This window comes from Streptomyces sp. NPDC002076 (genome assembly GCF_053593835.1).
Genome location: NZ_JBSFDI010000006.1, coordinates 113078 through 169684 on the forward strand (window position 1 = coordinate 113078; position 56607 = coordinate 169684).

Annotated in this window: 48 protein-coding genes, 3 tRNA genes and 2 pseudogenes (2 of these 53 only partly in view); 25 read left to right on the forward strand and 28 right to left on the reverse strand. The window is 71.5% G+C overall.

Annotation, left to right across the window (positions count from 1 at the left end; translation table 11 throughout):
- Together ACWCQS_RS14965 and ACWCQS_RS14970 are read left to right on the forward strand one after the other, a co-directional pair.
- A protein-coding gene (locus ACWCQS_RS14965; protein ID WP_451004818.1) for an RNA polymerase sigma factor SigF crosses the window boundary here: on the forward strand, window positions 1-558 show its 3' portion. Its footprint begins 381 nt before the window's first position; the window shows 558 of its 939 coding nt (coding positions 382-939); its start codon lies off the left edge, out of view; its stop codon occupies window positions 556-558.
- 254 nt (window positions 559-812) lie between these two features.
- Complete coding sequence (locus ACWCQS_RS14970) at window positions 813-1373, forward strand: hypothetical protein (protein ID WP_451004819.1); 561 nt, start codon at window positions 813-815, stop codon at window positions 1371-1373.
- Between the two features lie 16 nt (window positions 1374-1389).
- Here the strand turns inward: ACWCQS_RS14970 and ACWCQS_RS14975 are convergent, their stop codons facing one another.
- Entirely contained in the window at window positions 1390-1590 is a 201-nt protein-coding gene (locus ACWCQS_RS14975; RefSeq protein WP_450984735.1) for a hypothetical protein, read from the reverse strand.
- 207 nt (window positions 1591-1797) lie between these two features.
- On the opposite strand from ACWCQS_RS14975, the gene ACWCQS_RS14980 reads away from it, so the two are divergent.
- The 4 genes from ACWCQS_RS14980 to ACWCQS_RS14995 all read left to right on the forward strand — a co-directional run bounded on the left by ACWCQS_RS14980 (window position 1798) and on the right by ACWCQS_RS14995 (window position 6297).
- Window positions 1798-2304 (forward strand): MarR family winged helix-turn-helix transcriptional regulator, encoded by a 507-nt coding sequence (locus ACWCQS_RS14980; RefSeq protein ID WP_451004820.1) that lies wholly within the window; start codon window positions 1798-1800, stop codon window positions 2302-2304.
- A gap of 13 nt (window positions 2305-2317) precedes the next feature.
- Window positions 2318-4861, forward strand: a complete 2544-nt coding sequence (locus ACWCQS_RS14985; protein ID WP_451004821.1) for an MFS transporter — start codon at window positions 2318-2320, stop codon at window positions 4859-4861.
- A gap of 94 nt (window positions 4862-4955) precedes the next feature.
- Window positions 4956-5777 carry a YceI family protein gene (locus ACWCQS_RS14990; RefSeq protein WP_451004822.1) on the forward strand — a complete coding sequence of 274 codons (822 nt, stop codon included), beginning with the start codon at window positions 4956-4958 and terminating at the stop codon, window positions 5775-5777.
- 49 nt (window positions 5778-5826) lie between these two features.
- Window positions 5827-6297, forward strand: coding sequence for a PPOX class F420-dependent oxidoreductase (locus ACWCQS_RS14995; protein WP_451004823.1), 471 nt, complete (start codon window positions 5827-5829; stop codon window positions 6295-6297).
- 199 nt (window positions 6298-6496) lie between these two features.
- Here ACWCQS_RS14995 and ACWCQS_RS15000 read toward each other — a convergent pair whose 3' ends face one another.
- From ACWCQS_RS15000 to ACWCQS_RS15050, 11 genes and pseudogenes are all read right to left on the reverse strand, one after another.
- The gene (locus ACWCQS_RS15000; RefSeq protein ID WP_388622499.1) at window positions 6497-7261 is read right to left on the reverse strand and encodes a TetR/AcrR family transcriptional regulator; all 765 of its coding nucleotides are present in this window, start codon (window positions 7259-7261) and stop codon (window positions 6497-6499) included.
- Between the two features lie 145 nt (window positions 7262-7406).
- A pseudogene (locus tag ACWCQS_RS15005) lies at window positions 7407-7865 on the reverse strand (MFS transporter); the annotation flags it as partial.
- Window positions 7866-7954: 89 nt separating this feature from the next.
- Window positions 7955-10162, reverse strand: coding sequence for a glycosyltransferase family 39 protein (locus tag ACWCQS_RS15010; RefSeq protein WP_451004824.1), 2208 nt, complete (start codon window positions 10160-10162; stop codon window positions 7955-7957).
- On the reverse strand, window positions 10159-11652 hold the full coding sequence (locus tag ACWCQS_RS15015) for a glycosyltransferase (RefSeq protein WP_451004825.1): 1494 nt from the start codon (window positions 11650-11652) through the stop codon (window positions 10159-10161). The genes ACWCQS_RS15010 and ACWCQS_RS15015 overlap by 4 nt, the downstream gene beginning before the upstream one ends.
- A gap of 14 nt (window positions 11653-11666) precedes the next feature.
- Window positions 11667-13331, reverse strand: coding sequence for an ATP-binding protein (locus tag ACWCQS_RS15020; RefSeq protein WP_451004826.1), 1665 nt, complete (start codon window positions 13329-13331; stop codon window positions 11667-11669).
- Complete coding sequence (locus tag ACWCQS_RS15025; RefSeq protein ID WP_388622507.1) at window positions 13328-14068, reverse strand: response regulator transcription factor; 741 nt, start codon at window positions 14066-14068, stop codon at window positions 13328-13330. Before ACWCQS_RS15025 ends, ACWCQS_RS15020 begins: the two co-directional genes overlap by 4 nt.
- 100 nt (window positions 14069-14168) lie before the next feature.
- Window positions 14169-14540, reverse strand: a complete 372-nt coding sequence (locus ACWCQS_RS15030; protein WP_451004827.1) for an antibiotic biosynthesis monooxygenase family protein — start codon at window positions 14538-14540, stop codon at window positions 14169-14171.
- A gap of 87 nt (window positions 14541-14627) precedes the next feature.
- Window positions 14628-15503: a DUF2797 domain-containing protein gene (locus ACWCQS_RS15035; RefSeq protein ID WP_451004828.1), complete on the reverse strand. Its 876-nt coding sequence runs from the start codon at window positions 15501-15503 to the stop codon at window positions 14628-14630.
- A 123-nt stretch (window positions 15504-15626) separates the two neighbouring features.
- The gene (locus tag ACWCQS_RS15040) at window positions 15627-15881 is read right to left on the reverse strand and encodes a hypothetical protein (RefSeq protein WP_451004829.1); all 255 of its coding nucleotides are present in this window, start codon (window positions 15879-15881) and stop codon (window positions 15627-15629) included.
- Window positions 15878-16618 carry a BRO-N domain-containing protein gene (locus ACWCQS_RS15045; protein ID WP_451004830.1) on the reverse strand — a complete coding sequence of 247 codons (741 nt, stop codon included), beginning with the start codon at window positions 16616-16618 and terminating at the stop codon, window positions 15878-15880. The genes ACWCQS_RS15040 and ACWCQS_RS15045 overlap by 4 nt, the downstream gene beginning before the upstream one ends.
- A gap of 37 nt (window positions 16619-16655) precedes the next feature.
- A complete protein-coding gene (locus ACWCQS_RS15050) occupies window positions 16656-17060 on the reverse strand; it encodes an HGxxPAAW family protein (protein ID WP_451004831.1) in 405 nt (134 codons plus the stop codon).
- Between the two features lie 90 nt (window positions 17061-17150).
- On the opposite strand from ACWCQS_RS15050, the gene ACWCQS_RS15055 reads away from it, so the two are divergent.
- The 3 genes from ACWCQS_RS15055 (at window position 17151) to ACWCQS_RS15065 (ending at window position 18649) form a co-directional block, all read left to right on the forward strand.
- Window positions 17151-17642 carry a MarR family winged helix-turn-helix transcriptional regulator gene (locus ACWCQS_RS15055; RefSeq protein ID WP_450984749.1) on the forward strand — a complete coding sequence of 164 codons (492 nt, stop codon included), beginning with the start codon at window positions 17151-17153 and terminating at the stop codon, window positions 17640-17642.
- A 143-nt stretch (window positions 17643-17785) separates the two neighbouring features.
- A complete protein-coding gene (locus ACWCQS_RS15060; RefSeq protein WP_451004832.1) occupies window positions 17786-18322 on the forward strand; it encodes a GNAT family N-acetyltransferase in 537 nt (178 codons plus the stop codon).
- A 105-nt stretch (window positions 18323-18427) separates the two neighbouring features.
- Window positions 18428-18649 (forward strand): hypothetical protein, encoded by a 222-nt coding sequence (locus tag ACWCQS_RS15065; protein WP_388622517.1) that lies wholly within the window; start codon window positions 18428-18430, stop codon window positions 18647-18649.
- A 362-nt stretch (window positions 18650-19011) separates the two neighbouring features.
- Here ACWCQS_RS15065 and ACWCQS_RS15070 read toward each other — a convergent pair.
- Together ACWCQS_RS15070 and ACWCQS_RS15075 are read right to left on the reverse strand one after the other, a co-directional pair.
- A tRNA-Arg gene (locus ACWCQS_RS15070) sits at window positions 19012-19084 on the reverse strand.
- Window positions 19085-19287: 203 nt separating this feature from the next.
- Window positions 19288-19378: transfer RNA gene (locus ACWCQS_RS15075), tRNA-Ser, on the reverse strand.
- Between the two features lie 172 nt (window positions 19379-19550).
- Between ACWCQS_RS15075 and ACWCQS_RS15080 the strand changes: the two genes are divergently transcribed.
- Window positions 19551-20081, forward strand: a complete 531-nt coding sequence (locus ACWCQS_RS15080; RefSeq protein ID WP_451004833.1) for an SSI family serine proteinase inhibitor — start codon at window positions 19551-19553, stop codon at window positions 20079-20081.
- Window positions 20082-20649: 568 nt separating this feature from the next.
- Window positions 20650-25212: a PAS domain-containing protein gene (locus ACWCQS_RS15085; protein WP_451004834.1), complete on the forward strand. Its 4563-nt coding sequence runs from the start codon at window positions 20650-20652 to the stop codon at window positions 25210-25212.
- Window positions 25213-25288: 76 nt separating this feature from the next.
- Here ACWCQS_RS15085 and ACWCQS_RS15090 read toward each other — a convergent pair whose 3' ends face one another.
- From ACWCQS_RS15090 to ACWCQS_RS15120, 7 genes and pseudogenes are all read right to left on the reverse strand, one after another.
- On the reverse strand, window positions 25289-26944 hold the full coding sequence (locus tag ACWCQS_RS15090) for a long-chain fatty acid--CoA ligase (protein WP_451004835.1): 1656 nt from the start codon (window positions 26942-26944) through the stop codon (window positions 25289-25291).
- Window positions 26945-27090: 146 nt separating this feature from the next.
- Window positions 27091-27684 (reverse strand): SigE family RNA polymerase sigma factor, encoded by a 594-nt coding sequence (locus tag ACWCQS_RS15095; RefSeq protein WP_451004836.1) that lies wholly within the window; start codon window positions 27682-27684, stop codon window positions 27091-27093.
- Window positions 27685-28296: 612 nt separating this feature from the next.
- Window positions 28297-29463, reverse strand: a complete 1167-nt coding sequence (locus ACWCQS_RS15100; protein ID WP_451004837.1) for a lipid-transfer protein — start codon at window positions 29461-29463, stop codon at window positions 28297-28299.
- Entirely contained in the window at window positions 29460-29858 is a 399-nt protein-coding gene (locus ACWCQS_RS15105) for a MaoC family dehydratase (protein WP_451005076.1), read from the reverse strand. Before ACWCQS_RS15105 ends, ACWCQS_RS15100 begins: the two co-directional genes overlap by 4 nt.
- Window positions 29859-29885: 27 nt before the next feature.
- Window positions 29886-30059: pseudogene (locus tag ACWCQS_RS15110) on the reverse strand (acyl-CoA dehydrogenase family protein); the annotation flags it as partial.
- 91 nt (window positions 30060-30150) lie between these two features.
- Complete coding sequence (locus ACWCQS_RS15115) at window positions 30151-31086, reverse strand: bifunctional MaoC family dehydratase N-terminal/OB-fold nucleic acid binding domain-containing protein (RefSeq protein ID WP_451004838.1); 936 nt, start codon at window positions 31084-31086, stop codon at window positions 30151-30153.
- Between the two features lie 216 nt (window positions 31087-31302).
- On the reverse strand, window positions 31303-31620 hold the full coding sequence (locus ACWCQS_RS15120) for a hypothetical protein (RefSeq protein ID WP_451004839.1): 318 nt from the start codon (window positions 31618-31620) through the stop codon (window positions 31303-31305).
- Between the two features lie 369 nt (window positions 31621-31989).
- Here ACWCQS_RS15120 and ACWCQS_RS15125 point away from each other — a divergent pair, with 369 nt between their 5' ends.
- Both ACWCQS_RS15125 and ACWCQS_RS15130 read left to right on the forward strand, forming a co-directional pair.
- Window positions 31990-32868 (forward strand): bifunctional DNA primase/polymerase, encoded by an 879-nt coding sequence (locus tag ACWCQS_RS15125; protein WP_451004840.1) that lies wholly within the window; start codon window positions 31990-31992, stop codon window positions 32866-32868.
- A 722-nt stretch (window positions 32869-33590) separates the two neighbouring features.
- The gene (locus tag ACWCQS_RS15130; RefSeq protein ID WP_451004841.1) at window positions 33591-33806 is read left to right on the forward strand and encodes a hypothetical protein; all 216 of its coding nucleotides are present in this window, start codon (window positions 33591-33593) and stop codon (window positions 33804-33806) included.
- 910 nt (window positions 33807-34716) lie between these two features.
- Here the strand turns inward: ACWCQS_RS15130 and ACWCQS_RS15135 are convergent.
- The 3 genes from ACWCQS_RS15135 to ACWCQS_RS15145 all read right to left on the reverse strand — a co-directional run bounded on the left by ACWCQS_RS15135 (window position 34717) and on the right by ACWCQS_RS15145 (window position 39176).
- On the reverse strand, window positions 34717-36984 hold the full coding sequence (locus tag ACWCQS_RS15135) for a hypothetical protein (protein WP_451004842.1): 2268 nt from the start codon (window positions 36982-36984) through the stop codon (window positions 34717-34719).
- A 366-nt stretch (window positions 36985-37350) separates the two neighbouring features.
- Window positions 37351-37435 (reverse strand) — tRNA-Ser (locus ACWCQS_RS15140).
- Window positions 37436-37655: 220 nt separating this feature from the next.
- Window positions 37656-39176 carry a trypsin-like peptidase domain-containing protein gene (locus tag ACWCQS_RS15145; protein WP_451004843.1) on the reverse strand — a complete coding sequence of 507 codons (1521 nt, stop codon included), beginning with the start codon at window positions 39174-39176 and terminating at the stop codon, window positions 37656-37658.
- Window positions 39177-39438: 262 nt separating this feature from the next.
- Here ACWCQS_RS15145 and ACWCQS_RS15150 point away from each other — a divergent pair, with 262 nt between their 5' ends.
- The 3 genes from ACWCQS_RS15150 (at window position 39439) to ACWCQS_RS15160 (ending at window position 43097) form a co-directional block, all read left to right on the forward strand.
- Entirely contained in the window at window positions 39439-40269 is an 831-nt protein-coding gene (locus ACWCQS_RS15150; RefSeq protein WP_451004844.1) for a glycerophosphodiester phosphodiesterase, read from the forward strand.
- Between the two features lie 169 nt (window positions 40270-40438).
- Entirely contained in the window at window positions 40439-41077 is a 639-nt protein-coding gene (locus ACWCQS_RS15155) for an ATP-binding protein (protein ID WP_451005077.1), read from the forward strand.
- A 1054-nt stretch (window positions 41078-42131) separates the two neighbouring features.
- On the forward strand, window positions 42132-43097 hold the full coding sequence (locus tag ACWCQS_RS15160) for a DUF5926 family protein (RefSeq protein WP_450986021.1): 966 nt from the start codon (window positions 42132-42134) through the stop codon (window positions 43095-43097).
- Window positions 43098-43340: 243 nt separating this feature from the next.
- On the opposite strand, the gene ACWCQS_RS15165 is transcribed toward ACWCQS_RS15160, so the two are convergent.
- Window positions 43341-43958, reverse strand: coding sequence for a hypothetical protein (locus ACWCQS_RS15165; RefSeq protein ID WP_451004845.1), 618 nt, complete (start codon window positions 43956-43958; stop codon window positions 43341-43343).
- A 282-nt stretch (window positions 43959-44240) separates the two neighbouring features.
- Window positions 44241-44927: a bifunctional DNA primase/polymerase gene (locus ACWCQS_RS15170; protein ID WP_451004846.1), complete on the reverse strand. Its 687-nt coding sequence runs from the start codon at window positions 44925-44927 to the stop codon at window positions 44241-44243.
- Window positions 44928-45421: 494 nt separating this feature from the next.
- Between ACWCQS_RS15170 and ACWCQS_RS15175 the strand changes: the two genes are divergently transcribed.
- From ACWCQS_RS15175 to pdxR, 3 genes are all read left to right on the forward strand, one after another.
- Window positions 45422-46939 carry a SpoIIE family protein phosphatase gene (locus ACWCQS_RS15175; protein WP_451004847.1) on the forward strand — a complete coding sequence of 506 codons (1518 nt, stop codon included), beginning with the start codon at window positions 45422-45424 and terminating at the stop codon, window positions 46937-46939.
- Window positions 46940-47304: 365 nt separating this feature from the next.
- The gene (locus ACWCQS_RS15180) at window positions 47305-48765 is read left to right on the forward strand and encodes an aminopeptidase P family protein (RefSeq protein ID WP_451004848.1); all 1461 of its coding nucleotides are present in this window, start codon (window positions 47305-47307) and stop codon (window positions 48763-48765) included.
- Between the two features lie 67 nt (window positions 48766-48832).
- A complete protein-coding gene (gene pdxR / locus ACWCQS_RS15185; RefSeq protein ID WP_451004849.1) occupies window positions 48833-50203 on the forward strand; it encodes a MocR-like pyridoxine biosynthesis transcription factor PdxR in 1371 nt (456 codons plus the stop codon).
- Between the two features lie 21 nt (window positions 50204-50224).
- Here pdxR and ACWCQS_RS15190 read toward each other — a convergent pair whose 3' ends face one another.
- Both ACWCQS_RS15190 and ACWCQS_RS15195 read right to left on the reverse strand, forming a co-directional pair.
- A complete protein-coding gene (locus tag ACWCQS_RS15190) occupies window positions 50225-50788 on the reverse strand; it encodes a GNAT family N-acetyltransferase (protein ID WP_451004850.1) in 564 nt (187 codons plus the stop codon).
- Between the two features lie 7 nt (window positions 50789-50795).
- Entirely contained in the window at window positions 50796-51242 is a 447-nt protein-coding gene (locus ACWCQS_RS15195; RefSeq protein ID WP_451004851.1) for an ATP-binding protein, read from the reverse strand.
- Window positions 51243-51428: 186 nt separating this feature from the next.
- On the opposite strand from ACWCQS_RS15195, the gene ACWCQS_RS15200 reads away from it, so the two are divergent.
- The 6 genes from ACWCQS_RS15200 to efeB all read left to right on the forward strand — a co-directional run.
- The gene (locus ACWCQS_RS15200; RefSeq protein WP_451004852.1) at window positions 51429-52292 is read left to right on the forward strand and encodes a hypothetical protein; all 864 of its coding nucleotides are present in this window, start codon (window positions 51429-51431) and stop codon (window positions 52290-52292) included.
- A 162-nt stretch (window positions 52293-52454) separates the two neighbouring features.
- Window positions 52455-53183 (forward strand): YcnI family copper-binding membrane protein, encoded by a 729-nt coding sequence (locus ACWCQS_RS15205; protein WP_451004853.1) that lies wholly within the window; start codon window positions 52455-52457, stop codon window positions 53181-53183.
- Window positions 53184-53290: 107 nt separating this feature from the next.
- Window positions 53291-53944, forward strand: a complete 654-nt coding sequence (locus ACWCQS_RS15210) for an SCO family protein (RefSeq protein ID WP_451004854.1) — start codon at window positions 53291-53293, stop codon at window positions 53942-53944.
- Window positions 53941-54411 carry a copper chaperone PCu(A)C gene (locus tag ACWCQS_RS15215; protein ID WP_451004855.1) on the forward strand — a complete coding sequence of 157 codons (471 nt, stop codon included), beginning with the start codon at window positions 53941-53943 and terminating at the stop codon, window positions 54409-54411. Before ACWCQS_RS15210 ends, ACWCQS_RS15215 begins: the two co-directional genes overlap by 4 nt.
- Before the next feature lie 17 nt (window positions 54412-54428).
- Window positions 54429-56348: a copper resistance CopC/CopD family protein gene (locus ACWCQS_RS15220; RefSeq protein ID WP_451004856.1), complete on the forward strand. Its 1920-nt coding sequence runs from the start codon at window positions 54429-54431 to the stop codon at window positions 56346-56348.
- 8 nt (window positions 56349-56356) lie between these two features.
- Window positions 56357-56607, forward strand: partial view of an iron uptake transporter deferrochelatase/peroxidase subunit gene (efeB, locus tag ACWCQS_RS15225; RefSeq protein ID WP_451004857.1) — the beginning only. 1033 nt of this gene lie beyond the right edge of the window; only the first 251 of its 1284 coding nucleotides appear in the window; the start codon lies at window positions 56357-56359; the stop codon falls past the right edge of the window.

Below are 56607 nucleotides of genomic sequence, written 5' to 3' on the forward strand. Positions count from 1 at the left end.
ATCGACCGCTTCGACTGCGAACGGGGCGTGGAGTTCCCGACCTTCGCCATGCCGACGGTCGTGGGCGAGATCAAGCGCTTCTTCCGCGACACCTCGTGGTCCGTCCGCGTCCCGCGCCGCCTGCAGGAGCTGCGCCTGGCCCTCACCAAGGCCAGCGACGAGCTGTCCCAGAAGCTGGACCGCTCCCCGACGGTGACGGAACTGGCCGCCGTGCTCGGGGTCTCCGAGGAGGACGTGGTCGACGGCCTCGCGGTCGGCAACGCCTACACCGCGTCCTCCCTCGACTCGCCGGCCCCCGAGGACGACGGCGGCGAGGGCTCCCTGGCCGACCGCCTCGGCTACGAGGACACGGCCCTGGAGGGCGTGGAGTACCGCGAGTCCCTGAAGCCCCTGCTGGCCAAGCTCCCGCCCCGCGAGCGCCGGATCATCATGCTCCGCTTCTTCGCCAACATGACCCAGTCCCAGATCGGCGAGGAGGTCGGCATCTCCCAGATGCACGTCTCACGCCTGCTGACCCGGACGCTGGCGCAGCTGCGGGAGGGCCTGATCTCCGACTGACCGTGTGCCGGCCCCTGCGGGGCGCTGGTCCCGTCCGGACCCTTCCTATCTGACGAGGCGTCAGCCACCATGGCCCGATGCTTCGTACGACGACATGGACACGTGGCCGCCGAGGCGCCGTTACGGCAGCGTCGGCGGTCGTCGTCGTCCTGGGCGGGGTGCTTGCCGCGTGCGGGGGCCATGGCCCGGGCGGCGGATATGTCGCGGTCGGCTCGGGACAGCGCGGGCCGGGCTCTGTCGGCCCGACGGGGTCCGTGACCCTGGTGCCGCTCGACGGAGGCGGCGGCACGAGCGGGAGCCCCCGTAACTCACCTGGCGCGGTCGCGTCTTCGGGCAGCACCGGTACCTCGGGCGGAACGAACGCTCCGGAGCAGGCTTCCGCCGCCCCCGGCGGTGACGGCTCCCCCGCCACTCCCGGCCCGACCGGCACGGACAGCCGTACGACACCGTCCGCCACCTCGCCCGGTCCCAGCCCCGGCCCCACTCACGGCCAGGGCAGGCCCCCCACACCCGCCGATCTCTCCTGGGGCAGCCCGACGACCGGGGCGACGGACCAGCGCTGGTGTCAGAAGGTGACCGTCGGCTTCCACAACTCGGGGGGCACGGCGGTGCGTTCGGGGTCCGTGACCTTCGGGACGCACGTCATCGGCGCGCTCGGCATCGACTGGGGGACGGTCGACTCGACGGTCGGCCTTCCCGTGCCGATCGCACCGGGCGCGCACGAGGACCACACCTGGACGGTGTGCGTCGACGCCTGGCGTGTGCCGCTCGGCATGCACATCGAGACGCGCGACGTGTCCGTCCAGTGGAAGTGATCGCCTGACGGCGGTCCTACTTCAGCGCCAGCCAGGCCACGCCCGCCACCACGGCGATCGCCACGACGACACCGATGATCAGGCCGATACGGGGGCCGGAGGAGGCGGCGGCCGGCTGCTGCTGTCGGCCCTGGGGGGCCTCGTCTACGAACGCGCGGAACATCTGGGTGCTGCCGGCGGGGTCGTAGTTGCCCTGGGGGCCCTGGGTGTTAGCCATGGCCCGAGACCTTAGCGAAGACAGGCGGGGCCGCCCAAGTGGGGGGCCACCGGGACAGACAGGGGCACCCCGCCCGCACCTACCTGCATGTTTACTGTTGCAACACTTGCCTTTGCCAAGTTTTTACGCCGCGGGACCCCTCGTTTATTTGCCTGCAGCAACCAAACAGGCTTAAGGTTGCCTCAAGCAACGAATACGGGAGGTGTGATGGCCGAGCAGGCGCAGTTCGAGGAGCTGGCGCGTCAGCTCAGCGCCGTCGGAGCCGTGAAACGGGACATGGGGCGGATCCTGCCGCCCGACTGCCCGGGCGGTTCGGCCGCCGTGCTGACCCTGCTCGGCCGCCACGGAGACATGCGCATGAGCAAGCTCGCGGAGCTGCTCGCCGTGGACATGTCGGTCACCAGCCGGCATGTCGCGCACGTCGCCGCGCGCGGCTGGATCGAGCGGCACCCGGACCCGGCGGACAAGCGCTCGCGCATCCTGCGCCTGACGCCCGCGGGCCTGGAGGAGCTCCATGAGCTGTCCCGGCGGACCACGCATCTGCTCGCCGAGCGGCTCGCCGACTGGACCGACGACGAGGTGGCCCAGCTGATCCGGCTGATGACCCGCCTGCGCGCGTCCTTCGGCGACTGCCGGTCCGTCCCGGTACGGTTCCCGGCCGCCCCAGCCGCCCCCGTACTCGAAGAGACCACCCGTACACCCGCAAGCACGTAAGAGAAGGAAGCCCATGGCAACGACCACACCAGCCGGTGTGCGGGCTCACGCCAAGCACGGGGGAGGCTCCGCGGCGGGCCACGCCCCGATGACGCACCGGCAGATCATGGAGGCCCTGTCCGGCCTCCTCCTCGGCATGTTCGTGGCGATCCTGTCGTCCACGATCGTCTCCAACGCCCTGCCGCACATCATCGGTGACCTCGGTGGCGGTCAGTCCGCCTACACCTGGGTGGTCACCGCCGCCCTGCTGTCGATGACCGCGGCCACTCCCCTGTGGGGCAAGCTCGCCGACCTGTACAGCAAGAAGGCCCTCGTCCAGATAGCCCTGGTCATCTACGTCCTCGGCTCGATGGCCGCCGGTCTGTCGCAGAACGCCGGCATGCTGATCGCCTGCCGGGTCGTCCAGGGCATCGGTGTCGGCGGTCTGTCGGCCCTCGCCCAGATCGTCATGGCCGCGATGATCTCCCCGCGTGAGCGCGGCCGTTACTCCGGCTACCTCGGCGCCACCTTCGCCGTCGCCACCGTCGGCGGCCCGCTGCTCGGCGGTGTCATCACCGACACCTCCTGGCTGGGCTGGCGCTGGTGCTTCTACGTCGGTGTCCCGTTCGCCGTCATCGCCCTGATCGTGCTGCAGAAGACCCTGCACCTGCCCGTGGTCAAGCGGGAGGTGAAGGTCGACTGGGGCGGCGCGTTCTTCATCTCGGCCGCCGTCTCGCTGCTGCTGATCTGGGTCACCTTCGCCGGCGACAAGTACGACTGGGTGTCGTGGCAGACGTACGCGATGGTCGGCGGTTCGATCGTCCTCGGCGCGCTGTTCGTGCTCGTGGAGTCCAAGGCGAGTGAGCCGATCATCCCGCTGCGCCTGTTCAGGAACCGCACCATCACCCTGGCGTCCCTCGCCTCCCTGTTCGTCGGCATCGCGATGTTCACCGGCACGGTGTTCTTCAGCCAGTACTTCCAGCTGGCCCGGGACAAGTCCCCGACGATGTCCGGCGTCATGACCATCCCGATGATCGGTGGCCTGTTCGTCTCCTCCACCGTCTCGGGTCAGTTCATCACCCGCACCGGCCGCTGGAAGGCGTGGCTGGTCAGCGGTGGTGTCCTGGTGACGGCCGGCCTGTGCCTGCTCGGCTCCATCCGGTACGACACCGAGTACTGGAAGATGGCGATCTTCATGGCACTGCTGGGTCTCGGCATCGGCATGATGATGCAGAACCTGGTGCTCGCCACCCAGAACCAGGTCGCCCCGTCCGACCTCGGCTCGGCCAGCTCCACGGTCACCTTCTTCCGCTCCCTCGGCGGTGCGGTCGGCGTCTCCGCGCTCGGCGCAGTGATGTCCCACCGCATCACGCACTACGTCCAGGACGGCATCTCCGCCCTGAGCCCGAAGTACCAGGCGGCCCTGGCGGGTTCCAGCTCCACCGACAGCATCCCGGACATGGGCAAGCTGCCGGCGCCGCTGCGGACGCTGCTGGAGAGCGCCTACGGCCACGGCATCGCCGACGTCTTCTTCATCGCCGGCTGCCTCGCCGCCCTCGCCTTCCTGATCACCCTGTTCATCAAGGAGGTCCCGCTGAAGACCAAGGGTGCGCTCGCCCAGGCCGCCGAGGCCGACGCCCCGGCCGCCCCCGTGGAGACCGTTGTGGAGAACGCCGTGCAGGAACCCGCACAGCAGCAGGTGCCCAGCTGGGCCACGCCCGTCGTGTCCGACACCTCCGCCCAGGCACCGGCCGCGGCCACGGCCGCCCGGCCGGCGGCGACCGCCGTCGCCACCATCGCCGAGCCCGGTACGGGCGGCGGCACCCCGGTGCACGGCTTCGTCCGCGGCGCCGAGAGCGCGCCGGTCCCGCAGGCCGCGGTCACCCTGATCTCGCTGTCCGGCCGCCAGCTGGGCCGCGCGGTCGCCCAGGCCGACGGCTCCTACTCCGTCGACGCCCCCGGCACCGGGTCGTACGTCCTGATCGCCTCCGCCGACGGCTACCAGCCGCAGGCCTCCACCGTCGTGGTGGGCGAGGAGCCGCTGTCGTACGACATCCTGCTCAGCGGCACCAGCGGGCTGACCGGTGTGGTCCGGGCCGCCGGGAGCGCGCTGCCGGTCAAGGACGCCATGGTGATCGTCACCGACGTCCGCGGTGATCTGCTGGCCACCGCCGCCACCGGCGAGCAGGGCGACTTCGCCCTCACCGACCTGGTGCCCGGCACGGTCACCCTGGCCGTCAACGCGAGCGGGTTCCGGCCGCGCGCCCTGCCGGTGGAGATCGGCGCCACCGGGGTCACCCGGATCGAGATCGACCTGGACGCCGGCGCCCAGCTCCAGGGTGTCGTCCGGGCCCCGCACGGCCCGCTGGCCGACGCCCGGGTGACGCTCGTCGACCAGGCGGGCAACGTGGTCGGCACCGCCACCACCGGTGTGGACGGCGCGTACGCCTTCACCGACCTGGACAGCGGCGAGTACACGGTCATCGCGACCGGCTACCCGCCGGTGGCGACGGCCCTGACCGTGGCCGGCACCGGGGTCGACGGGCACGACATCGAACTCGCCCACCCCAGCGAGTAGTTCACTCCCGGCCCGTGGCACACGCACCGTCGTGTGTGCGCCACGGGCCGGTTTCATACGACCGATTTGTAAGGCTTTGCAGGGAGAAAACGGGATGGGACTGACCGCGAAGATCCGCACGCGAGACGGGTGGGCCGTGTCGCACGCGGTCGTCACGGTGACCGACATGACCGGCACGCAGGTGCTGCGCGCCGAGGCGGACGCCGAGGGAGCCGTACGGGATGCCACCGAGCTGGCGCCGGGGGCGTACACGGTGATCGTGACGGCCGTCGGGTACGCGCCCGCGGCCTCCTCCGCGATCGTCACCGCCAGCGGCCGGGCCGAGGTCGGCACGGTCACCCTGGCCCGGCAGGGCGGCACCGAGCTGCCGCCGCCCGGGCCCTGGAGCATCGACCCGGTGCACTCCTCCGTGGCCGCGGTCGCCCAGCACCTGGGGATCTCCAGCGTGCACGGGCGGTTCACCGAGTTCGGCGGCACGATCGAGATCGCCCCGGACGACGTCACCAAGTCCCGTGTGCAGGCGGTGATCAAGGCCGCGTCCATCGACACGGGCAACGGCATGCGCGACGGGCATCTGAAGTCCGCGGACTTCCTCGACGTCGAGCAGCACCCGGAGATCAGCTACCGCTCGACGGGCGTGACCCAGTCGGGCTCCGACCGCTGGACGGTGCACGGCGAACTGTCCATGCACGGGGTCGTACGACCGGTGGACCTGGACCTCGCCTACCTCGGCACCGGGGCGGACCCGTGGGGCGGCACGCGCGCCGCGTTCCGGGCGACCGCCGAACTGCGCCGCGAGGACTTCGCGATGAACTACAACCAGGTGCTCCAGGCGGGCATCGCGGCGATCGGTACGACGCTGAAGGTGGAGCTGGACATCCAGGCGGTGCAGGGCGACTCGCTGCCCCAGGCGTAGGCACGGCAGGGTCAGCCACGGGCGCGCACACTGCCCCTAGGCTGCCCCCATGGCACCGAACATCGCTACCAACACCCGTGTATCGCTGGACGAGCTGCTGGACTTCGTACGGCCCCGGCACCGCGCCCTGCTGATCACCCGCCGCGCCGACGGCGGACCGCAGGCCTCCCCGCTGACCTGCGGGGTCGACGACTCGGGACGGATCGTCGTCTCCACCTACCCCGAGCGCGCCAAGACCCGCAACGCCAAACGCGATCCGCGGGTGAGCCTGCTCGTCCTGAGCGACGAATGGAACGGCCCCTGGGTCCAGATCGACGGCACGGCCGAGGTCATCGACGCGCCGGACTCCGTGGAACCACTGGTCGAGTACTACCGCAACATCGCCGGCGAACACCCCGACTGGGACGAGTACCGGGAGGCGATGGTCAAGCAGGGCAAGTCCATCATCCGGGTGACACCACAGCGGTGGGGACCGGTGGCGACCGGCGGGTTTCCGGCGCGGCTGGCCGGCGATCTATGAACACCGCCCGCTCCCACCCGACGGACGGAGTCCGGCGCAGCGCCCCGAAGCCTGCGAAGCAGTGCGAGAGGCGCAGACAGGAAGGGCCCGGGAGGCGATGGTCAAGCAGGGCAAGTCCATCATCCGGGTGACACCACAGCGGTGGGGACCGGTGGCGACCGGCGGGTTTCCGGCGCGGCTGGTGGGTGGTGGGGAGTAGTCAGCCTCGGCCGACCATCGCCTCGATGCCGGCGATCAGCAGGTCCAGGGCGAAGGTGAAGTCGCGGTCCAGCATCTCGTCGACCGTGTCCCCGCCGCGGGCCGCCATGAGGTCCTTCGACTCCTCGACGACCTCGGCGGTCCCCGGGGCCTCGGTCACCAGGGCCATGGCCTGCTCGTAGTACTCGTCGGCGCTCAGCCCGGTGTCCGCGATCCGGGCGAAGAAATGACCCTCGATCGTGCCGAAGCCGTACACGAACTGGAAGACCGCCGAGATCGCCCCCGTCACCCCGTGCGCGGGCAGCCCCGCCCGGCGGACGACCCGCTGGACCGCGCGGGAGAACGCCAGCGAGTTCGGGCCGATGTTGAGGTAGCGCCCCGCCAGCGGCGACAGCCACGGGTGGCGCACCAGCAGCGCCCGGTACTCGGTGGCCAGCCCGCGCAACTGCTCGCGCCAGTCCTCGCCCTCGGCGTCCGGATCCGGCAGCCGCAGCTCGCCGAAGGCCGCGTCCAGGGCGAGTTCGAGCAGGTCGTCCTTGGTGTCGACGTACCAGTACAGGGACATCGCGGTGACGTTCAGCTCCGCGGCCAGCCGCCGCATGGAGAACTTCGCCAGCCCCTCGGCGTCCAGCAGCCGAACGGACACCGTCGTGATCCGCTCACGGTCGAGCCCGGAGGGCTGCCCGCCACCGCTACGACCGCTCCGGCGGGCCTTCTCCTCCAGCCAGACACTGCTCCGCGCCGACCGACCTGCGTCCTTCGCCACGGGCGCACCTTTCTCAAATCCAGCCACCGGTCCAACTTAGACGTCGTAAGGGGCGCGGGGCAGCGCCCATATGCGGCTACCGCCGCGTGGGCGCGAACAACCACATATGACCCGCAGCCGCACACATACCCACACCCCCGAGCCCTCAGGCGACCACCCTCTCCGCCCGCCGAAGCAGCCCCGCTGCCACGAACCCACCCAGCAGCACGGCAGCCGCCCCCACCAACTGACCAGCCCCGAGCCCGGCCGACAACGACTCCCCGGATGCCACGGAAGAGCTGAGCACAGCCCCGAGAACGGCAACACCAAGACCGTTCCCGAATTCGGCAAGGGTGCCGTTGATCCCGGCCCCGACCCCCGCCTTCTCCGGAGGAATCGCGCTCATGATGGCGTGCGCCATCGCCGGGTTGGCGACGGCGCACCCCGCCCCGATCAGCACCAGCCCGAGCAGCAACCCGGCGTAGCCGCCGGAGGCAACCGCGATGGCCACCAGTCCGGCGGACATCAGCACCATTCCCAGCGCGATGGACACCGGCGTACCCAGCCGCCCGGACCACTTCGCCGCCAGCCCCGTGAAGTTGAACAGCACGACGGTCAACCCCAGGGTGACCTTGGGAAGCAGACATGTCGTACACCGTATAGCGGTCACTATACGGTGTACGACACGTTTTTCCGTCAGCCGGATTCCGCCGGTCAGCCGCTCGTCTTCTGTGTCAGGTCGTAGAACGTGGCCGAACCGACCGTGACCTTCTTGAAGTTGCTCTCGACCCACGAGGTGATCCGGGACGACGTACCGCTGCTGCTGCCGCCCATGCCACCGCCCATGCCTCCGCCGGCGATGAAGTAGTGGATCTTCCCTTCCTCGACGTACTTCTTGAACTGCGCGAGTGTCGGGGACGGGTCGGTGCCGTTGAAGCCGCCGATCGCCATCACCGGGTCACCGGTGGCGAGCTGGTAGCCGGCCGCGTTCTGGGAACCGATGGACGCGGCGACCCAGGTGTACTTGGCGGCGTCCTTCTCCAGCAGCTGCTTGGCGGCGGAGGAGACGTTCGCACCGTTCAGCAGGCCGCCGGCGCCACCGCCGCCGCCCATGCCGCCTTCGCCCATCCGGCCGGCGCCGGGGAAGCCGTTGCCGTTCCGGCCCTGGCCCTGCGTGGTGCCGTTGCCCTGCTGCTGGTTCTGGCCCGGCATGCCGCCGCCGAAGCCGCCGCCCCCGGGAAAGCCGTTGCCGTTCTGCTGGCCCTGCTGCCCCGGCATCGCGCCGCCGAAGCCGCCGCGCATACCGCCGCCGATGCCCCCGCCGGGCCCCCGGCCGCCGCCGAAGCCCATTGTGCTCGCGCCCGCCGGACCGGCCGTCGGGATGGAGCCGGTGTGCGCGGAGTCCACCGTGCTGAGGGTGTACGCCGTCGGACCGGCGAGCGCGGCCACCAGGCCCACCGCCGCCGCCGCGAGGGCCAGATGCCGGGAGATCCGGCCGGCGAAGATCAGGGCCAGCGCGGCCGCCAGACCGCCAATCAGCACCAGCCACTTCAGCCAGGGCAGATAGCTGGAGGTGCGGTTGAGCAGGACGTACCCCCACGCGGACGCGGCCACGAGCGCGGCGGCGAGGCTGATCGACGCCCAGGTCTCCCTGCGCCGCTCCCACAGCAGCCCGGCGCCCATGCCGACGACGGCCGCGAGGTAGGGCGCGAGCGCCACCGTGTAGTACTGGTGGAAGATGCCCGCCATGTAGCTGAAGACCACCATGGTGATCAGCAGCGAGCCGCCCCACACCAGGAACGACGCCCGCGTCACCGACGTCCGCTTCAGCTTCCGGGTGGCCACGAGACCCGCGACCAGCAGGATCAGTGCGGCCGGGAGCAGCCAGGAGATCTGGCTGCCGATCTCGGAGTTGAACATCCGGTCCCAGCCCGTGGCGCCCCAGCGGCCGGAGCCGGTCCCGCCGCCACCGCCGCCGACACTGCCGGTCTCGTCGCCGTTGATCCGGCCGAGGCCGTTGTAGCCGAAGGTCAGCTCCAGGAAGCTGTTGTTCTGCGAACCGCCGATGTAGGGACGGGAGGAGGCCGGCCACAGCTCGACGATCGCGACCCACCAGCCGCCGGCGACCACGAGCGCGACGGTGGCCAGGCCCAGTTGGACCAGGCGCCTGCGCAGCCTCACCGGACCGCAGACGGCGTAGACGATCGCGAGCGGCGGCAGGATCAGGAAGGCCTGCAGGGTCTTGGCGAGGAAGGCGAAGCCGATCGCGGCCCCGGCCCACACCAGCCACTTCGTCCGGCCGTCCTCCACCGCCCGTACGACGAAGTAGCAGGCCAGCGCCATCAGCAGGGCCAGCATCGCGTCCGGGTTGTTGAACCGGAACATCAGCGCCGCCACCGGGGTGAGCGCGAGCACTGCGCCCGCGATCAGACCGGCCACGGGGCTGAACCGGCGCCGTACGGCCGCGTACACGACCGCCACCGTGCCCACGCCCATCAACACCTCGGGCGTGAGGATCGCCCACGAGTTCAGGCCGAAGATCCGCACCGACAGCTCCATCGGCCACAGGAAGGCCGACGGCTTGTCGACGGTGATGGCGTTGCCCGCGTCCAGCGAGCCGAAGAAGAACGCCTTCCAGGACTTGCTGCCCGCCTGCACGGCCGCCGAGTAGAAGGAGTTGGCGTAGCCGGAGGCGCTGAGGTTGTACAGGTAGAGCAGGAGGGTCGCGGCGAGCAGGCCGAGAAAGGCCGGGCGCGCCCAGCGGGGGTCCTCGGGGCGGCCGCGCCACAGTCTGCGGAGGAACGGCTGCTCAGGCGCACCGGCCGCCCGGTGCGGGTGCGGCTGCGACGGGGGGTGCGGGGGAGCGCCTGTGGGCGGGCCCCACACGGTCGTACCGCTCTGCTGGTCGTACTGGGTGGTCATCGGGGATCCCCCGGATCGGTGTCGTGAGGGCGCATCGGCTGCAGTCGCATGGTGGCGTCCCTCCAGCTGCCGTCCGCGGCTTCGCCGGCGCGGACCTGGGTGGCCGTCGGATACGGCTGCTGGTACGGCACCGGGCGCTGGGGCAGCGGTGCGTACGGAGCGGTCGTGCCGTGCGGCGGGGTTGTGCTCGTGCTGTAGGTCGGCGAGGAGAGGGGGTGGGAGGCGACCACCGTCGAGCCGGTGCCGGACTCGCCGCGGTCCGGGAACACCCACGCGCGGAAGAGCAGGAACCGCAGGACGGTCGCCGCGAGGTTGGCGGCGATGAGCACCGCCAGTTCGGTGGAGTACGCAGGGTGGTCGCCGGCCGCGTTCAGGGCGGCCAGGGAGCCACTGGTCAGGGCGAGTCCGATACCGAAGACGACCAGGCCCTGCGCCTGGTGCCGGACAGCGCCGCCCCGGCCGCGCACCCCGAAGGTGAGCCGGCGGTTGGCGGCCGTGTTGGCGACCGCGGAGACCAGCAGGGCGAGCGCGTTGGCGATCTGGGAGCCGGAGAACTGCCGGAAGACGCTGTAGAGGAGGAGGTAGAAGAGGGTGGACAGGCCGCCGACGACACAGAATCCCACGAGCTGACGGGCCAGCCCCTTGGGCACGTTGATCAGGTCGCGGTCGCGCGGGTCGTCACCGAAGGGCCGGGTGAGCCGGTCCAGCGGGAGTGAACCGGTGGCCAGCGCCTTGCCGACCCGCCAGACGCCCTTGAGGTCGTCGGTCGCGGTCTTCACGATGTGCACGGTGGAGTCCGGGTCGTCGACCCAGTCGACCGGCACCTCGTGGATCCTGAGGCCCGCCCGCTCGGCGAGCACCAGCATCTCGGTGTCGAAGAACCAGCCGGTGTCCTCCACCAGCGGCAGCAGCACCTGGGCCACATCCCGCCGGATCGCCTTGAATCCGCACTGGGCGTCGGAGAAGCGGGCCTGGAGCGAGCCGCGCAGGATGAGGTTGTAGGCCCGGCTGATGAACTCCCGCTTGGGGCCGCGTACGACCCGGGAGGCGCGGGCCAGCCGGGAGCCGATCGCGAGGTCCGAGTGGCCGGAGATCAGCGGTGCCACCAATGGCAGCAGGGCGTTGAGGTCGGTGGACAGGTCGACGTCCATGTAGGCGAGGATCGGCGCCTCGGAGGCGGACCACACGGTCCGCAGGGCCCGTCCCCGGCCCTTCTGCTCCAGGCGGAAGTTGGCGACCTCGGGGATCTCCGCCGCCAGCCGCGCCGCCACCAGCGGGGTGGTGTCCGTGGACGCGTTGTCCGCGATCGTGATGCGGAAGGCGTACGGGAAGGTGCGCGAGAGGTGCTCGTGCAGTCTGCGGACGCACGGCTGGAGGTCCTTCTCCTCGTTGTAGACGGGGATCACTACGTCCAGGACAGGCGTACCGGCGTCTCCGGCCGGGAGGTGCTCCCGCGCCGGCAGGGTGCCGGGAGAAGAGTCGGTTCGCATGGGACCGACTCAACTCAAGCGCCCTGTTGCACCCATGTGGTGGCACTGTGCTGTGGCTGTGAGTGCGACTGCCAGTTGGTTTCGGGCGCGGGCCGCGGAACGGCAGGGGCGAGCGCGGGCAGATGCACGGTGAACACCGTCCGGCCCGGAACGCTGTCCACGGTGACGGCACCGCCGTGCGCGGCCGCGACCGCCTGCACGATGGCGAGCCCCAGGCCCGTGGATCCGGTGGCGCGGGAGCGGGCGGAGTCCCCTCGGGCGAACCGCTCGAAGACGTGCGGGAGCAGCTCCGGCGGAATGCCCTGCCCGTTGTCCTCGACGTCCACGCACATCCACGGCCCGCGTCGCAGCACGCGCGCGGTGACGGTCGTACCGGGCGGGGTGTGCTTGCGCGCGTTGCCGAGCAGGTTGACGAGCACCTGCTGGATCCGTGCCGCGTCCGCCGACACCAGCGCGGGTTCGTCGGGCAGATCGAGCCGCCAGTTGTGGTCCAGGCCGGCCGCCCGGGAGTCGCTGACGGTGTCCACGACCAGAGGGATGAGATCGGTCTGCTCGAACTGCAGGGGCCGTCCGGCATCGAGGCGGGCGAGGAGGAGAAGGTCCTCGACGAGGAGGGTCATCCGGCCCGCCTCCGACTCGATCCGCCCCAGCGCGTGCCGGGTGTCGGGCCCGACCTGCTCCCGCCCGCGCCTGGTGAGTTCCGCGTACCCCCGGATGGAGGCGAGGGGGGTGCGGAGTTCATGGCTGGCGTCGGCGACGAACTGCCGTACCCGCATCTCGCTCTGCTGCCGGGCGTGCAGGGCGCCGTGCACATGGTCGAGCATCCGGTTGAGCGCGGCACCGACCTGGCCGACCTCGGTGTGCGGGTCGCACTCGGACTCCGGGACCCGCTCGCTGAGGTTCACCTCGCCGGTGTGCAGCGGGAGTTCGGAGACCCGGGTGGCGGTGGCGGCCACCTTGCGCAGGGGGCGGGTGGCCACGCCGACGATGACGAATCCGGCGAGCGAGGCGGCGAGCAGTCCGGCGGCGGTGACGCAGACCTCGACGACGATGAGGGTGTCGATGTTGTCGTCGACGTCCTTGGTGGGCAGGGCGACGTAGTAGGTGGCGCTGCCGTCGGGGCTCACCGCGTACTGGACGCGGTAGCTCCCCAGGTCCGGGAGGTCGACCGTGTGCGCGTGCCCGTCCTTCGGCACGCCCGCGAGCGCCCGCTGCTGCGCGGCCGTGAGGCTGACGGTGCCCATCTTCCGGAAGCCGCCGTTGCTGTCGTTCAGCTGCACCGCCTTGGCCGCGCTGGCGATCCGGCCGTTCTGCAGATAGGCCGCGACGGTGCTGGGCTGGGTCGGGCCGTTGGTGAGGATGCGCGCGATCTTCTCGCTCGGCGTGGCGGTGGCCTTGTCCCCGGCGTCCGGGTCGGTGGGGAGGCCGGGCACGGTGACGCCGGGGTGCAGACGGCCGCCCGTCGCGCGCATGGCGATTTCGCCGACCTTCTCGTCGAGCTGCCTGTACAGGTGCGAGCGCAGCGCCACCGTGGTGACCGTGCCGATCACCGCACACACCACGGCGATCAGCACCACCGACGCGACGACGAGCCGGGTCCGCAGGGTGCGCGGCTGTCCGGCCCGTCGCTTCTGCCGCTGCTGCCGTTGCTGCGGACCCGGCCGTCGCCGCCTGTTCATGAGGCGGCGGGCTTGATCAGGTAACCGGCCCCACGCCGGGTGTGGATCATCGGCTCCCGCCCCGCGTCGATCTTCCGTCGCAGATAGGAGATGTACAGCTCGACGACGTTCGCCTGCCCGCCGAAGTCGTACGACCACACCCGGTCCAGGATCTGTGCCTTGCTGAGCACGCGCCGTGGGTTGCGCATGAGGAAGCGCAGCAGCTCGAACTCGGTGGCGGTCAGGTGGATGGAGTCCCCGCCCCGCGACACCTCGTGGCTGTCCTCGTCGAGCGTCAGGTCTCCGACCACGAGCACGGAGTCGGAGCGCCGGTCGGCGGCCCCGGACCGGCGGATGAGCCCCCGCAGCCGGGCCACGACCTCCTCCAGGCTGAACGGCTTGGTGACGTAGTCGTCACCGCCGGCCGTGAGCCCGGCGATACGGTCCTCCACCGCGTCCTTGGCGGTCAGGAAGAGGACGGGCACGTCCGGCAGTTCGCGCCGCAGCCGCCCGAGGACGGTCAGCCCGTCCATGTCGGGCAGCATCATGTCCAGTACGACGGCGTCGGGGCGGAACTCACGGGCGGTCTGGACGGCTCCCTGCCCGTCCCCCGCACTCCTGATCTGCCAGCCCTCGTAACGAAGAGCCATGCTCAGCAGTTCGGTGATCGACAGTTCGTCGTCCACCACAAGCACTCGGACGGGGCTCCCGTCCGGCCTGAGCAGTTCGGTGCGCCCCTGGGGCGAGGTCGTGGTCATGGTGGACACCTTGTCCGGGACCTCTGAGAGGAGGCTTTCCCCAGTCTGTGATTTCCCTGAGAAACACATAGGCACCTCTCAGGCGGCGCCTGGGAAGCGCTCACTCCCGCGCGAAGACGCGCGCGTGCTCGACCCTAGCGATGTGGATCACGTACCGCTCGTACCAACGCTCCCGGCCGCGGTGCTTGGCCGCGAGGTGCTCGGGGTGCCGCCGCCAGCGCTCGATCCCTTCGAGATCCCGGAAGTAGGCGACGGAGACGGCGAGTCCGCCGGGGGTACGGGCGGAGTCCTCACCGAGGAAGCCGGGGACTTCACGGACGAGACGGGAGAGGTGTTCGGCGGTGCGGTCGTAGCCGTGGGGGTCGTCGTCGGCTTCGTCGTCGGTACGGAGGGAGGTGAAGATCGCGGCGTAGTAAGGGGGTTCGGGGAGGGAGGAGGTGGGCTGTACAGCGGCATCCGTGTGATCGCTCATGACAACCACGGTCGGACGTGGGCCCGTTCGGCGTCCACGGCCCTTGCCGAAAGGGATCCGTAGGGGATCCGAGTCTTTGCCTTCGCCTCAGAACAGCCCCTCCTGCGGTTGGGCGAACTCCCGGAACGGAAAGGTGAGTCCGGCAGTCCCGGTAGCGGTCGGCGCCACCAGCTCCCAGCCGGTCATGAGCCGGGTGTCGAGCACGACAACCCCACGCTCGCCGACCGCCAGATGAAGATCGGGCCCGGCGGCCGCGACCAGCTCGCCGCCGACCCGGCCCCCCGGGACGAGTTGCACCACCTCCCCGAGCGCGGACGGAGCACCGGCAAGCCCGAACACCGCCACATGGTCGGTGACTTCACAGGGCGCGGGCCGCAGGGACTCGGGCCATCCGCTGAGCGCCACGGCCCGCGCATGCAGCTCCCGCACCTCAGCCGCCCGCTCCCGCTCGGTCCCCGGCAACGCCGACCGCACCGCGCGCTTCTCGGCGTACGGGATCCGGTCCGGCACCTGGAGCGCGGCCCGCAGCAGCTCCTCGGTACGCCGGGCGGCCATCAGCGGGCCGGTGCCCAGCCAGCTGAAACTGACAGCGCCCTGCTCCAGCAGCCGGGCGGAGCCCCGCTCGACCGCGGTGATCCCGACTTTCACCATCCCGGGGCCGAACCACGCCAGATACACCCGGTACGGCCGCGGGTCGTCGGCGATCGTGTCGGCGGCCACGGAGTGCGCCCGGTCCAGCCGCGCACACTCCTCGCACCGGGCGCCCGTGCTCCGCCCCGGCACGGCAGCACGGGTGGGGCAGGCATGCCCGCGCGCCCCCACACAGTGCCGCGCGCTCCCCTCCGGCACGGCGAAGCCGACCCGCTTGCCCCACGGCAGCGCACTGCGCCGCCCGCTGTCCCACACCAGCGCCGGTCCAGTCGGCGACCAGCGGAGCCCCGAGCATTTCCATACCTGTGCCATCACTCTTGAGGGTAGGAGGTGGGTCTGACAACGGGTTCCGGGCGGCGGACTGGCGTAGGCTGCGCCAAGGCCCGAAGCCGCAACCTTGTTTTGCGACTTCGGGCCTTCTGTCGGCTTGGGCGGTTACGGCAGGACGTACACCGGCACCCCTTCCGCCGCGACCCCCGCCTGCCGCACGCACCCCCGCTTGATCAGCATGCGCACACAGTCATGAACCCGGTCGAGCGTGAGCCCCGTACGCTCCGCGACCTCCTCCAGCCGGCAGTGCACCGGCCCACGAACCAGCGCCGGAGCGAGGTAGGCGGCGACGGCGTGCACGTCCTCGGTGACGACCAGGTTCTTCGCCCGCCAGGTGGCGAGGAGCTGCTGGGGGGTCATGGTGGGCCGGGGCGGTGCCGGGGCAGGGGCCGCATACGGTCGGCGATGAGGTCGAGGGTGTCGGCGATACGACCGAGCACGTGATGCACCCCGCCGACGCGGTCACTGAGGACGGCAAGATGGTCGTTGGTACGGCCGAGGTGGTCGTTGGTACGACGCATCTCCTCGATCCGCTCGACCTGCGCGACGGCCAGAGCCTCGTCCGCCCGGATGTTCCGCTCCTCCAGCCGGATGATCGCGTCGGCGACCTGCTCCGGCATGAGGTAGGCGGTTCCACCGTGCGGAGCGGGTTGTACGGGGGCGGGGTCGAGGGTGTAGGTGCCGTCGCGCTGGATGGTGGCGATGACCTCGCAAGCCCATTCCTTGAAGGGGGCGCACTCTGGCTTGGTACAGCCGTTGACGAGAGCGATCAAGCCGCGGAGATTCACCATACGCATGGACTTCTTGAGCCTGTGACCTGCAATTTTGCGTAAAGCGTCGTCTCCATAGACGCTTCGTGCAAGATCCTCGAGGGACTGTGTGCAAGGTGCTGCAACATGCCACAGCAAGGCTTGCCGCGTGTTCGCGTACCCAAGATGAACGGCGACGTCCACCGCCGGAAACCAGTGCTCCCCCTCCGGCGTGGTCAGCCTCCGCACCCGCGCCCCCGTGGCAGCGAAGACAAAGTCGTTGACGTCGATCGCGTCCTGCTTCCGCCCCGCCGGCTGCTCCGACGGAGTGTCGTTCTGCTCGTACATCGAGCATCACCTCCTCCCCGGAAACTAGAGACGCCGATCACCAACTCCCGCCCGCCGAAGGAACATTCACTCGATAGGTGACAGAGGGATCGATTCCGCACCCGTCGGCCGCCCCGCCCCCGCAGCCACCACCACAGCCCCTTGTCCCCGCCCCGCCAGCCGGCAGCCGGCAGCCGACGCACCCGGGATGCCCCTCCCGGGCCTGCGCATCCCGGACCCGCATCCCCCACTGTCCCCGCGGCCGCACCCCCGGCGGCTTGCCCCAGCCGGTCAGATGCAGGACCCATGTCACGAGCACGCTCACGGCCACGACGGCGAGCCCGCCCGCGACCAGCGGCAGCGAGGCCGTACACACCCCCAGCCCCACCACACCGCCTCCGACCGTCGCGATGCCGAAGCCGGTCCAGCCGGCGACCGTGTGACCCTCGTCGTACAGACTCATACCGCACCTCCGGGAACGAGCTCCCAAATTCCCTCACGAACTAAGAAGTCTCCTCGACCGAATATCTCACGAGCTAAGGGATTTCGAAAGATGCACGGCACGCCGCGACCACCCGCCACTCCGGCCCAGGCGCTGTCGGCGATGGACCACCTCATCGCCGCCCACCTGATCGGACAGCAGGAGCTGGCCCGGCGGCTGGGCCTGAACGTCACGGACCTGACCTGTTTCGCCTTTGTCCTGGAGGCGGGCGACGACCTGCTGACGGCCGGCGACCTGGCCGCCCGCGCCCACGTGACCACCGGCGCGGTGACCGGCATCCTCAACCGCCTCGAACGCGCCGGCTATGTCACCCGCCGCCCCGACCCCACCGACCGCCGCCGGGTCCGCGTGGCCGCCGTACCGGATGCCGTCACCCGCGTGGAGGCGGTGTACGCGGGCCACTACAAACGCCTGACCGCCCTGTTCTCCGACTACTCCGCCGAGGAACTGGCGGTCATCACGGACTGGTTCACCCGGGCCACGGCCCTGGCGCACGAGTACCTGGAGAAGCTGCACCGGAACGACCCCGACGAGGAGTGCTGACCCCGGCCGGCCCGGCGGTCACTCCGGGGCCGGTGCAACGGGTCGTTGCGCTGTGCGCTTCCGCACCGGCAGAGTCGGACGCCGTTGCCCACGTCGGCCACACGAGGTCGAACCCGGTGGTCGGGAGGATCAGGAGTCGTTCCATGTCCGATGAGATCACTCTGCGCCCGGTGACCGCCGACGATCTCGACCTGTTCGAGCGCGAGTTCAACGGGCCGGAGGGGACCGGCCGGTACCAGTGGTTCGGCTACGGTTCAACGGCCGGCCTGCGCCGGCAGTTCGCCGAGACCGGCCTGCTCGGCCCCGACGGCGGCATGCTCTCCGTCGCGGAGGCGGGCCGGACGGTGGGTCGCGTCGAGTGGTTCGCCGGCGCCTGGGGGCGGCCCGCCGCCTCCACCTGCTGGACCCTGGCGATCGGCCTGGTGCCCGCCGCGCACGGCCGCGGTATAGGCACCCAGGCCCAGCGACTGCTGGCCGAGTACCTCTTCGACCACACCAGGGCCGAACGGCTTCAAGCCTGGACGGACTGCGCCAACCTCGCCGAGCAGCGTGCGCTGGAGAAGGCGGGCTTCGTCAGGGAGGGCGTGCTGCGCTCCGCTCAGTGGCGCGGCGGCGAGTGGCACGATCAGGTGATCTTCTCCATGCTCCGCGCGGAGCGGTCCGGCGGCGAACTGAGGTGAACACTGGTCTCGAAACACCAGGTCAGTGGTGTGACGCGGTTGTTCCGGTCCGGATCTGTGCCGACGGCCACAGCCAGCGGGACACACGTAGGCTCATACTGAGCTATGACAAAGCCTGCGGCACCGAAGCGTCATCTGCCTACCAGTCCCTTCAAGGCCCCGGTCACACGGGCTCCCAAGCACTTCGCCCTGGGCGACCAGGTCACACATGACGTGTACGGCCTCGGCCGGGTGGTCGGCGTCGAGGACGGAATCGCGGTGCTCGTGGATTTCGGCTCGGCGCAGATGCGGATCTTGAGCCCGTACGCCAAGATGACCAAGCTGTAGCACCGCTGTGCCCGGTCACGGCACGCCAGGCCCCATCAGGGGCCTGTAACGAAAGGCAGACCTCTCATCGACTCGACGTCGCTGTTCTCCGCCCTGGAAGGGCAACCCAGCCGTTCCACTGCGGTATCGCCGCCTCCGACGACAAATCCCTTCCAGGCCCCGGACTTCGGAGAAGACGAGATCTTCTGGTCCGAGGACGCGCAGGATCCCGCCCCGGGCACGCGTGCGGCGCGGCCCAAGGCTGCCTAGCGGCGGGCCGGCGGGCGGTCGAGTACGCGTCGACGCCCGCCCGCGCCCACGCCCGCCCTCAACGCAAAAGCCAGAGGCCCTGTGGATCACTCCACAGGGCCTCTGATCTGATGTGCACTCGGCAGGATTCGAACCTGCAACCTTCTGATCCGTAGTCAGATGCTCTATCCGTTAAGCTACGAGTGCTTGTTCTTTTGTTCTTGTCTCCGTTTCGGTCCTTTCGGCCCGTCCCGGCGACAGGAAGAACATTACATGACTGCCGCCGACATGTGAAATCCGTTTGGCACACCCCTTGTGACCTGCGAAAACGCCCGCAGACGGGCTGAGGGGCGATGGAGGGCGTGAACGCCGAAGCCCCGGTCCTGGGGACCGGGGCTTCGGGATCGGTGCGGAGGCGGAGGGATTTGAACCCTCGATGGGCTTTAAGGCCCAAACCGCATTAGCAGTGCGGCGCCATAGACCGGACTAGGCGACGCCTCCAGCACAACCGCTCACGCGAGCGCGCGAGTGGTGCGTGCAGATGATGACACAGCCGAGCGGCCTGTCACCAATCGCCCCCCACGGTACTAGGCAGTCGGGCCGCAGGGCAAAGGGCTTCTGCCCGGCGCGGCGCGGGACGCAACATCCGGGGGGCTGGGGCGTTGGGCAGGGCATGGTTTTTCTTCTTCAGCGGGGTCAGAGGCGCAGAGGCCTCCAGCGGGACACGGGGCGCGCCTTCCCGAGGCGGTGGCGTGCGCATGGCGGTGGCTCGGCCGTCCTCGCCGCCGTATCCGCCCTGGTCACCCTCTCCGCGGTACCCGCCGTCGCCGCGCCCGTCATGCCGCCGCCCGTGCGGCCCGAGGACCGGGTCGTTGATCACCTCACCGTCGTCGTGCGGCATGCCGGGGCCGGGCAGGACGGGACGTACGAGCTGTTCTGTCATCCGGCCGCCGGAAGCCACCCGGACGCGGCGGAGGCCTGCCGGGTGCTGGACGAGCACACGCGGTGGGGGCGGGACCTCTTCGCCCCGGTGGCACCCGGCACCCTCTGCACCATGCTCTACGGCGGACCGGCCACCGCCCACGTGACGGGCACCTGGGCCGGACGCAGCGTCGATGCCGCCTACGACCGCAGCGACGGATGCGAGATCGGGCGGTGGGACCGGATGGTGCCACTGCTGCCGAAGCCGGGCTCGGCGGCGTAGGCCCGCGGGCCCGGCTCCCCGTGGGCCCGGCGGCGATGCGGGCCGGCAGCGCGTCGGCCTGTCAGCCCGGGGCCCGGCACCCCGGGGCCCGGCTCCTCGTAGGCCCGGCAGCCCGGGCTCATACATGCGTGCGCCCGCCGACCCTTCCGTGGACCCATGGGCCCGTACGCCTGCCGACCCGCCGACCCCTCGGCCCGCGCCGGCCCAGCGCGCCACACGCCCAGCAATCCACCGGCCCGGCACCCCGCCGCCCCAGGGATCCGTGCCGGCCCACCACCCCGCCCACCTGCCGACCCACCAGCCCACCGCCCCGCACAGCCGACCGGCTCCCGGCTTCCCCAGCAGAATCACCGGTCCCGTAAAAGTCCCGCGAAGGTCTCGCGGAGTCGGAGGGCGTGGCCGGCCCGTGGTGGCCGGTTCGGTGTCACTTCGTCGTGGGACCTCCCTCTCATCCGGCGTCGCGAGCGCAACGTGTGCCCTTAGACTCCCTCGCGTGACACGTCGCGGGCCGGTTGGCAAGATGGCCCGAGCGGTCGGCAAGGTGCGGTAACAGGGAGGAAGGCGTCTCGTGAGCAGCAGGCCATCCCGAGGCGCTGCTCGCCTCGCAGCCATACTCGACGCGCTGCCGGACGCGTTGGTCCTGGTCAACGCCAACGGAACCGTCGTCAACGCCAACACCATCGCGCTCGAAGCATTCGAGGCACCCGGTACGGCGCTCGTGGGGCGTGGGCTGCTCGATCTGCTGCCCGAGTTCGACTCGCGGCTGATTCCCGGGTCCATGCGGCGGCCCGATCACATGGATCCGCACGGGCGGACCAAGCCCACGCGGATGGTCGCGCGGCGCACCGACGGGTCCGAGTTCCCCGTCGAGGTCACGAGCGCGAATCTGGAGAACGGGCAGCAGGCGTACGACGGTTACGGATACACGGGTGACGAGCTGCTCATGCTCGTCGTCCGGGATCTCTCCGGGACCGTCGACACCGAGGCGGAGCTGGCACGCTCGCAGCGGCAGACCGAGATGATCCTGCGGGCCGCCGCCGAGGGTGTCGTGGGGACCGACACCGACGGGCGGATCGTCCTCGTCAACCCGGCCGCCGCCCAGATACTGGGATACCGGGCCGGAGAGCTCGGCGGCAAGGAGCTGCACACGCTGGTGCTGCACTCGCGCGCCGACGGCTCGCCGTTCCCGTACGAGGAGTCGCCACTCGCCGACACCCTGCGCTCCGGGCGCAAGCACCGGGTGCGCGGGCAGGTGCTGTGGTCCAAGGGGGACCAGAAGGTCTCGGTCGATCTGACCACCGCGCCCGTGCGCGACGGGGACCAGCTCGTCGGTGCCGTGATGACCTTCACCGATCGGCGGCCCTACGAAGCCCTCGCCGAGGAGAAGGCCGCGCTGGAGAAGGCGCACGCGGAGGAGGTCGAGCGGCTCTCCGAGGAGCACGCCTCCGATCTGACCGCGCTGCGTCAGCAGCATGTGACCGAGATCGAGGAGCTGCGGGAGAAGCACGCCGAGGAGCTCGGGGCCGGCGAGGAGCGGTACGCCGCACTCGCCGAGCGGGAGAAGGACCGGTACGAGGCCCTCGCCGGGCGGCACGAGCAGCTGCTGACCCTGCTCGGGCAGTCGCTGCGCGGACCGCTGGAGGAGCTGCGGCGCGAGCTGGCGGCACTGGCCGCCGACGACGCCGGGCAGCTGTGGCCCGAGGCCAACCAGGTGCTGCATCACCTTTCGGCCGGATATTCGCGGATCACGACGCTCATCGACAACGTCCTCGGGTACCAGCGGCTGGACGCGGGCGCCGAGGACATCACCCGTACGAAGGTGCTGCTGGACGCCGTCGTCGCCGCCGGTGTCGACGGCGCCGTCGAACTGATCGGCCCGGGGCGGGTCCAGTTCGCCGTGCACGCGCCGCCCATCGAGGCGGAGGTCGACCCGCAGCGGCTCGCCACCGCGCTGGCCCATCTGGTGGCGGATGTCGCCGGTGTCGACGCGACCGGCAACTCGCCCGTCTCCGCGGGCGGTTATCTGGACAACACCGTCGTGGTCGCGGCCGCGCAGCGCGGTGAGGTCGCGCGGATCGAGGTGCGCGGGCCGTACGCCGGGGGAGACGCGGTGCACGAGCCGATCGTGCGCGGGATCGTGCGGGCCCACGGCGGCGTGCTGCAGACGCACGAGGTGCCGGGCATGAGCGGCAGCGCGTATGTGCTGGAGGTACCGCTCGGCGGTGGCGCCGGCACGGTCGCGGGCGCGGGCGCGGGGCAGTCGGCCGCCGCTGCGCTTCCGCCCGCCGCGCCGGACGCGGGCGGGCGGGTCTCCGGCGCCGGCGAGGTCGCCGTGGTCGAGGCCGGTGCCGCCGAGCAGGCCGCCGGCGGCGGACGGCGGCGGGCCCGGCGGTCCTCCACCGACGCTTTCCTGGAGAGTGACGTTCCCGCTGCCGGCCAGGCCGGTGAGGCCGACGCGCCCGTGCCGACCGGGCGCCGACGCAGGCGCGCCGGCGCGCCCGCCGACGAGACGGGCCCGGTACCGGTGGAGGCCGTGGAGAGCGCGTCCGGGGGTACCGGGCGACGCCGTGGCCGGCCCGCCGAGGGCGGCGCCGGTGCCGGCGCCGATGTGAGCGAGGGCGCGGTGGTGACCGCGGCCGAGCATGCCGCGGGGGCCGCCGCCTCCGGTACGGGGCTGGGTCCGGCCGTGCCGCCGCAGGGCGTGCCCGCGCCGACGGGCCGGCGCGCCCGCCAGGACTCCGGCGCCCCGCAGGCCGCCCTGTCGCCCGCGCCCGCACTGCCGGCGGCCGGCAGCGAGCCGACGCCGGGTGCGCAGGCTGTCCCGGCCGACGGAGGGCAGCCGACCGGGCGGCGCCGGCGTGCGCTGGCCGCCGCGGCGGAGCGTGCCGCCGCCCAGGAGGCGGGCGCACGTACGGTCTTCGCCCTGCCGCCGGCCGAGGCCGACCGCACCCCGGAGTCCGCGGACTCGGCGAACGGAGTCGGTACGGTTCCGGCGGCCGGTGGCCTTCCGGGTGCCGGTGTGCCCGTGGGGCCGGGGGGCGCTGTGCCGGTCGGTCCGGGCGCCGGACAGGTTGCCGGTCCCCTTCCGCTTCCTCCTCAGGCCTCCGTTCCGGCGCCGGTGCCCGCTCAGCTGCCGCCGTCCGCCGTGGCGGTACCGGGTGACGACGGCCGGCACGACGCCGTACCGCTCGACCAGACCGCGGATCACACCCCGCCGCAGCCGCATCCGACCAGCGCGCCGACCGGCCGGCGCCGCCGGGCCGCGGCCCAGCCGGCGAATCCCGCTCAGGGACAGCTCGCTCCCGCCCAGGCCGCTCCGGGGCAGCCGGTTCCCCCGCAGACGGCTCCGGCGCAGGGCGTTTCGGGTCCGGCCGCACCGGCCGTGCCGGGGCAGGTGACTCCCCCTCAGGGGGTTCCGGTCGCTCCCGGGCAGGCCGGGCCGCACCCGGCGGGGACGCCGACTCCCGGTCAGGGCACGCCCGTTCCCGGCATTCCGGCGCAGGGTACGGCCGGTCAGGGCATCCCCGCCCAGGCCGGTCCCGCGCTGCCTCCTACTGCGGCACCCGGCGCCCCGGCCGGTGCCTCCGCGCCCGGTCAGCCGGCGGCCGTTCCGCAGGTGGCCGTGCCGCAGCCGCCCGTATCGCACCCCGCCGCGCCCGCGCACGACACCGCCGGCCGGCCGGTTCCGGGGGCTCCAGGACAGGCCGTCCCGGCCCAGCAGCCCGCCGCGCCGGCGACCGCGACGCCGCCCGGTGGCACCCCGGGCGCCCAGCCGCTGCCCGCGCAGGCCGCTGCCGGACCGGCGCCGGCGGCCGTTCCCGCGCCCGGTGTGCCCCAGCAGTGGCCCGGCGCCGACGACACCTCCGGTGCGGGCACGCCCGTACCGCAGACCGGCACTCCGGCCCCCGGCACCCCGCTGCCCGCGGAACGCGCCGGGGCCCAGGCGCCGCGGGTCGCGCAGCCGTTGCCCGCCGAGGGTCCGGCGGCCGACCCGAACTCGACGCAGGGGCGGGCGATCAGCGTCCGCACGCTCGGTCAGGGAGTGCCGTTCTCCCGGCAGGCCGCTCAGGTGCAGCAGCCGACGGCGACCCCGCCGCCGCACGCGCCGGGCGGCTCCGGCCGCCGACGCAAGCTGGGCACGCCTCCGGACCCGGCCAAGCGTCCGGAGCAGCAGCCGGAGCAGGCGGGCCGGCCGCATCCGGCGGCCGAACAGCCGACGACCGCGCATCCGTCCCTGGCCGGGCAGTCCCGGCCGACCCCGGGCACCGAGGGCGCCGGACGGTCGTACGCGATAGGCGCGCCGGACGCCGACGCCGCCGAGGGCCCCGAGCCGCTGGACGGCCCCGGGGGTGCCATCGAGATCGCGGACACCCCGCGGCCGCAGCCGCTCGACGACGAGCTGCCGCCGGAGCCGCTGGACAACCCGCGCCGGCTGCTGGTGTGGCCCGCCCCGGACGCGACGACCCAGCAGGCGCTGAGCGACCGCGGCTACCGGCCGGTGATCGTGCACTCCCGTGAGGAGGTCGACGCGCAGATCGCGGCGTTCCCGGCCGCGCTGTTCGTGGACCCGCTGACGGGGCCCATCACGCGTACGGCCCTGCAGTCGCTGCGGCAGGCGGCCGTCGCGGCCGAGGTGCCGGTGCTGGTCACGGCCGGGCTCGGGCAGGCGACACGCGAGGCGGCGTACGGCGCCGATCCCGCCGTACTGCTGAAGGCGCTGGCGCCGCGGGACAGCGAGCAGCATCCGCCGCGGGTGCTGCTCATCGAGGAGCACGCGGAGATCGCGCTGGCGCTGACGGCGACGCTGGAGCGGCGCGGGATGCAGGTGGCGCGGGCCGCGAGCGACCACGACGCGGTGACGCTGGCGGGGCAGTTCCGGCCGAACCTCGTGGTGATGGACCTGATGCAGGTGCAGCGCCGGCAGGCCGGGGTCACCGGGATCATCGACTGGCTGCGCGCGAACGGGCAGCTCAACCGAACCCCCCTGGTCGTCTACACCGCCGCCGTCGACCAGGCCGACCTGCCCCGGCTGGCCTCGGGCGAGACGGTCCTGTTCCTTGCCGAGCGGTCCACGAGCACGGAGGTGCAGGGCCGGATCGTGGATCTGCTGGCGCGGATCGGCACCAACTAGCTCACAGGTGCCCGGCGGCTGACACCGGACACGCGCGCCGGGCAGCAGGCTCCGCTGCCCGGCGCGTCCCGCGGTGTCACAAGCGGGTGACGTCCAGTTCCCCGTCCGCGTATCGCCTGCGCAGCACCTTCTTGTCGAACTTGCCGACGCTGGTCTTCGGCACCGACTCGACGATCGTCCAGCGTTCGGGCAGCTGCCACCGGGCGATGCGCCCCTCCTCGGCGAGGAAGACGCGCAGGGTCTCGAAGTCGGCGGTGGCGCCCTCCCGCAGGACGACCGTGGCCAGCGGGCGCTCGCCCCACTTCTCGTCGGGTACGGCGACCACCGCGGCCTCGGCGACGTCCGGGTGGGACATCAGCGCGTTCTCCAGCTCCACCGAGGAGATCCACTCGCCGCCGGACTTGATGACGTCCTTGGCGCGGTCGGTGAGGGTGAGGTAGCCGTCGGGGGAGATGGTGCCGACGTCACCGGTCTTCAGCCAGCCGTCTGCGCTGAACTTGTCGGCGGGACGCAGCGGTTCGGCGTCGGGGCCGTTGTAGTAGGCGCCGGCGATCCAGGGGCCGCGCACCTCCAGCTCGCCCGCCGACTCGCCGTCCCAGGGGAGGCGTTCGCCGCCGGGGCCGCTGAGCCGGGCCTCGACGCCGGCCGGGAAGCGGCCCTGGGTGAGGCGGTAGGCGAACTCCTCGTCCGTACCGGCCGCGTGGGCCGGGGGACGGGCGACCGTGCCGAGCGGGGACGTCTCCGTCATGCCCCAGGCGTGGCAGACGCGCATGCCGAGCCGGTCGAAGGCCTCCATGAGGGAGGGCGGGCAGGCGGAGCCGCCGATGGTGACCTGGGTGAGGGAGGAGACGTCGCGGGGCCGGTTGGTCAGCTCGGCGAGCAGGCCCTGCCAGATGGTCGGCACGGCCGCGGCGTGGGTCGGCTTCTCGCCCTCGATCATCTCGGCGAGCGGCGCCGGCTGGAGGAAGCGGTCCGGCATCAGCATGTTGACGCCGGTCATGAAGGTGGCGTGCGGCAGACCCCAGGCGTTGACGTGGAACTGGGGGACGACGACCAGCGAGGTGTCCTGGTCGGTCAGGCCCATCGACTGGGTCATGTTGACCTGCATGGAGTGCAGGTAGATCGAACGGTGGCTGTACACCACGCCCTTGGGGTCGCCCGTCGTGCCGGAGGTGTAGCACATGGCGGCGGCCTGGCGTTCGTCCAGCTCCGGCCAGTCGTACGTGGTGGGGCGGTCCGCGATCAGCTCCTCGTACTCGTGGATCCGGGCGTGCGCGCCCTGGAGCGGGGAGCGGTCGCCGGGGCCGGAGACGACGATGTGCTCGACCGTCGGCAGCTTGGCCAGCAGCGGGGCGAGCAGCGGGATCAGGGAGCCGTTGACGATGATGACCTTGTCGGCCGCGTGGTTGACGATCCACACCAACTGCTCGGCGGGCAGCCGCAGATTGAGCGTGTGCAGTACCGCGCCCATGGACGGGATCGCGAAGTAGGCCTCGACGTGCTCGGCGTTGTTCCACATCAGGGTGGCGACCCGGTCGTCGCCCCGGACGCCGAGTTCGTCGCGCAGGGCGTTCGCCAGCTGTACCGCGCGCACTCCGGCCTCGGCGAAACTGCGCCGCTGCGGCTCGGTTTCCCCGGTCCAGGTGATGATCTGGGACCGCCCGTGCACCAGCGTCCCGTGCGTCAGGATGCGGGTGACGGTCAGCGGTACGTCCTGCATGGTGCTCAGCACGGAGTCCTCCCGGGGCGGCACTGCCTACGCGGTGGTAGAGGTTCCGCTGATTCTGCGCACATACCGCACGGTATGTCACTAGGCGGTGTGTCACTCGGGAGAAAACTCGGGCAGGAAACCCGGGAAAACTCGGGGAAAGTGCCCGGCTAGCGGACCAGTCCCAGCTCAGGATCCTCGCGCAGCTTGGCCAGCGCACGCGACACGGCCGACTTCACCGTGCCCACGGACACCCCGAGCACCTCGGCGGTCTGGGCCTCGCTCAGGTCCTCGTAGTAGCGCAGGACGACCATCGCCCGCTGCCGCGTCGGCAGCTTGCTGATCGCCCGCCACATGGCGTCGTGCAGCGCCTGCCGCTCGGCCGGGTCGTCGTCGCCCGGCACGGGCTCCGGCTCGGGCAGCTCGTCGCAGGTGAACTCGTCCACCCTGCGCTTGCGCCACTGCGAGGTGCGGGTGTTCAGCAGCGCCCGGCGCACATAGCCGTCCAGCGCCCGCTGGTCCTCGATCCGCTCCCAGGCCACATAGGTCTTGGCGAGCGCGGTCTGCAGCAGGTCCTCGGCGTCACTCAGGTTCGCGGTGAGCGAGCGGGCGGTGCGCAGCAGGACCGGCTGACGAGCCCGCACATACGACGCGAACGTCGGATATGTCGGAGTCTCCCCGCCCGGCCGGAGCCGGGGATGCGGGAGGGTCTGCCGCCTTGGTGCGGCGGCGGCCGAGGCGCTGGTGCAGACGGGTGTGGTCATGGCTCCACGCTAGGAGTGGTCCACCCTGCGGCGGATCGCCCCCAGGTCCCGAAGCGGCGTCCCCCTCAGGTTGTACGGGTGGGGCTGGCTCCACCTCCTGAAGGTGGAGCGCGGGTGCACCCCGTGTGCGGGTACGACCCTGACTCCGCCTCGATCGGACCTGGTTCCGCCCCGATCAGGCCTTGCTCCGCCCGCATGGGTACGACCCTGAGTCCGGGCGGACCCAGCCCATTCCCGGGGTGGTTCGGCCCTGCGGGTCAGCAACTCCGGGGGGTGGGGAGCCGGTCGGCGTCTCGGGGCGGGGCGGGGGCCGGTCGGCCTGCCGGGGCGGGGAGCCGGTCGGCGTCTCGGGGCACGGCGGGAGCCGGTCGGCCTGCCGGGGCGGGGAGCCGGTCGGCGTCTCGTGGCAGGGCGGGGGCCCGTCGGCCTGCCGGGGCGGGGAGCCGGTCGGCGTCTCGGGGCAGGGCGGGGGCCGGTCGGCCTGCCGGGGCGGGGAGCCGGTCGGCGTCTCGGGGCAGGGCGGGAGCCGGTCGGCCCCCTCGCGCGGCTGGGCGGCGGCCCGTCGCGGGGCTGGGCGGCGGCCCGTCGCGGGGCTGGGCAGCGGCCCGTCGGTCAGTCGTCGGCCGTCAGGACCAGCCCCGAGGTGGGCACCCCGGTGCCGGCCGTCACCAGGGTCCGTCTCGCGCCCGGTATCTGGTTGACCGCCGTGCCCCGCAGCTGGCGCACCGCCTCCGCAATGCCGTTCATCCCATGCAGATAGGCCTCCCCGAGCTGGCCCCCGTGTGTGTTGAGCGGCAGCCGCTCCTCGGCCACGAAGTCCGCCGCCTCCCCCCTTCCGCAGAACCCGAACTCCTCCAGTTGCATCAGCACGAACGGGGTGAAGTGGTCGTAGAGAATCCCCACATCGATGTCGGCCGGGCCGAGTCCCGACGATCGCCACAACCGGCCGGCCACCACGCCCATCTCCGGCAGACCGGTCAGATCGTCCCGGTAGAAACTGGTCATCTGCTCCTGCGCCCGGCCGGCGCCCTGGGCGGCCGCCGCGATCACAGCCGGGGGATGCGGCAGGTCCCGGGCCCGCTCCACCGAGGTGACGACGAGCGCCTGACCGCCGTCGGTCTCCTGGCAGCAGTCCAGCAGCCGCAGCGGCTCCACGATCCAGCGGGACGCCGCGTGGTCCGCGAGCGTGATCGGGCGGCCGTGGAAGTACGCCGCCGGGTTGGTCGCCGCGTACTTGCGGTCCAGCACGGCCACATGCCCGAACACCTCCGGCGTCAGCCCGTACGCGTGCAGATACCGCTGGGCCGCCATCGCCACCCAGGAGGCCGGGGTGAGCAGCCCGAACGGCAGCACCCAGCCGAGCGCCGCGCCCTCCGCCGAGGGCTCCCGGTGCTGTACGCCGGCGCCGAATCTGCGGCCCGAGCGTTCGTTGAAGGCGCGGTAGCAGACCACGACCTCCGCCACGCCCGTCGCCACCGCGAGCGCCGCCTGGAGCACGGTCGCGCAGGCCGCACCGCCGCCGTAGTGCACCCGGGAGAAGAAGGACAACTCGCCCATCCCGCAGGCCTGGGCCACCGTGATCTCCGGGCTGGTGTCCATGGTGAACGTCACCATCCCGTCCACGTCCGCCGGAGCCAGCCCCGCGTCGTCCAGCGCGGCCCGCACCGCCTCCACGGCCAGCCGCAGCTCGCTGCGCCCGGAGTCCTTGGAGAACTCGGTGGCCCCGATCCCGGCAATCGCGGCGCGGCCGGCCAGGGTGTCGCGGGCCCGGACGCTCATGAGCGGCCCTCCGCGTCCGGGACGGTGACCGTCACCGTGCCCTCGACATGTCTGCCAAGGGCGTTGGCGCCGACGACCCGTACGGTGGCGGTGTCGCCGTCGACCGCCTCGATCGTGCCGGTCAGCACCATCGTGTCTCCCGGATAGTTGGGCACCCCGAGCCTGATGGCGACTTTGCGGAGCGTCGCCGTCGGGCCGAAGTGGTCCGTGATGTATCTGCCGACCAGGCCGTTCGTCGTCAGGATGTTCATGAAGACGTCCGGTGAGCCCTTCTGCCTGGCCGACTCGGCGTCGTGGTGCACGTCCTGGTAGTCCCGCGACGCGATCGCCCCCGCCACGATCAGCGTCCGCGTGACCGGGATCTCCAGCGGGGGCAGCTCGGCGCCCGCCGTCAGTGCCGTCGCCGGCGCGGTCCTCATGGCTCACTCCCCACTCGCGGTCAAGTCCCCCAGTTCCTGGAGCACTTCGGCCCCAGAGCCCAGATGGGCGACCAGCTGTCTGCCCCACAGGAAGCGCCGGTGCACGGGATGGTCGAGATCGGCTCCCGCTCCGCCGAGCAGATGCTGACCGGTGTGCACCACCCTCTGCCCCGCCTCCTTGAGGCGTTCGTGGGTGGAGAGGTCGCCGAAGATCCGCGCGGCCAGGTCACGGGCCTCGCCCTGGGCCTCGGTGGGCGTGAAGTCCATGTCAGGCCCCGCCCTCGCCGTGGCCGTCGACGACCCGGAAGACCGGGAGGACCTGCGCGCCCTCCGCGTCCTCGTAGGTGCGGAACTCCGCCTGGACGGGCAACCCGATGCGCACCTTGTCGTAGGGCACCCCGATCACATTGCTCACCATCCGCACGCCCTCGGCGAGTTCGACGAGGCCGACCGCGTAGGGAGGATCGAAGGCCGGGAAGGGCGGGTGGTGCATCACCACGTACGAGTGGACCGTCCCCGCGCCGCTCGCCTCGACCGTGTCCCAGTCCAGGCAGCCGCATGCGTTGCAGCCCGGCAGCCAGGGGTGGCGCAGGGTGCCGCAGTCCGCGCAGCGCTGGATGAGGAGTTTGTGCTCGGCCACGCCCTGCCAGAACCCGGCGTTGTCCCGGTTGACCACCGGGCGGGGACGGGGGGCCGGGAGATTTTGGTGGGCCGGGGCGTACTTGAGGATGCGGAAGCGGTGCGTGCCCACGAGGTCGCCGTCGACGCGGATGTCCGTGCGGGTCGTGACGAAGTAGCCGGTGCCCAGCTTCGTCGTCTTGCGGTCGGAGACCGACTCGATCACCGAGTCGAAGGTGACCTGGTCACCCGGGCGCAGGGCCCGTGGATACTCCTGCTCGCAGTCGGTGGCCACCACGGCCGTACAGCCCGAGGCGTCGAGGAGCGACAGCAGCTCGTCGTAGGCACCCGTGCGGCCCTCGTGCCCCGACAGGCCGCCCATCGTCCAGGCCTGCAGCATGGTGGGCGGGGCGATGGCGTCCGGCCCGGAGTAGGCAGGGTTGGTGTCGCCCATGGCCTCGCACCAGTGCCGGATCATCGGCGCGTTCACCGGGTCCTTGCCCTTCCCGGCGACGGCGGCCGGCCGCCCCTCGTACGCCTTGAGCCGCGCGCCGAGCGGGTCGTGGCCCCTCTCCGCCGTGCTCATCGCCGCCCCCTCCCGGCCTCGCTCCCGGCCTCGCGTACCCGACAGGACAGTTTCTGACTGTCCGTCAGATAGCGAGGGGTGTCAAGGTCGCCGTCGGCGCGGAACGGGCGCGGGAAAACGCCTGCGCGGCGGCACCGAAGTACCGCCGCGCGGACGTGTTACGACCCCGAAGCACACCCCACGAGGCCCCTTACCGGGAGGGACCTCGCCCGAGGCTCACCACAGGCGGGTGAAGTGGATGGCCACGTTCTCGTTGCCCTGCTGGACGGCCGTCCAGGCGGAGCCGTTGACCTGGGCGGTGTTGCTCTGGTTCGAGGCACCGTTGCCGACCGCGTTCTGCTGCGTGGTCGACGAGTTGCCGTTGTTGTTGTGGCCGACTCCGCTGCCGATGATGCCCGCCACACCGGTGTTGGCGCTCGATCCGTTGTCCGCGAAGGAGCCGTTGTCTGCGGCCGCGACGCCGCTGAACAGGGCGGCTGCGAGCGGGAGCGCGGCGACGGCGGCGAGGACGCGGGCGGTACGGATGCTTGCCATGTTGTTCCTCCAGAACCGAGAACTCTGCGGCCCTAGGGCCGGAAGTACGTGAAGTACGGCTTGTGTCAGGGCAGTTGGCCGACCGCTCTGACTGTCGTGGACGACGTCGCGAGATCAGAGTTGCCCACCGAATCCTCGGCGAACCACCCCGGAAGATCTGATTCGCACGCAAGCGTGATGAAAAGTCGATAAACCCCTATCGCCATCTTTCGCCACTTCACCCACCATGAGGGATCAGGCGGTGCTTTCCCTCGCCAAGTGACACAAGTGACGAATCGTTCCGCCACATATCCGGCCAATCTCCCCCGCCCCGGCGCGTCACCACCGCCTCCTCTTCCCTTTTTCGAACGTACGTACGAACATGAAGGCATGGCCTACACCGACCGGCAGGCCACGACGCTGGCCCTCGCACACGCTCTGTCAGCCGCCGAACGCGGACTGGCCGTCATCCCCCTGTCCCGGACGAAGCTCCCGGCCCTGCGCTCCCCCCACCGCGACGACCCCGACCCGGCCGGACCGCGCTGCCACGGCGAGTGCGGCCGCCTCGGCCACGGCGTGTACGACGCCTCGACCGACCCCGTCCGCATCCGCGAGCTGTTCGCCGCCGCACCCTGGGCCACCGGCTACGGCATCGCCTGCGGGTTGCCGCCGTACCACCTGATCGGCGTCGACCTGGACACCAAGTCCGGCACGAACTCCTCGACCGCACTGCGCGAACTGGCCCTGCGCCATCTGTTCACCATTCCGGAGACGGTCGTCGTCCGCACCCCGAGCAGCGGGCGTCACCTGTGGCTCACCGGCCCGCCGGACGTCGTCGTACCGAACTCCGCCGGGCGTCTCGCCCCCGGCATCGACATCCGCGGCGCCGGCGGCTACCTCGTCGGCCCCGGCTCCCGCACCGACCACGGCGTGTACACGACCGCCCCCGGCACCGCGCACCTGGCCCCCGCCCCCTGTCCGCCGTCCCTGCTGCGCCTGCTGGTGCCGCCGCCCCGGCCCCCGGATCCGCATCCGCATCCTGCGGTGTCCGGCGACCACGGCCGCGGCCTGGTCCAGTTCGTCCTCTCCGCGCACGAGGGCCAGCGCAACACCCGCCTCTTCTGGGCGGCCTGCCGCGCCTACGAGAACGGCATCGGCCCCGCCCTGGCCGACCCCCTGACCGAGGCCGCTCGCCACACCGGCCTGTCCGAACGCGAGGCCCGCGCGACGATCGCCTCGGCAGCACGGATGACGGGACACCGGCCGTGACGGCGAGAACCCGACGCAGCACGTGAAAGGGGCGCCCCCTGAGGAGGGCGCCCCTTTCCGACATCCGCGGTGGGTGTGGGATTTGAACCCACGGTGACTCGCGCCACGCACAGACTGCCCGACGCGCCGGAAGCTTACGGGGCCATGATCACTCGCGCCAAAGCAGCTCCCGGCCAAAGTCGCTACGCCGACCGCTCTGTCTGGTGCGACCCGCACATGGACAAGAAGTTGTTGATCCACAATGCATGCATGGGCCTCACGCCCCCTGAAATCAGGTGCTGTCGTGGCACCCGCGTTCGGTGGACGACTGGCAGGCCTGACACAGTTCGTGCCGCCCTTCGAAAGTGATCACGCTTCCCCAGCCGTTGCACACCTCGCAGTCAGCAGCCAAAGCGGCGTTCGCGCGGGGGGTGGACTCGGGAGCGGCCATCGTTCCGTAGGTCATTGAGCTTCTCCTGGCGTCGAGACTGTCCCGGTGATGCACCCCTCGGCTGCACGATGTCCAGTTTATTCCGTTTAATGTCCGATTACATCCATTCATGCATATTTATGACCGTTTTACCTGTAGGGCAGCCGGACTCGCCTGCGGCCGGGGAATCGATCCCTGACGTGGTGCCGTGGCGGGGTGGTCGGCCGACCGGTCGAGGGGGGCTTGGCAAGGTGCAGCTGTCGGCGAGCACTCGACCTTGGCGGCGACCAAGTTCACCTGTCACGATCAAGCCATGGCCAACCTTTCGAAGATCACGAGGCAGGCAGACATCTTCCTCGACCTGATGGGCGTGGCGGTCGGTTCACTACTGCTGGTGATCGGTATCGAGACCTACCGCGATGGTGGGTCAGTGGGCTGGCCCATCGCCGGATCAGTGCTGTTCTTGATCAACCTCTGGGTAGCCTGCCGTCGATTCGTCCGGCGCAGGAAGCTGACTCTGTCGTCGTAGCCGCAGGCAGCCAGCCACCGTGCCCCATGCGTGCCCGATAGGGCGGCGACCGACGGGGAACAGCGGGGAACCACGGCGCGCAGCCCAGGAACGCGCAGGCCAGCGTTTTGCCAGCTCAGGCGGGATCCGCATACGCGATCTTCCAAACTGGCGACCCGGCGCTGTGGTCGGCGCTCCGTCGGGTGCATGATGATCCAATGACTTCTTGGCTGAGCACCCGGAGCACATGGTTGCTCATACTGCTCTTGTGGGCGATCACACTGACAGGCGCCCTGATCGGATTTGCGTTCGACCGAGCCTTTCTTGAACACCCCCCTCTAAGGCCCTTCGCCTCTGACCTCCCTATGACAGTAGGCGGCAGTTTCTTCGTCGCCATCGCCAGTGTCGTTGGGTTGCGTCGTAGACAACGGAAGCAGGGTCGATGAGGTGGAGCCGGTTGCCGTACAGCAGCGAAGTACAGCAACCGGTACAACCGCAGGAGACCATCACTGCACGCATCCGGCTGGCTGGCCAGCCCAGCAAACCTCAGCGACCGCCCCGCCCGTAGTTCGCATCGAGGTGCCATGTACGACACCCCCGCTCGGGCCGTCTCTGGGCCGTGCGGGGGTGCTCAACGACGACCAACGCTGACAACCACCGACAGCTAAGTCGCAGGTCGCAGCGTTGATCAATCACACGGCCGCAGGTCAGAGACCCGGCCCTTCACTTCTTCGGCTTCTGAGTGCGGCTTGACCGGCCCAGTCAGATGCCCGACCACGCGCGCTGGACTGATCCAGACGCCGCGGGCCCAGAGCGCCCGGGGGACGCCACGCCGTGACCCCGCTCCGCGACCAAGGGTGCACGAAGGGCCCGCCCGAGGTGGTCGGGCGGGCCCTTCGTCATCTCACGGTCGAGCTGTCAGGATTGCGGCTCAGCTCCTGACGGTGAAGTACTGCCAGGCACCCCAGGTGCTGACATTGGTGTTGTCCTTGCTGCTGTGAACGTACTCAGCGGCCATGCGGAACTTGCCGTTGATCGCATTGCTCAGGCTCACCGATCCAGCGCCGGTGCTTGCGGAGCCGAGGGCGAAACAGGGCGAGGTGGTCAGCGTGTGCCAGGCGCCGCTGTAGTACTGCTGCACCCGGTAGTACGCGCACTGCCCGGCCTTGTTGGGCGTGACCGCGACGTTGAGCTGCTCCTTGGCCGTGTGGTGGTAGACCCGGTAAAGGGTGCTCCCGTAGTAGGTACTGGTGTAGTACCCGCTCAGCGTTTCGGCCACCTTGACGCGGTCATACACGGTCCGGGTGGCAGTGACGGGGGCGTAGCGGTAGTCACCGGCGAAGACCGCGCTGAAGACGGTGTTCCGGCTGAGCTTGTAGCTCGCCACCAGGTTCCCGTGGCTGTCCACAGTGCCGGTCTTGACCAGCGTCTTGGTGCCCCCGTAGGGCTGCGCGTAGATCGAGACGGTACGGCCGTTGTAGGTGGTGCCGAGATGCGCAGTGGCCGTGGCCGTCGCGCCGTAGGAGTACGTCGAGGCGTTGGTGGTCACCGTCAGGGCCGAGGCCATGCGCGAGACCTGGACGGTCGCCGATGCGGTGGAGCCCTTGTGGATGTGGTCGCCCGGGTAGCTCACCGTGTAGGTGTTGTTGCCGCCGATGGCCGGGGTGTCGTGGATGGTGAAGCTGCCGTCCGTACCCACCGTGGCCGTGCCGATGCTGTATCCGGCGGAGTGGGCCAGGTCCTTCTTGGTGAGCTGGACCGTCTCGCCGGCGGTGTACGGTCCGTTGGCCAGCGTGCCGGTGAGGGTGAGCTGCGCCGTGCGGGTCGAGGTGGCCGGGGCGGTCAAGGTCATCGTGGAGGCCAGCTTGGCCACCTGGACGCTGTACGAGGCGTTCGCGGACAGGTGCTTGGAGTCGCCCACATACGAGACCCGGTAGGTGGTAGCCCCCTCGGTTGTCGGGGTGTCCGTGACTGTGAATCCGCCGTTGGCATCCGTGACGGCGTCCGGCAGAGCGATGCCGTCCGGGTTCGCCGAGTCGACCCGGGTCACCTTGACCTGCTGCCCAGCGGGAATCGGGTTCGCCGAGGTGAGCGATCCGGTCAGGCTGAGCTGCCGGGTCGGGACAGTCGTGGTCGGTCCGGCCAGAGTGAGCACGGAGGCGGTCGCCTCGGGGTTGGACAGGACGTGCAGGGTGGGGTTGGCGCCGTAGACGTCGGCCGTGACGGCGAAGAGCCGGCTTTCGTCCGGGGCCCAGGCAAGCCCGGAACTGGCCAGCGTGCCACCGGATCCGAAGTCGTACGTGTTGATCGGGGACGACTGGTGGGCCTGGTAGACGTAGACGTCCTTGTCATAGGACGCGTTGCTGCCCGCGGCGACAGCGCCGTCCGGCGCGATCGCCACCGAGTTCGGGTAAGACGTGCTGGGGTAGGTGCCGTCTGCTGAGAGGTCGGAGAGCTTGAAGACCTGGTGGTAGTACGGCGCTCCGGTCGCCAGCACCACGTCCTGCCCGTCCGGCGTGATCTGCATGTCGCTCACGTCGGACGAGTCCTGCAGCCAACGGCGCACGCCGACAACCGGAGTGCCCGAGGACACGTCGTAGCGCGTCAGATAAGGCGGACTGGTGTCCTGGTCAGCGGCGAGGAGCGTTCCCGGCGCCGATGGGTCGGCGGCCAGCGTCGGCGCGCTGTACCACCCGCCGGCGGTGTTGAGGGTGACGCTCGCCGGGTCGCTACTGGTGTCGATCGACCCGATGTTCCCCTCGGCTGCTCCGCCGTAGCCGAACCAGACCTTGCCGCCAGTGCAGGCGACGCTCCGAGGCTCGCTGCCGGCGCCGGTGCTGTAGCGGTGGGCCTCGTTCAGCGATGTGGTGTCGATGGCCGAGATGGCGTCGCCGTTGTAGAGCGCTGCATAGACGGTGCTGCCGTCGGGGGACAGAGCCAGGCCGATCGCCCCGGGCTCGTTGTCGATGGTGCGGACAGTGACGCCGTCGTAGTCGGTCACCAGGATGGTGCTGTTACCGACCCCACTGCTGAAGAACAGGTGCTGGTGAGCCGGGTCGACCAGCATGTGCGAGTAGTGGGGCAGCGACAGTGGCACTGCAGTATCGGCCCAGGCATTACTGCTGAGGCCGACAACGGTGGTGGTCAGCCCGGCGAGGAGGGATATCGCCGCCGTGAGCGAGACCTTCTTGAGGCGCATGAAGCTCCCTGCGAAGTAAACGGGAACAAGCATCCGGACGATAGCGCACACTGTTGGACCGGTCTCACTCCGCCAGGCAAGCCGGCGGGTGCATTGACAATGGCCTGGCAGCAAGGGAGTTGCAGGACAGCAGCGAAGTACAGCAACCCCAGCAACCGACCTCGACCAGCAGCGTCTCTGGGGGACCTCGTGAGGGCCTCTGCGACCTCAGTTGATCGATCTCTCTATAGCTACGGACCAGAAGGTGCCCGTGCCCCATCCGTGCCCGATCGTGTGGGGAACCACGGGGAATCACGGTGCCGAGCGGGCACCGCGCAACGCGACGGCCCCTGACCTTTTCACCTGGTCAGGGGCCGTTCATCTGCGCGGTGGGTGTGGGATTTGAACCCACGGTGACTCGCGCCACGACGGTTTTCAAGACCGTTCCCTTAGGCCGCTCGGGCAACCCACCTCGGCCCCGTCCCACCTGGGGCGGAGCGGGTACAGCGTACCGGGATCGAGCGTCCGGCGGGTGGTGTGGTCCGTTGCGGAGCCCCGGGGGCCGGTACGGAACCCAGGGTGGGCGCGTGGTGACAGGCGGTCGGCGTCCGAGCCGGCACGCGCGGCCCGGCGCGGCGAGGGGCGCCGCTCTGGTGAGAAGCGCCCCCACGCGTGCGTGCGGTCGTCGGGCTTCAGTTGTCGCCGACGCGGGAGCCCAGGGTCAGGTCGGTCGTGTGTTCCTGACCGCCGCGCTTGTAGGTGATCGTGACCTTGTCGCCGGGCTTGTGCGTCCAGATCTCGCCGATCAGGGTCGGGCCGCTGTCGATCACCATGTCGTCCAGCTTGGTGATCACGTCACCCGGCTTGAGGCCGGCCTTGTCGGCGGGGCCGCCGGACTCGACCGCGGCGGAGCCGCCCGCGCCCTGGTCGGTGATCTTCGCGCCGCCGGTGGAGTCCTCCAGCGAGACGGAGGCGCCGATCTTGGCGTACACCGGCTTGCCGGTCTTGATCAGCTGCTGGGCGACGTACTTGGCCTGGTTGATCGGGATGGCAAAGCCCAGGCCGATCGAGCCGGACTGGCCGGAGCCGAAGCCGCCGCTGCTGGTCGACTGGATCGCCGAGTTGATGCCGATGACCGCACCGGCGGCGTCCAGCAGCGGGCCGCCGGAGTTGCCCGGGTTGATCGACGCGTCGGTCTGCAGCGCGCTCATGTACGACGCCTTGCTGGTGGAGCTGCCGTCGCTGGAGGCCACCGGACGGTTCTTGGCGCTGATGATGCCGGTCGTCACCGTGTTGGACAGGCCGAAAGGCGCGCCGATGGCGATCGTCTCGTCGCCCACGGCCACCTTGTCGGAGTCGCCGAGGGCGAGGGGCTTGAGATCGGACGGGGGATTCTTGAGCTTGATGACCGCCACGTCGTAGCCCTGGGCGTGGCCCACGACCTCGGCGTCGTACTTCCTGCCGTTCGGGAACGTCGCGGTCAGCTTGCCGCCGTCGAGCGCGTCCGCCACCACGTGGTTGTTGGTGACGATGTGGCCCTGGGTGTCGAAGACGAACCCGGTGCCCGTGCCGCCCTCGCCGTTGGTGCTCTCGGCCTCGATGGTGACGGTGCTGGGCAGCGCCTTGGCGGCCACGTTGGCGATCGTGCCGGGCGCGCGCCTGACCTGGGTGGCGCCGTTGTCGGAGGCGGAGACGGTGGTGGAGCCGCTGTTGTCGTTGTCCTTGGCCAGGGTGTAGCCGAGGCCGCCGCCCAGGCCGCCCGCGACCAGCGCGGCCACCAGGACGGCGGCCACCAGACCGCCGCGCCCGCTGCGCGGCTTGGGCGCGGGCTGCTGGTACGACGCTCCCCAGCCGCCGGCGCCGCCCGCGCCGCCCGCTCCACCGAAGCCGTCGGCGGCACCAGCACCGCCGTCACCGTAGGACGCGCCCTCGCCGTAGGGCGGGTTGGCCGGCGGCGGAGGCGGCCAGGAGCCGTCGGGGGCCGAACCAGGGGCCGACGGGCCGGAGGCGTGCGGGGTGGAGGGGTGCGGGGCGGCGGGCCCGCCCGGCTGGGGTTCGGCCACGGCGGGAGACTCCTGGGGTACTGGCGGGAGGGGAGCCGTCGGCTCGTTCCCCCCGGGGGCGCCCTGCGGGGGTGTGGCGGGAGAGGCCACCGGCACAGGAGGTGCGGACGGGGCCTGGGGTACCTCGTTGCCCTCGTTCTCGGTGCTCACAGCTCTTCTCCTCGGTCCACGGCTGTTGTGTTCGGTCGCACTCGGTCACGCTCGGCAGCTGTGCATGGTGCTGTGGCCAGTCTTCACTGGTTCCGTTTGTATGCAGTCAGCTTTTCCCACGAGCCGTCAGAGCACCATAAGCGGTGGCTATGGATCCCTGACCAGTCTTTATATAGGGCCTTACCGGCAAAAGTTACATAAACGGGCACCTTGTGCCTCCCGAGCCGCCCCGCGCACCCCCGGACGGTGGCACCATGACGCGGTGACCCACGCACTACAGCGCTCCGTCCAGGTCGTCGCCCACCGGGGCGCCTCCGAGGACGCGCCCGAACACACCCTGGCCGCCTACAAGAAGGCGATCGAGGACGGCGCCGACGCCCTCGAGTGCGACGTACGGCTGACCGCCGACGGCCATCTGGTCTGCGTCCACGACCGGCGCGTGAACCGGACCTCCAACGGCCGCGGCGCCGTCTCCGCGCTGGAACTGGCCGATCTCGCCGCCCTCGACTTCGGTTCCTGGAAGACGCGCGAGAGCTGGCACGGACGGGTCGAGGAGCCCGACTGGGAACACCGGCCGGAGGACCGCGAGGAGACCTCGGTACTCACCCTGGAGCGGCTGCTGGAGCTGGTCGCGGACGCCGGGCGGCGGGTGGAGCTGGCCATCGAGACCAAGCACCCCACGCGCTGGGCCGGCCAGGTCGAGGAGCGGCTGCTGACGCTGCTGAAGCGGTTCGGCCTGGACGCGCCGGCCTCCGCCGCCGAGTCCCAGGTCCGGGTCATGAGCTTCTCGGCGCGCTCGCTGCACCGCGTGCGTGTCGCCGCGCCGACGCTGCCGACGGTCTACCTTGTGCAGTTCCTCACACCGCGGCTGCGCGACGGACGGCTGCCCGCGGGCGTGCGGATCGCGGGACCCTCGATCCGTATCGTGCGCAACAACCCCGCCTATGTGGAGCGACTGCAGCGAGCCGGTCACCGGGTGCACGTGTGGACCGTGAACGAGCCCGAGGACGTCGATCTCTGCGTGGAGCTGGGCATCGACGCCGTCATCACCAACCGCCCGCTCGCGGTCCTGCGTCAGCTGGGACGGGTGTGACCTCAAGAGGCCGGTAAGGAGCTGCGCCCGTCCCTTGACCCCGCTGTGCGGCTGCTGAATTCTCCCCTCTCGGCCACACCAATGAAATCCAGCCATGCGACGACCACCTGTAAAGGCCTTCGTCACAGGGAGTGCTCCGGCGCGTTCGTTCCGTGCAGAGCCGTTGCGAATGCGTCACCGGAAGGGGATTGGCCGGTTTCCGGTACAGGCCAATGGGGCATCCACACCGTGGCGTGGGGCAAAGGAGGTCTCGGGGGTGGCGTTGGTGGTGGCACAGGAGGTGCCCACGTCGTCGAGCATGGCCGTACCCCATGGCCCTGCGGGCGTGGGGAAGGCGAGACACCGGATGCGTTCGCAGTTGCGCAGCGGTGGTGTGTCCGAATCGGTCATCGACGATGCCGTACTGATCCTTTCCGAACTGCTGAGCAATGCCTGCAAACACGGGCGACCCCTGGGCGACGCGCCGGCCGGCGACGGCGATGTGCGCGCCGCGTGGCGGGTCGACGGGCGGGGGCGGCTCATCGTCGAGGTGACGGACGGCGGCGGTCCGACCCGCCCGGCTCCGGCCACCCCGTCGGTGACCGCGCACGGTGGCCGCGGGCTGAACATCATCACGGCGCTCGCCGACGACTGGGGCGTACGGGACGACATCCACGGCGAGGTGACGGTCTGGGTGGTGGTCCACAGGGACGTCCACGATCCCGATGCCGGGTGCCACCGAAACGGTCTCGCTACGCGCGTCACCTCCCCCGCGATCCCGCACCTGCCCGACCTGAACTTCGCGGACGCGTTCGAGGACTTGGACTGACGGGTACGGCACGAGGGCCTGGACTGACGAATACGGCACGAGGGCCTGGACTGACGAATATGGCACGAGGGCCTGGACTGATGGACACGGTCGGAGGTCCGGACCGCTGGACGCGGTCGAGGACCCGGGACCGACGGACACGGCCCGAGGGCCTGGACTGTCGGACACCCCGAGCAGCTGGGCCGGCGGGCGTGATCGAGCGCCTGAGTCACGCGGTGCCTGACACCGGCCGACGGACGCGGGCACGGAACTGGACCCGCCGGAGCTCGAGGACCGGAGCCACGCGCTGGTCGACCCGGCCGAGGGACACGGTCGTTGACCTGGCCCGGCGGAGGGAGCCCTGGCCTAGGGCTGCATCGGTGGATGGAGGCAGCGAGCCTGGCTGGGCGGACGGAGGCCGAGAGCCGCACCGGCGGACGGAGGCCGGGATCCTGGCCCCGCGGACGGAACGCGAGGCGCCCTGGACTGGCAGACGAAGGCCCAGCTTCAGCACCGGCCGTCGAGGACCAGCGCTGGCAGTCGTGGACCGTACGGGCAGTCGAGGATCGGACCGGCCGTCATGGACCGGACCGGCAGTGGTGGCCCGTACCGGCCGTCGTGGACCGGACCGGCAGTCGAGCGCCGGACCCGCCGTCGATGCCCCGACCGGCCGTCATGGACCGGACCGGCAGTCGAGCGCCGGACCCGCCGTCGATGCCCCGACCGGCCGTCGTGGACCGGACCGGCAGTCGAGCGCCGGACCCGCCGTCGATGCCCCGACCGGCCGTCATGGACCGGACCGGCAGTCGAGACCAGTGCCGACTGTCATGAACCGGACCCTCCGTCGTCGACCGCACCGACCGTCGTGGACCGCACCGACCGTCGAGGGCCGTACCAGCCGTCGAGCCCCCCGTCGGCAAGGCCTCGGCCACGCCGCAGGACACCCCGAAGTTGTCCACAGGTTCACACCGTTGGAGTCGAGCGGGCGTGCGTTGTCCACAGGTTCCAGCCGGTCATGGCCTGAACGGCTAGGCTCCCGCCGTACGAGAAGAGCCGCAACCGGGAGACACCCACGATGGCCAAGAAGCGACCCCAGACGAAGGCCGAGCGGCCGCAGCTCAGCGATGCGGAAGTCCCGGTTGTCGGCGCCCGCGAGCCCTGCCCCTGCGGCAGCGGCCGGCGCTACAAGGCGTGCCACGGCCGGGCCGCGGCGCACGCGGCGACCGAGCTGGTGCACCGCCCGTTCGAGGGGCTGCCCGGGGAGTGCGACTGGGTGGCGCTGCGCGAGCTGGTGCCGGCGGCGACGGTCGAGCTGACCCTCAAGGACGGCCTGCCCGAGGGCGTCCCGTCGGTCACGCTGGCCACGGTGCTGCCGATGGCCTGGCCCGCGCTGCGCCGAGACGACGGGTCGATCCTGCTCGGCCTGCAGAACGACACGGCGTCCGGTGACCTCAGCCGCGACCTCGCCGACACCCTCCAGCGCGCCCTCCAGGCCGCGCCCGGCACCCCGGTGCAGGGCCGCCGCGCCCCGGCCGGCGGTCCGCGGCTGCAGGATCTGCTCGACCTCCAGGCGCCGTTCGAACCGGAGGTGCAGAGCGGCTTCGAGTTCTGGGTGCCGGACGCGGAGAACGCCACGCCCGAGGTGACCGCCTCCCTGGAGCGGGCCAACGCCGCCGCCATCCCGACGGCGAGGCTGAGCGGGGTGGACGCCGCGTACTGGTGCGAGACCCCGGAGAAGAACCATCTGCGCTGGGTGATGCCGCATCCGGAGGAGCAGCTTCTGGACGCTCTCGCGCGGCTGCACGCGGCGGGCCGTTCCCACCTCGGCGAGGGCACCCGGCTCGTGGGCTCCTTCCGTGCTCACGGCCTCACCGTGCCGGTCTGGGACCTGCCGAGCGGGGTCACCGCGGACGACGTGGAGAAGCCGGCCGCCGAGTTCGCCGAGCGGCTCGCCGCCGCCCTGGCCGCCACCGAGCCGCTCACGCCGGACGAGCGCCGGGCGCGCGGCGGCCTTACCAACCGGCAGGTCACGCTCAGCTGAGGCCGTCGCGCGCGTCCGAGGACTGAACGGTCGGTAAGGCGCGCGCACGGCCGGCGGAACAGGTGACTCCTGTCACAACTCGCCCTTGGCGACAGGGAAATCGGTGGCCGAATGCCCCAGACGGAATTTGCGAACCGCCGATCTCTTGTTACCGTTCCAGTAGCCCGGTTGCTGGTGCATCCCCCGTCGCCAGCAACCGGGTCTTTCCATGTCCGCGTACGGTGTACGACGCGCTGTGGAGCATCAACTCCCGTCGGTGGAGGCGGAGTTGCCGTCGGCGTCCGCCGAGTTGCTGCCCGAGCGCAGCAGCAGGGCACCGTCGGCCCCGTGCGTGGCGAACTCGGTGACGGCCGTGTAGGCGTCCATGCCGCCCCGGCTGTGCTCACGGGGTGTCTCGCAGGTGGCGGGTTCGTCGTCGACACCGGTGACACAGCGCGTCTCCAGGCTGTGGCCGCCCGGGCCCATCAGGCTGAGCGCGGAGTCCAGCGACTTTCCGGTGGAGTTGCGGTAGTAGGTGCGGGCCCAGGTGTCGGTGCCCTCGGCCAGCACACAGGTCTGCGCCTCGATGCCGTCGGGGGAGGTGAGCTGGGGGCCGCACCGCGTGGCGGTGGCCAGGCCCAGCCCGAGCAGCCGAGGGGCCCGGTCGAGCGAGGGCAGCTTGCCGTCCTCGTACCCGGAGCCCCCGTCAGGCCGGCCGGAGTCCCCGTCGCCCCCGGAGGCGTCCTGCCGCCCTGAGGCCCGTACGGCGCCCGATGCCTTCCCGGCCACCGCGTGCCGGACCGCCTTGCCCACCTGTCCCGCGGACGCCACGGCCAGCGGCAGCACGACCGCGGCCGTCACGGCGGCCACGAGCGCGAGCATCCGCAGCGTTCGAGAGTCCGGTCGGCGCACACCCACCAGCAGCACACCCGCCGGACGTACACCTGCCGGCCGCACACCGGTCGGCCGTACGCCCGCCGCCCGCGCACCCGGCGATGGCGCACCCGCCGCCCGCGCCGGCCGCGCCGCGCCCCGTGCCGATCGGCGGCCGTGCCGCCCGGAAGGCCTCCCGGAGAACCGAGTCCCCTGTCCCCCAGAATTTCGCAGCATGTGCGGAACATAACGAGCCGGCGGGGCTCGCGGCCCTGCCCGCGCCCGACACCCCTACAACTCGGGCGCGCTCACACCCGTACGAGTGAGGGCGTCGACCACGGCGTCCACCACGGCCTCCACGTCGGGCACCCAGGGCGCGGCCGAACCCGGCAGCGGTGCGCGCTCCCAGCGGACGGCGCCCTGGCCGGTCTCGGACGGGGGCAGGGCGAGATAGCCGCCCTCGCCGTGGAAGCGCAGCGAGCCGGGGACGAAGTCCTTGGCGTAGAGCAGTTCACCCAACTGCTCCATGGAGTACGGCTTCACCAGCAGCGCCCAGCGGGACGGGGAGGCGATCACCGGGCCGAGGCGCATGCCCCGCCGGTCGAGCAGGGCGAGGGCGCGGGAGGCGGCGAGCGCCGGCAGGCTGACCGCGCAGGGCGCCTTGCCGCCGGTGGCCAGGACGACCGGCGCGCTCGGCCGGTTGGTCCACCACCAGCGCACCATGCGGGCGTCGGTCGTGGCGGCGAGCAGGCCGGGATCGAAGGGGTGCGCACCGGGCACCGTGCACTCGGGGTCGGGGCAGGCGCAGCGGGCCCGCCCCTGCGGGTCCGGGGCCACGCCCGGGAGTACCGGCCACTGCCACTCGGTCGCGAAGGTCAGGGCCGCGCCGATCAGCTCAGGCCTCTCGTCGTTCCGCCCGGGCCTCCCGTCGTTCCGCCTGGACAGGAGCCTGCGTCGCCTTCCGAGGATCTCGCGCATGAGCGCTCGTTCCTTTCCGTTGCACCGCTGGCAACACCGTGGTCCACATCACACCATGTGTCGATCACTTCACTGTGCGTACCTGTTGGCGCATCACACCCCTGCGCACGGCAGGGGGAACCCCAAGGGGTCGAGCATGGGCCGCGTCCGCGTCCATAGTGCGTCTGACAAAAGCACGGGTGCGGCGCGGGGGTGGCGAAGTATGGCGTTTTGCCGTCGCGCGTGTTTCTCTCCGCCTCCGCCGCGGGAGGATGGGGCTCGGCCGTCGGTGGCTAAGACGCCCGGGTCCGTCGCCAGGTTCCGGGTGGCCCCCAACCACCCCTGGTCTTCACCGAGTACGTACCCATCACGACCGCTGTGACGCTCCGTGGAGCAAGGCCAGTCGACCGCAATGGACCGATACCTGGTGCAGTTTTCAGCCAACTTGGCAGTAAGGCAAGGGGTTCAGGGGAAACCTCGTACGGCTCATGGACACCAGGAATCCCTGCAGGACAATGCTGGACATCCCCTCACGAGTGCGTGTACATGTGGAGACACTGCTAGCGGCGCAGAATGCCATGGGGGTTCGCGATGCTTTTCAGCAATACGCACCGGTCCGAGAGCCGGACGCCATGAACGCCCCGCACCCTCCGAAAGTGGCTGGAATCGATCCAACGGTTCCGACGCCCGCACACACTGTCGCGCCCACTCCCCCCGCCGCCGGCGCCGGTCCCTCCCCCGACCCCGCTCCCGTCCCCGCGCCGAACACCCCCGCGCCCGGCACTCTCCTCCAGGACCGGCTGGCCGGCTGGGTCTCGGACCTCACGACCCTCCACGAACTCACCGAGCGCCTGTCCCGCACGAACGCACTGGAACCGGCCCTCCACGAACTCCTGCGCGCCGGAGCCGCCCTCGTCGGCGCCCGACGTGGCCTGGTCGCCCTGGAACCCGGCGACGGACTCGGCCCCCGCACCACCCTCGGCCTCGGCCTCGGCCGCGCCGACCTCGGCCACATCGAGACCGTCCCACGCGGCGCGCTGCCGTACGACACCGGCACGACCGCCGAGATCGTCCACCCCGACCTGCTCGCCGAGGCCGGCCTCGACCCCCGGCACCGCGAGGTGGCCGCCCGCCTCGGCTACGCCGCCAGCTACGCACTGCCCCTCGCGAGCGAGGCCGCCGGCCGCCTCGGCGCCGCCGTCTGGCTCTACGACGAACCGGCCGAACCCCATGAGCGGCAGCGCCACCTCGCCGGCCTCTACATCCGGCACGCCACCGAGCACCTCGCCCGGCTGCTGGAGGTGGAACGCGCCCGCGCGCACATGGCGACCATCACGGAGGAACTGCTCCCCACCCGGCTGCCCCGCGTCCCAGGCGTCCAGCTCGCCGCCCGGCACCGCACCGGCCCGCACGGCGGAGGTGACTGGTACGACGCGCTACCGCTGCCGGAGGCCGCGCTCGGCCTGTCCGTCGGCTCGGTCACCGGCTCCGGCCCGAGCGCCGTGGCCGCGATGGGCCGGCTGCGCGCCAGCATGCGCGCGTACGCCGTGATGGAGGGCGAGGACCCGGTCGCCGTCCTGTCCGACCTGGAGCTGCTGCTGCGGCTGACCGAGCCCGCCCGCTCGGCCACCGCGCTGTTCGCCTACTGCGAGCCCGCCCTGGGCAAGATCACCCTGGCCGGCGCCGGACACAGCCCGCCGCTGCTGATCGGCGAGCGGCGCACCGAGTTCGCCGAGACCTCCGTCTCCGCTCCGCTCGGCATGCTCGCCTGCTGGGAGGCGCCGAGCGTCGAGATCGAGGCGGAGGCCGGGGAGACGGTCCTGCTCTACACCGACGGGCTGCTGCACCGTACCGGCGACCCGATGGACCGCGCCTTCGCCCACCTGCACGCGGCCGCCGCGAGCACCCCGCGCGCGCTGCGCCAGGACCCCGGCGCCATCGCCGACCACGTCCTGCGCACGGTCCTGCCGGACGGCCTGGACGCGGCCGACGGCGAGGAGGACGTGGTGCTGCTGGCGGCCCGCTTCGACTGACCACCGCCCCGCTGCGGCCTGACCGAGCACCATCCGCAGCGGCCGGCCCGCTACGACCGACCACCGCCCCGCTGCGGCCTGACCGAGCACCATCCGCAGCGGCCGGCCCGCTCCCACCGACCACCACCCCGCAGCCGACGCCCCACCTCCACCGACCACCACCCCGCAACCGACAGCCCGCCTCGACCCAGCACCGACCCGCTGTCGCTTCGGCCGAGCATCGGGATGCATGACCGGGCATAACAGGTCATCCGACCGGGGTCCGCCCACGGTACGAACGTACGATGATGGAGGCCCCGCTCCGACACGATCGCGAGCAGCGCGGGCCGCCGGGGGAGATCACACGCCGTACCGAGGAGGAACACGTGTCCGACGAGCTCAACCCGGAGACCCCGGAGACTGAGTCCGAGGAGCCCATCAAGCAGCGGAAGAACGGCCTGTACCCGGGCGTCTCCGACGAGCTTGCCGAGAACATGAAGTCCGGCTGGGCCGACACGGAGCTGCGTGACCTGGAGCCGATTCCGCAGGCCGCCGAGACCGCCCGCCGCCGCGCCGCGCTCTCCGCCCGCTTCCCGGGCGAGCGCCTGGTGATCCCGGCGGGCAACCTGAAGACCCGCTCGAACGACACCGAGTACCCCTTCCGCTCCTCCGTCGAGTACGCGTACCTCACCGGCAACCAGACCGAGGACGGCGTCCTCGTCCTGGAGCCGAAGGACGGCGGCCACGAGGAGACGATCTACCTCCTGCCCCGCTCCGACCGCGAGAACGGCGAGTTCTGGCTCTCCGGCCAGGGCGAACTGTGGGTCGGCCGCCGCCACTCGCTCGCCGAGTCCGAGGCGCTGTACGGCATCCCGGCCGCCGATGTGCGCGAGCTGGCCGGCAAGCTGCGCGAGGCCACCGGCCCGGTGCGCGTGGTGCGCGGCTACGACGCCGGCATCGAGGCCGCGCTGACCGACAAGGTCACCGCCGAGCGGGACGAGGAGCTGCGTGTCTTCCTCTCCGAGGCCCGGCTGGTCAAGGACGAGTTCGAGATCGGCGAGCTGCAGAAGGCCGTCGACTCCACGGTCCGCGGCTTCGAGGACGTGGTGAAGGTCCTCGACAAGGCCGAGGCCACGAGCGAGCGCTACATCGAGGGCACGTTCTTCCTCCGCGCGCGCGTGGAGGGCAACGACGTCGGCTACGGCTCCATCTGCGCGGCCGGCCCGCACGCCTGCACCCTGCACTGGGTCCGCAACGACGGCCCGGTCCGCTCCGGCGACCTGCTCCTGCTGGACGCGGGCGTGGAGACCCACACGCTGTACACCGCCGACGTCACGCGCACGCTGCCCGTCAACGGCAGGTACAGCGAAATCCAGAAGAAGATCTACGACGCCGTGTACGAGTCCCAGGAGGCCGGTATCGCGGCGGTCAAGCCGGGCGCCAAGTACCGCGACTTCCACGACGCCGCCCAGCGCGTGCTCGCCGAGAAGCTCGTCGAGTGGGGCCTGGTCGAGGGCCCGGTCGAGCGCGTCCTGGAGCTGGGCCTGCAGCGCCGCTGGACCCTGCACGGCACCGGCCACATGCTCGGCATGGACGTCCACGACTGCGCCGCCGCGCGGACCGAGACCTACGTCGAGGGCGTCCTGGAGCCCGGCATGGTGCTGACGGTCGAGCCGGGGCTGTACTTCCAGGCCGACGACCTGACCGTGCCGGAGGAGTACCGGGGCATCGGCGTCCGCATCGAGGACGACATCCTCGTCACCGAGGACGGCAACAGGAACCTCTCGGCGGGCCTGCCGCGCCGTTCCGACGAGGTCGAGGCGTGGATGGCCGCGCTCAAGGGCTGATCTGCGTTTCAATGGCCGGGGACCGGGAGGGTGCCCGGCCATTCGCGTGCCTGGGGGGAAGGTTCTCGTGAGCGACTTCTGGTCCGGTGTCGGTGTCGATCTGCATCTGGAGCCGGACTCGGCGGACGGGCGCCGGATCGGACTGGAGCGGGCCCTGCGGGACGCCGTACGGGACGGGCGGCTCGTGCCCGGGACCCGGCTGCCGGCCACCCGGCGGCTCGCCACCGAGCTCGGCATCTCACGCGGCACCGCCAAGGCCGCCTACGACCAGCTCGTGGCCGAGGGATATCTGACGGCGCGCCAGGGCTCGGGCACCCGGGTCGCCGAACTGCCGCCCGTCGCCTCGGCGGAGCCCGGCACGGCGGCACGCACGCGTGCCCCGCGTTTCGATCTGCGTCCCGGCAGCCCGGACGTCGGCGCGTTCCCGGCGGCGGCCTGGCTGCGCGCGCTGCGCCGGGCCATAGCGACGGCGCCCTCACTGGCGTACGACTACGGCGACCCGCGCGGCCGGATCGAGCTGCGCACGGCGCTCTCCGGCTATCTGGGCCGGGCGCGCGGGGTGCTGGCGCCGCCGGAGCGGATCGTGATCACCTCTGGGTACGTCCAGGGTCTCGCGCTGCTCACGCGCGTGCTGGACGGCGCCGCCGTCGCCATGGAGGACCCCGGGCTGCCGTTCCACCGGGAGGTCGTGCGGCGGGGTGGCGGAACGGTCCTGCCGGCGCCGGTCGACGCGCGCGGGGTGCGCCCCGAGGACCTCGGCGAGGCCGCCGCCGTGGTGGTCACACCGGCGCACCAGTACCCGACCGGGGTGACCCTGCACCCGGAGCGGCGGCGGGCGCTCGGCGACTGGGCACGCGCGCGTGGCGGGCTGATCGTCGAGGACGACTACGACGGGGAGTTCCGCTACGACCGCCAGCCGGTGGGCGCGCTGCAGGGCATGGCACCGGGCCAGGTGGTGTATCTCGGCACCGCCTCCAAGACGCTCGGCCCCGCGCTCCGCCTCGGCTGGATGGTGCTGCCGCCGTACCTGGTCGACGCGGTCGCCGACGCCAAGCTGCACAGTGACCACCACACCGAGACCATCGGCCAGCTGGCGCTCGCCGAGCTGATCGACAGCCACGCCTACGACCGGCACGTGCGCGCGTGCCGGCTGCGCTACCGGCGCCGCCGGGACCAGTTGCTGCACCGGCTGGGCGCGGGCCGGAGCGTGCACGGGATCGCGGCCGGCCTGCACGCGCTGATCGACGTGCCCGACGAGGCGGAGGTGCTGGCCCGCGCGGAGGCGGAGGGCCTCGCGCTCGGCGCCCTCGGCGACCACTGGCAGGTACCTGGCGGGCGCGAGCGCCGGCCGCAGGGCCTGGTCGTCGGCTACGGCACGCCCCGCGAGCGGGTGTATCCGGAGGCGCTGGAGGTGCTGGCGAAGGTGCTGGACGTCTGAGAGGGGCCCCTCACAAGCGCCTCACAAGGCGGGATCGTGGTCGTGCAGGATCCGCTGGAACAGCCGGCAGTCCCGCCACTCCCCGTCGATGTGCAGGTACTTCGGGGCCATGCCGATCGGTTCGAACCCGCATTTCGTGAGCACCCGCTGCGAGCCGGTGTTCCCGAGCAGCGTGGAGGCCTCGATCCGGTGCAGCCCCACCGTGTCCCGCGCGATCCGGCAGACCCGCTCCACCGCGGCCGTGGCCAGACCGCGTTTCTGCTGGTCGGCGGCCACCCAGTAACCGAGGGAGGAACTGCGGAAGGGCCCCTGGACGATCCCGGTCAGGGTGATCGTCCCGACGATCCGCCCGTCCGCCGCCTGGAACACGAAGGGAACCGCGCGGCCCTCGGAGAACACCCGCAGCAGCCCGTCGATCCGCTCGAGCTGCCCCGCCTCGGTGAAGAAGGACTCCGGACGGCGCGGCTCCCACGGCCGCAGATGCTCGCGGTTGTCCACGTAGGCCGCGCTCAGCGCGCCCGCGTCGGTCCGGGCCAGAAGCCGGAGCGTGACCCCGGCCGCTATGTCGCCGCTCTCGATCTCCATGCCCTCACTATGCCGTCAGCAGCGAGGGATCCTTGGTCCATTTGAGGATCTTGTCGAAGCTGACCACCGTGCCGCCCCGGCCGGGCTTGGCGCCGATGTGGACGTGGTCGGCGAGTTCCCGGATGAGACACAGGCCGCGACCGTGCTCGGCGTCCGCGCGGGCGGGCCGGATCTCCTGGGCACGGGAGAACCCCGGTCCGGAATCGGCCACTTCGATACGGCACTTCTCGCCGTCGAGATACGCGGTCACCCGGTACGCCTCCGAGACGCCGCCGTGCGACGCGTTCCCGCCGTGCTCGACGGCGTTCGCGCAGGCCTCGGACAGTGCGACGGACAGGTCGTAGGAGACCTCCGGGTCGACGCCCGCCGTCTCCATGGTGCCGATCAACAGCCGCCGGGCGAGCGGCACGCTCGCGGCCTCGCGGCGCAGATGGAGTGACCACCAGATGCTCATGCTCCAGCCTCCTGGCCGCGGCTCGACATACCGATACGTATTGCCGCCCGTAGGGGGCCGTAAGCACACAGTTGACGTGACTCCGCCCATACAGCCGATGCGCCGAGGGAGGAATCGGTGTATGAGGGACGTTCTCCCGGCCCTGCCGTAGGGCGCCGGTAAGCGCAGTGCGATGATGAGGCCGCCATGACTGCCCCCCACCCGTGCACGGCGCGTCCCGGAGCCGGGCTCCGGATCCTGCGGGCCGCGGTGTTCGCCGCGGTCTGCGTTGTGCTGGCCGCGTGCGGGCACATCCTCGCCTCCTGTGCGGGCGTGCCCCTGTGGACGCTGGGCGCGGGCTTCCTCGGCTGTCTGCTGCTCGTGGTGCCGCTCGCCGGGCGGGCCCGCTCGCTGCCGGGCATCGCCGCGCTCCTCGCGCTCGGCCAGACCGCGCTGCACACGGTGTTCGGGCTGGCCCAGCACGGCACCGCCATGGCCTCCGGCGGGGCGGCGACGGGGTCGATGGGATCGATGAACTCCGCCGGCTCGACGGTCCCCTCGCTCAGCGACACCGCGCTGGTCGAGCAGGCCGCGCGGCTGCTGTGCGGGTCGAGCCCGGCCGCCCTGACCCCGGGGCACGCCTTCCACCTGCTGTTCGCAGCGCACCTTGTCGACCGTTCGGGCCGACCCGTGGCGGTAACGGGCGGCATGCACCACGCGTACGACGCCACCGGCGCCTCCGCCGCGCTGCTGCCCTCGCTGCCGATGCTGCTCGGCCACGTCCTCGCGGCCCTCGCCGCGGGCTGGCTGCTGCGCCGCGGCGATCTGGCGCTGCTGCGGCTGATCGACCTGTCGGCGCACGGAGTCGCGGAGGGGGCGCTCGTACGGTCCCTGCGCGCCGCGCTCGCGCTGGCGCGCGCCCTGTGCGCCGGACTGCTCCCCGCCGCCGAGCCCCTCGCGTGCGGCCGTCGTACCACCCGGGACGAGGCACCCGACCCGCACACCACCGCGCTCCAGCACACGGTGATCCGGCGCGGCCCGCCCGCCGCGGGCTTCCGTCTCGCCGCCTGACGCGACGCGCGCACCACTGCACCCATCCGGTGATCCGGAGCAGAGGGCTGCCGCCGTCGCGCGGCACGCGCGCGTGCGCACCGTGAACCCACCGAAGGGCACGGCCACGCGCACGCGTACCTCTCTTCGTCACCAGAACTCTCAGAGTGGAGTGCTCCTGCCATGCAGGCTTCTCGTATCGCTTCCCGAGCCCTCGCCGGCGGCGCCGTCGCGGGCACGGCCGTACTGGCGCTGTCCGTCCCGGCCTTCGCGCACGTCTCCGTGCAGCCGGAGGGCACCGCGGCCAAGGGCGGTTACGCGGTCGTCGACTTCAAGGTCCCCAACGAGCGCGACAACGCCTCGACCACCAGGATCGAGGTCAACTTCCCGGCCGACCACCCGCTCGCCTCGGTCATGCCCGAGTCCGTCGCCGGCTGGAACGTGCAGGTCACCAAGTCCAAGCTGGACAAGCCGCTGACCGTGCACGGCGAGAAGATCGACGAGGCCGTCACCAAGGTCACCTGGACCGCCGCCGACGGCAAGGGCATCCGGCCCGGCTACTTCCAGAAGTTCCCGCTCTCCCTCGGCGCCCTGCCCGAGAACACCGACCGGCTCGTCTTCAAGGCGGTCCAGACGTACTCCAACAAGGAGGTCGTGCGCTGGATCGAGGTGCCGCAGGCCGGCCAGGACGAGCCGGAGAACCCCGCGCCCGTGCTGCAGCTGTCCGCCGCGACCGACGACCACCACGGCACGGCGGACGCCGAGGACGCCTCCGACAGGACCGCGGACGCCGCCGACTCCGGCTCCCACGACACCGACACCACCGCGCGCGTGCTCGCCGTGGTCGGCATCGTCGTCGGCGTCGCGGGCGTCGCCTACGGCGTCCTCGCCGGTCGCCGCCGGACCGCCTAGGCCGTTCCGGACCGCGCACCGGGGGGCGTGCGGCACGTGCGACGCTGTCGTGGCTGTCGTACGACCCCCGGTGCGCGCCGGATTACTCACATCTGGGACATTTTTCTATGTGCAAGAAGACGTTCGCCGCGGCCGCGCTGCTCGCCGCCGCCACCCTGACCCTCTCCGCCTGCGGCAGCGGGAACGACGGCAAGTCGCCGGTCTCCGTGGTCTCGGAGGAGTCCGACTCGGGCAAGGCCGCCACCGTCCTCGACCAGCCCTTCCAGAAGCCGGACCTGGTCCTCACCGACACGCACGGCAAGAAGTACGACCTCCGCCAGGAGACCCAGGGCCACCCGACCCTGCTGTACTTCGGCTACACCCACTGCCCCGACATCTGCCCGACGACGATGAGCAACATCGCCGTCGCCAAGAAGGCGCTGCCCAAGGCCGAGCAGAACGACCTGCGGGTCGTGTTCGTCACCACCGACCCCGGCCGTGACATCCCGGCCGAGCTGGGCAAGTGGCTCAAGGGCATCGACCCGCAGTTCATCGGTCTGACCGGGGACTTCGCCACCATCCAGGCCGGTGCCCGCTCCGTCGGCATCTCCGTGGAGCCGACGACGAAGGACAAGAACGGCAAGCTCGTCTCCGTCCACGGCACCCAGGTCATCGCCTTCTCCCCGAAGACGAACGGCGGTTACGTCCTCTACGGCGAGGACGCCACGGTCGACGACTACACCAAGGACCTTCCCAAGCTCGTCAAGGGGGCGACTCCGTGAGGCGCCGCCCCGCCCTCGTGACCGTGGCCGCCGCGCTCACCGGAGCGCTGGCCCTTGCCGGCTGCTCGGGCTCGTCCGGCTCCGGCTCTTCTCAGGCCGAACTGTCGGTGAGCGGGCCGTACATGCCGCAGCCGGTCTCCGCCGACATGGCCGCCGGCTTTCTGACGATCACCAACAAGGGCGGTGCCGAGGACGAGCTGACCGCGGTGACCAGTGACGCCGCCGGCCAGGTCACCATGCACAGCACCATGGGCGGCGCCATGCAGGAGAAGAGCTCCTTCGCCATACCCGCCCGCGGTCAACTGGTGTTCAAAAGCGGCGGCAACCATCTGATGTTCGAGAAGCTGAAGCACACGCCGAAGCAGGGCCAGACGGTCGCCGTGAAGCTCACCTTCGCCAAGTCCGGGCCCCTCACCGTCGAGATGCCGGTGAAGTCCGCCACGTACAACCCGTCGACCGGCCACTGAGGGAGGGACCGACAACCGTGACGCGGACCATCACCCCCACGGGACACCGGGGCAGCCTGCGCACCCTGGTGCTGCTGCTCCTCGCCGTGATCTGCGCACTGCTCGCGAGTGCCGGACCGGCCTCCGCGCATGCGGCGCTGACCGGCAGCGACCCCGCACAGGGGGTGGTGGTCAAGCAGGCGCCCAGCCAGGTGTCGCTCACTTTCTCCGAGAAGGTGGCGATGAACGACGACTCCCTGCGCGTCCTCGACCCCCGGGGCAAGCCGGTCCAGACCGGCACACCGGGCAACCTGAGCGGGACGACGTACGCCGTGAAGCTCAAGAGCGGCCTGGGCAAGGGCACCTACACGGTGACCTACCAGGTCGTCTCAGCCGACAGCCACCCCGTCTCCGGTGCCTACACCTTCTCCATCGGGGCGCCCTCGCAGACCGTGGTCTCCAGCACCGGGCCGGTCGCGGGCGGTGGAGCCGTGGGCGCTCTCTACGCGTTCGGCCGCTACGCCTCGTACGCCGGGTTCATCGTGCTCGCCGGCGGCGCGGCCTTCGTGCTCGCCTGCTGGCAGCGCGGCGCGGGCGTACGGGCCCTGCAGCGGCTGGTCGTCGGCGGCTGGCTCACGCTCACCGCGGCCACCCTGTGGCTGCTGCTCCTGCGCGGCTCCTACACCACCTCCGGGAAGTTCGCCGACGTCTTCGACCTCGGTCTGCTGGGCCAGGTGCTGCAGACCAAGACCGGCGCGGCGCTGGTCTCCCGGCTGCTGCTGCTCGCCGCCGCCGCGCTGTTCATCGCCGTCCTCTTCGGTGCCTTCACCAAGCGCGAAGAGGGCCAGGAGAAGCGCGATCTGACCTTCGGGCTCGCCATCGGCGGCGTGGTCGTCGCGGCGGGGCTCGCCAGCAGCTGGGCCATGGCCGAGCATGCCTCGGTCGGGCTCCAGCCGGGCATCGCCATGCCCGTCGACGTCGTCCACCTGCTCGCCGTCGCCACCTGGCTGGGCGGGCTCACCGCCCTGCTGGTCGCCCTGTACCGGGCGCCCGCCGAGACACCGGTGGAGGCCGCCGCCGTCCGCCGCTTCTCCCGGTCCGCCTTCGGCTCCGTCGTCGTGCTCGTCGCCACCGGTGTCTACCAGTCCTGGCGGCAGCTGGGCTCCTGGTCGGCGTTCACCGACACCTGGTACGGGCAGCTGCTGCTGGTCAAGATCGGGCTGGTGGCGCTGCTGATCGGCATCGCCTCGATATCGCGACGATGGACGGGGCGGCTCGCCGACAACGCCGCCATGGTCGATGCCGACGCGGAGGCCGAGAAGGAGCGCGTCACAGCGGCGAAGGCGGCCGGAAAGAGCACCGGCTCCGGCGACTCCCAGCGCGCCGCCCAGCTCGCGCGGCAGCGGGCGGCGATGGACGCCGCCCGGCAGAAGCGGCTGCGGGACGGCGACACGAACCGCTTCGGGCTGCGCCGTACGGTGCTCGCCGAGGCCGGTGTCGCGGTCGTGCTGCTCGCCGTCACCACCTGGCTGACCCAGACCGAGCCGGGCCGCACCGAACTGGACGCCAAGGCGGCCTCCTCGTCCTCCTCCATCTCGGCCACGGCGCCCTCGAACGGCGCGCTGACCCTGGACATGCCCTTCGACACCGGCGGCACCGACGGCAAGGGCGTCGTCAGCATCGACCTCGACCCCGCGCGCGTGGGCGGCAACGAGATGCATGTGTACGTCCAGCGGCCCAATGGCCGGGCCTTCGACATCCCCGAGGTGAAGGTGGCCTTCACCCTGGAGGCGAAGAAGATCGGCCCGCTTCCCGTGACCCCCGACCACATCACCACCGGCCACTGGTCGGCGAGCGGAGTGCAGATCCCCATGGCCGGCGACTGGAAGATCGCCGTCACCGTGCGGACCTCCGACATCGACCAGGTGACCGTCTCCAAGAACGCGCAGATCGGCTGAACGACACCATGCCCGACCAGTCCATCCCTCAGGCCCGTAGCGCCGCCGAGGTGTCCGAGGCGGCCGAGTCCGCGGGCAGCCACGGCATCTCCCGGCGCGCGCTGCTCGGCACCGCGGGCGCCACCGGGCTCGTGCTGGGCGCGGCCGGCGGCGCCGCGGGCTATGCCGCCGCGCCCGCCCCGGCCACCCCACTGACCTCGGTGGGCTCCGACCGGGCGATGTTTCACGGGAAACATCAGCCCGGCATCACCGAGGGGCT

Excerpts from the sequence above, each read along its gene's own strand:
- ACWCQS_RS14975 (WP_450984735.1), bottom strand. The coding sequence starts at position 1,590 with ATGGCTAACACCCAGGGCCCCCAGGGCAACTACGACCCCGCCGGCAGC.
- ACWCQS_RS14980 (WP_451004820.1), top strand. The coding sequence starts at position 1,798 with ATGGCCGAGCAGGCGCAGTTCGAGGAGCTGGCGCGTCAGCTCAGCGCC.
- ACWCQS_RS14985 (WP_451004821.1), top strand. The coding sequence starts at position 2,318 with ATGGCAACGACCACACCAGCCGGTGTGCGGGCTCACGCCAAGCACGGG.
- ACWCQS_RS14990 (WP_451004822.1), top strand. The coding sequence starts at position 4,956 with ATGGGACTGACCGCGAAGATCCGCACGCGAGACGGGTGGGCCGTGTCG.
- ACWCQS_RS14995 (WP_451004823.1), top strand. The coding sequence starts at position 5,827 with ATGGCACCGAACATCGCTACCAACACCCGTGTATCGCTGGACGAGCTG.
- ACWCQS_RS15010 (WP_451004824.1), bottom strand. The coding sequence starts at position 10,162 with ATGACCACCCAGTACGACCAGCAGAGCGGTACGACCGTGTGGGGCCCG.
- ACWCQS_RS15015 (WP_451004825.1), bottom strand. The coding sequence starts at position 11,652 with ATGCGAACCGACTCTTCTCCCGGCACCCTGCCGGCGCGGGAGCACCTC.
- ACWCQS_RS15020 (WP_451004826.1), bottom strand. The coding sequence starts at position 13,331 with ATGAACAGGCGGCGACGGCCGGGTCCGCAGCAACGGCAGCAGCGGCAG.
- ACWCQS_RS15025 (WP_388622507.1), bottom strand. The coding sequence starts at position 14,068 with ATGACCACGACCTCGCCCCAGGGGCGCACCGAACTGCTCAGGCCGGAC.
- ACWCQS_RS15030 (WP_451004827.1), bottom strand. The coding sequence starts at position 14,540 with ATGAGCGATCACACGGATGCCGCTGTACAGCCCACCTCCTCCCTCCCC.
- ACWCQS_RS15035 (WP_451004828.1), bottom strand. The coding sequence starts at position 15,503 with ATGGCACAGGTATGGAAATGCTCGGGGCTCCGCTGGTCGCCGACTGGA.
- ACWCQS_RS15040 (WP_451004829.1), bottom strand. The coding sequence starts at position 15,881 with ATGACCCCCCAGCAGCTCCTCGCCACCTGGCGGGCGAAGAACCTGGTC.
- ACWCQS_RS15045 (WP_451004830.1), bottom strand. The coding sequence starts at position 16,618 with ATGTACGAGCAGAACGACACTCCGTCGGAGCAGCCGGCGGGGCGGAAG.
- ACWCQS_RS15050 (WP_451004831.1), bottom strand. The coding sequence starts at position 17,060 with ATGAGTCTGTACGACGAGGGTCACACGGTCGCCGGCTGGACCGGCTTC.
- ACWCQS_RS15055 (WP_450984749.1), top strand. The coding sequence starts at position 17,151 with ATGCACGGCACGCCGCGACCACCCGCCACTCCGGCCCAGGCGCTGTCG.
- ACWCQS_RS15060 (WP_451004832.1), top strand. The coding sequence starts at position 17,786 with ATGTCCGATGAGATCACTCTGCGCCCGGTGACCGCCGACGATCTCGAC.
- ACWCQS_RS15065 (WP_388622517.1), top strand. The coding sequence starts at position 18,428 with ATGACAAAGCCTGCGGCACCGAAGCGTCATCTGCCTACCAGTCCCTTC.
- ACWCQS_RS15080 (WP_451004833.1), top strand. The coding sequence starts at position 19,551 with ATGGTTTTTCTTCTTCAGCGGGGTCAGAGGCGCAGAGGCCTCCAGCGG.
- ACWCQS_RS15095 (WP_451004836.1), bottom strand. The coding sequence starts at position 27,684 with ATGACCACACCCGTCTGCACCAGCGCCTCGGCCGCCGCCGCACCAAGG.
- ACWCQS_RS15100 (WP_451004837.1), bottom strand. The coding sequence starts at position 29,463 with ATGAGCGTCCGGGCCCGCGACACCCTGGCCGGCCGCGCCGCGATTGCC.
- ACWCQS_RS15115 (WP_451004838.1), bottom strand. The coding sequence starts at position 31,086 with ATGAGCACGGCGGAGAGGGGCCACGACCCGCTCGGCGCGCGGCTCAAG.
- ACWCQS_RS15120 (WP_451004839.1), bottom strand. The coding sequence starts at position 31,620 with ATGGCAAGCATCCGTACCGCCCGCGTCCTCGCCGCCGTCGCCGCGCTC.
- ACWCQS_RS15125 (WP_451004840.1), top strand. The coding sequence starts at position 31,990 with ATGGCCTACACCGACCGGCAGGCCACGACGCTGGCCCTCGCACACGCT.
- ACWCQS_RS15130 (WP_451004841.1), top strand. The coding sequence starts at position 33,591 with ATGGCCAACCTTTCGAAGATCACGAGGCAGGCAGACATCTTCCTCGAC.
- ACWCQS_RS15135 (WP_451004842.1), bottom strand. The coding sequence starts at position 36,984 with ATGCGCCTCAAGAAGGTCTCGCTCACGGCGGCGATATCCCTCCTCGCC.
- ACWCQS_RS15155 (WP_451005077.1), top strand. The coding sequence starts at position 40,439 with ATGCGTCACCGGAAGGGGATTGGCCGGTTTCCGGTACAGGCCAATGGG.
- ACWCQS_RS15160 (WP_450986021.1), top strand. The coding sequence starts at position 42,132 with ATGGCCAAGAAGCGACCCCAGACGAAGGCCGAGCGGCCGCAGCTCAGC.
- ACWCQS_RS15165 (WP_451004845.1), bottom strand. The coding sequence starts at position 43,958 with ATGCTCGCGCTCGTGGCCGCCGTGACGGCCGCGGTCGTGCTGCCGCTG.
- ACWCQS_RS15170 (WP_451004846.1), bottom strand. The coding sequence starts at position 44,927 with ATGCGCGAGATCCTCGGAAGGCGACGCAGGCTCCTGTCCAGGCGGAAC.
- ACWCQS_RS15175 (WP_451004847.1), top strand. The coding sequence starts at position 45,422 with ATGCTGGACATCCCCTCACGAGTGCGTGTACATGTGGAGACACTGCTA.
- ACWCQS_RS15190 (WP_451004850.1), bottom strand. The coding sequence starts at position 50,788 with ATGGAGATCGAGAGCGGCGACATAGCGGCCGGGGTCACGCTCCGGCTT.
- ACWCQS_RS15195 (WP_451004851.1), bottom strand. The coding sequence starts at position 51,242 with ATGAGCATCTGGTGGTCACTCCATCTGCGCCGCGAGGCCGCGAGCGTG.
- ACWCQS_RS15200 (WP_451004852.1), top strand. The coding sequence starts at position 51,429 with ATGACTGCCCCCCACCCGTGCACGGCGCGTCCCGGAGCCGGGCTCCGG.
- ACWCQS_RS15205 (WP_451004853.1), top strand. The coding sequence starts at position 52,455 with ATGCAGGCTTCTCGTATCGCTTCCCGAGCCCTCGCCGGCGGCGCCGTC.
- ACWCQS_RS15210 (WP_451004854.1), top strand. The coding sequence starts at position 53,291 with ATGTGCAAGAAGACGTTCGCCGCGGCCGCGCTGCTCGCCGCCGCCACC.